Here is a 57,671-nt window from a genome sequence, read left to right as displayed (position 1 = left end):
GCACATGCCAGTTGCCGGGTTGCAGCAGCACCAGCGGCGCGTCGGCCAGCGCGCGCGCGCGCAGCCACGCGGTGGCGTCGGCGCGGTCGTCCGCGTCGAGGTACAGGCGCGGCGCGGCGCGCAGGTCGTCTGCCTGCCACGGATAGTCCGCTTCGCGATACGCGGCCGGCGTGGTGCGGCCGAAGCGCAGCGCCTGGTCGACCCAGTGCTCGTCCGCACGCAGATCCAGGTCGCGGATGAAGACACAGCGCTCGCGCGGCACGCGCGCGAAACGCAGCAACCAGCGGATGCGCTTGAGCGAGCCGCGCGTGTCCTCGCTGACGTAGATCGGCCCGTCGTGCTCGCGGATCCGCGCGATCATGCGCCAGCGCTCGGGGCTGAGGGCGAGGGGGCGGTTTCGCGTCAGCAATTGCCAGGTTTCGGCAACATCCGGATGACCGCGGTACAACTCGTCGCTCCAGCCGCCGCGGCTCAGCACGACGCATGGTTTGCCGTAGCGGCTGCGCAGCAGGTGCAGCAACGGTTCCTGCAGCAGCATGTCGCCGAGGCGGCCGAAACGGATGAGCAGGGGAGTCAGCGGCCTTGCCGGGCCGGATTGCGATGGCATGGGGAGGATTGCTCGGCGATCGGCTCGAGAGGGCCGATCCGGGCGCGATTATAGGCTGGCAAGGTTAAGCGGAATTTGAGAAATCATGGAGGATTTGCACATTTTGACCAGGCCACCGACGCGTCCTCTTCCTGCTCTTGCGCTATCCTACAAGTCGCATTTTCGCAACAGGCGCTTCGCATGGCTTCCGGCCGCATCCTCGTCGTCGACGACGAACCTGACATCCGCACCACGGTGAAGGAAATCCTCGAGGACGAGGGTTATCAGGTCGCGCTCGCGGCGAATGCGGCAGCGGCGCGCGAGGCGCGCACGCAGGGCCGGCCCGACGTCATCCTGCTCGACATCTGGATGCCGGAAACCGACGGCATCAGCCTGCTGCGCGAGTGGTCGCAGGCCGGCGCGTTGACCACGCCGGTGATCATGATGAGCGGCCACGGCACGGTCGAGACGGCGGTCGAGGCGACCCGTCTGGGCGCCTACGATTTCGTCGAGAAGCCCATTTCGCTGGCCAAGCTGCTGCTGACGATCGATCGCGCGCGCGAGGCGAGCCGGCTCAAGCGCGAGAACGAGGGCTTGCGCGAACAGCTCGCGCTGCCGCTGGAACCGATCGGCGCGTCGAAGGCGATGAGGGCGCTGCGCGCGCAGCTCGACAAGTTGGCCCAGCACGATACCTCGATCCTGATCCAGGGCGAGGCGGGCACCGGCAAGGAATCGCTGGCGCGCTGGCTGCATGCGCGCTCGTCGCGGCAGGGTGGGCCGTTCGTCGCGGTCGCGCCGGGCAGCATTCCACGCGAACATCTCGCCGCCGCATTGCTCGGCAGCGAGGATGCGAGCGGCGTGCAGCCCGGCCTGATCGAGCAGGCCAACGGCGGCACGCTGTTCCTCGACGAAGTCGCCGAACTCGACGCCGAGCTGCAGCAGCGCCTGTGCAGCGTGCTCGAACGGCGCGCGCTGGTGCGCGCCGGCGGGGCCGGCAATGTACCGCTCGACCTGCGCGTGATCGCGGCAAGCACCTCCGGCCTCGAGACGCAGGTCAAGGCCGGCGCGTTCCGCGAGGAACTCTACTACCTGATCAACGTCGTGCCGCTCGCCGTGCCGCCGCTACGCCAGCGCAGCGAAGACGTGCCCGAACTCCTGCGCACCTTCGCCGACTTCTTTTCCCATCGCGACAAGCTGCCGTACCGCGTGTTCCCGGTCGCGGTGCAGAACCGCCTGCGCAACCACGACTGGCCGGGCAACGTGCGTGAGCTGCGCAACCTCGTCCAGCGTCTGCTGATCATGGGCAATGGCGACGAGGTGACGATCGAGGAGGTCGAGGCCGCGCTCGGCAAGGGCATCGCGCCGCCGCGCACCGCCGCTCCCGCCGACTCGTCAGCCGCCGTGATCGATTTCAATCTGCCGCTGCGCGAAGCGCGCGAGCGGTTCGAGCGCGCCTACCTGCTGCGCCAGCTGCAGGATGCCGGCGGCAGCGTCGGCAAGCTGGCCAAGATAGTCGGCATGGAGCGCACGCACCTTTATCGAAAGCTGCGCGATCTCGGCGTCGACGTGAAGAACCTCGGTCGCGAGGAATAGCGCCCGATCTTTCTAGGCGACGAAGCGGCAGGCCGACTGCGGCGTGCGCGTGTCCATGTTCTTGCCGCGATTGGCGTGGTCGTCGATCTCGGCAGCCGAGCCGATCATGCGTCCGTACAGGAACACGGTGAACGCCGCCGCTTCCAGTGCTGCACTTGACAGCGAACCGTTGCGGTAGCGACGCCACAGCATCTTCAGCAGTAGTGCGGCGATGACCGCATCGACGTTGACGCAGAACACGTTGCGCGTGACGTTCTCCTCGTACAGCGCTTGCACGAGCGCGCGATAGTACTCGTGGAACACGTTGTATTCGCCGCGCTGGCGGAACAGTTCGTGGACGAAGGCCTCGCGCGGATCGACGTTGACCGGCTTGCCCTTGAACACCGGGTGGTTGATGCACGGCAGCGCCTGCGCCTGTTCCGCGCCGACGTTCTTGCGCGTGGCGCGGTCCTCGCCGTAGCGGCGCGCAAATGCAGTCGCGTGTGCGGCCAGGTCGATGCCGTGCGCGGCGTTGCCGGGGTCGGTGAGGCCGATATCCGCAAACCGCTCGATCAGGAAGGCGACGCCTTCGTAGCCGTTGCCGCCGTGCGCGTATCCGCTGTGGCTCAGAAAGCCGAGCATCGCCTTGTTGAGCTGCACGCGCGCCGGGGTGTCGGGGCCGTCGGCCGACACGGCGCCCTTGGCGCCCTGACCGGTGATCGAGCCCGGGCCGTTGCTGAGCAGCAGGCCGACGAGGGTCTGGAAGGCGAACAGATCCGCTGCCGAAGGTTCCTGGCCGAGCAGGGCGATGCAGGCGATTTCGGTCAGTGAGCGCTTGCCGAGGAGGTCTGTCATGGCGATACCGCAGAACGCGTCGGACACATGCTTTTCGGCTTCGACCGATGCACCGATCTGGGTGCCGAACAGGCACATCCACCACGGCAGGCTTTCCGCGGTGTAGCGCGAGATGCGCTTGCGCCGCAGCGGACCCCAGGCCAGCGTCGTCGTGATCGCGGCGAGCACGGCGTTGGCATCGGGATTGCCGAGTTTCCGCAGCCAGCGCACGAAAACCGAGCGCGCACCGCGCGCCTCGAAACCGGCGAGCAGGGCCTCGGCGCGGACGTCGGGTGCGGTTGTCAGCAGCAACTGGCGTTCGTCGGCATCGACGGCAGATACGGGAATGTCGACGGTTTCGTCGAGCGCGTCGAGGACACCCGCGGCTGTGCCGATGTCGATCAACAGCTTCGCTGCGCGACGCGCGCGCTCGACACGGTTCGGGCCGACAATGGCCAAGGCGGCGGCAGCGATGCTGTTCGGCGCATTGCCTGCCGTACGCGCGGCCTGTGCCGCAATCAGTGGCGCCGTGCCGTGCAGATTGATCTCCGCGCCGACGGCGAGGCTGACGAGTTTGCGGTCGTTCTCGCCGCCGGGCTCGTGCAGCAGGGCGAGGCCGATGTTGGCCTCGAGCGGATGTTGCGCGGCGTCGAGCATCGAGGTGCCGTGCAGCGCGGTCACCTGCGTCTGCGCATCCATCTGCGAGGCGCCCGAGGCGTCCTTCATGTTCTGACGTGGCAGCGTGGCGCCGATCTGCCGGTTGATGCGCGCGATCTGCTCGTCGTACGGTGCCATTGCCGTGACCACCGGCAGATCCAGTTCCGCGGGCAGGCGGCAGCCGACATTGGAGGCGAACCACGGCTTCAGCGCGAGGCTGCCCTCGGGTTTGAAGTCGGGTGCGACGCCGTTCTGGTCCATCACGGCGGTCAGCGCCGCGGGAATGTGCGCGATGTTGGTGACCACGGCGCCGCGCGCGGAGAACACCGGGCGCTCCGGGGTGAAGATGTCGTCAACGCCGAACTTGTCCAGGAACCAGCGCTCTTTCGCGATGGCATCGTCATCGCCGCCCGACATCGCGCCGGCATGGCCGACCGCGCGCGTGAGCTTCTTCTTCCAGCGGCCGACGACACAGGCGACGACGGGCTTGCCGAAATCGACGTCGCGTTCGTAGAAACCGCCCGGTTCGGCGTAGAGCACGGCCGCCTTGCTGCGCGGATCGTGGTCGAGCGCATAGGCGAACTCGGCCGCGGCGAAATGGATGTAGACGTCCTTGCCGCTGGAGATCAGCGTGGTCGTGCCCCAGCCTGCCATGCGCAGGTAGGTGGCGATCGTGGTGGTGAAGTTGCCGGAGTTGGAGAAGATCGCGATCGAGCCGCGACGCAGCGCTTCCTCGGGATGATCGCCGCCGAGTGCGCCGCCGATGCGCACGCGGTTCCACGCGTCGGCCACGCCGAGCGAATTGCCGCCGAAGATGTCGATGCCGTTCTGCTGGCCGAGCGCGCGGATTTCGCGCGAATCGTGCACGGCCATCTTCTCGGTGACGATGAAGATCTTGCGCAGCTCGGGATTGACACGGATCAGCTCGGCGACGCCGTCGCGTGCGGCCGACGGCGGCAGATAAACGACGCCGCAATTGAAGCGGTGGCCTTCGTTGAGCCCTTCGAGCACGTTGTTGTAGACCGGAATCGGGCCGGCCGGCGTCTCCAGCACCTGGCCGCGCTTGCCCGGCGCGGTGCCGAAGACGACGTTGCCGCCCGAATAGGCGTGGCCGACCGGTGTGACCTCGCTCGATTCGCCACCGAGGATGTTGAGCACGCAGACGCGGTCTTCGCGCGTCGCCACGTGGGCGAGCGAACCGACGCCGACGTAGTACGGAAAATCCGGCAGACCCGGCATGCGCATACGGTCACTCCTGCAAACGGTTGGAATTCGTCGAGCGGTTCATTCATGCCGCCGCGGATTTGGCCACGCCGAGCGATGCGGCGATCTGTTCGCGGCCGCCGGCTTTCATCCATTCGTCGACCGCCCGCGCGTACTGGATGACTTCGCTGATGTCCGAGTCGAAGGCGAAGATGCGGTACGGCAGGCCGAGCGCGTCGAACGTGTCGCGCATCGCGCCCATGCCGCGTACGAGGTTCGGCCCGCCGCGTCCGATGACCACGTACAGCGGCGTCGGCCCGTGCCGGCTGAAGTGCTCGCGCAGCGCATCGGCGATCGCGCGGAACGTCTCGAAGATGTCGGTATTGTTCGATTTGCCGCCTATGATGAAAAGCACGTTGGCCTGTTTGAGCCAGTGCTTGAAACAGATGCGCGCGACCTCTTTCATCTTTTCGTAGGGCGGATTGCCGCCGAAGTCGGAGGAAATGATCGCGTCATCGCCGAGCAGTTCGGAAACGAGCGAGTTGGCGCCGCCGCCGAAGGTCGGCGCAAGAATCGTGCCGCTCGGATTGATGACGTAGACGTCGCTCTGACCCTGATAGGTGCGCAGCTGGTTGATTTCCTGCTCGAAGTCCGAATAGTCGACGGCGAACAGGTTGGCCGGCAGATTCAGGCGTTGCCAGCGCGGATCGTCGCGGTCGAAGCCGCATTTGAAGTCGCAGGCGACGGGAATTAGGCGTCCTTTTCCGTCTTCCTTCATGCGGATCGGGTTCAGTTCGAGTGTGGTCATGCCGAAGCCGTGGTACAGCTCCCACAACTTCGGCAGCTGCTGCACGAGCGGCGAGATGATCGCCTTCGGCGCATTCAGTGCAGACAGCGCATTGGCGACTACGAAGGCCTTCAAACCGGTTAGCGGATCGAACGGCACCTGGGCGATGAGATTCCCGTCGACTTCCTCGATGTCCATGCCGCCGTGACAGCTCAGCGTCATCATCGGCGCGCGGTAGCGCGTCGAGTCGGTGATCGAAAAATACACCTCGTGCTCTGCCGGCACTCCGCCCTCGAAGGTGACGCCATTGGCCTTGGCGGTCTGGGTGCCGTAGGTGTGTTTGGCGAAGTAGAGACGCTCCTTTTCGGCGAGTGCCGTTTTCAGGTCCCTTGCGCGCCCGAGCAAACCGGCCTTGCCCTTCTTGCCGACGCCGCCCTTGAACACCGGTTTGACAAAGACCTGGCCGCAGCGCTCGATCAGCGCGCCGATTTCTTCCTCGCTCGCGTCCGCGCCAAGTACTTCCGCCGAAGGAAACCCGACGAAGCGCAACAGTTTGGCGCCGTACAACATGCCCGTGACCTGCATGAAATGTCCCCTCGATCGACTTTTTCCGACAATGGACAAAATAGGCATGTCAACCTTTCAGTTGGCTGTAACGGACCTTGCATTAGGCTGTCGCGTGTCTGAATTTCCTCGCAGAAATCCGCCGGGTCGGCTGGTCATCGCGTGAACCGTGGGGAAGGTAGAATGCCCGGCGTGGCCGCGACGCGCGCGAACGCGCAGCGTGTCTGCGGCCCCATCCCCACCAAGGAATTGCACATGAGCGTAAAAGGCAAAGTCGCCCTGATCACGGGCGCGGCGAGCGGCATAGGCAAGCGCATCGCCGAGGTCTATGCCGACCACGGCGCGCACATCGCGATCGCCGACATCAATCAGGCCGCGGCCGACGCGGCGGCCGCGGAAATCCGTGCGCGCGGGGTCAAGGCGACGACGGTGATCATGGATGTGACCGACGAAGCCGCGGTCGGCGCCGGCGTCGACAAATGCGTCAAGGATCTCGGCAGCATCGACATCCTCGTCTCCAACGCCGGCATCCAGATCGTCAATCCGATCGAAAGTTTCTCGTACGCCGATTGGAAGAAGCTCATGGCGATTCACGTGGACGGAGCGTTTTTGACCACCCGCGCCGCGCTCAAGTACATGTACGCCGGCAAGGGCGGCGCGATCATCTACATGGGCTCGGTGCATTCGAAGGAGGCGTCCAAGCTCAAGGCGCCCTACGTCACCGCCAAGCACGGCCTGATCGGCCTGGCCAAGGTCGTGGCCAAGGAAGGCGCGGCGCACAACGTGCGCGCCAACGTCATCTGCCCGGGCTTCGTGCGCACGCCGCTGGTCGAGAAGCAGATCCCCGAGCAGGCCAAGGAACTGGGCATTTCCGAGGACGACGTGATCAAGAAGGTCATGCTCAAGGACACGGTCGATGGCGAGTTCACGACCGTCGACGACGTCGCCAACTGCGCGTTGTTCCTCGGCGCCTTCGAGACCAACGCGCTGACCGGGCAATCGCTCGTCGTTTCGCATGGCTGGTTCATGCAGTAGTCGCGGCACGCAAAAGCGACAAGCGTCGCCACGAAGACACGAAGAAAAGCATTTCGATATCTCGCTTTTCTTCGTGGCTCTTCGTCGTGATCTTCGTGGCTCCGCGGCAACTCATTCGAGTTTTCGACAATGGCAAAGACGAACAGCAAACGAGGCGCAGGGAAGAAAGCGGACACGCCCGCGGAATCCGCACAAAAGTACGAAACGATCGCGCTGATGCTGCAAGGCGGCGGCGCGCTCGGTTCTTACCAGTGCGGCGTCTACGAGGGCCTGCACCAGGCCGGAATCCTGCCGAACTGGTTCGCCGGCATTTCGATCGGCGCGATCAATGCGGCGATCCTCGCCGGCAACGCGCCGGCGCAGCGGCTCGAGCGCCTGCGCGCGTTCTGGGAGCGCATCTCGATCCCCGCGCTGCCGGCCGGCGGCCGACAGTGGTTCGAATGGCAGGAGGCGCTGCGGCAGAAATTGCCGCTCGACAAGTACACGCTCGCGCTCGCCAACGCGCAGGGCGCGCTGGCCGCGTTGCTGTTTGGCCAGTCCGGATTCTTCGTACCGCGCTTCCCGCCGCCTTATGTCGGCGTCGACCATGTCGAATCGGCGACGAGCTTCTACGACACCGCGCCGCTGAAGGCCACGCTCGAGGAATTCGTCGACTTCGACCGCATCAACGCCGGCGCGGTGCGCTTCTCGGTCGGCGCGGTCAACGTGAAGAGCGGCAATTTCGTTTACTTCGACAATTTCGACGAACACAAGCGCACGATCCGCGCCGAACACGTGATGGCCTCGGGCGCGTTGCCGCCCGCTTTTGCGGCGATCGAGATCGACGGCGAGTACTACTGGGACGGCGGCCTCGTCTCCAATACGCCGCTCGACCATGTGCTCAGCCACACGCCGCGCCGCGACAGCCTCGTTTTCCAGGTCGACCTGTGGCGTGCGCAAGGCATGCAGCCGCGCAACATCGTGGAAGCGCTGGAACGGCAGAAAGACATCCAGTACTCGAGCCGCACGCGCTTCAGCACCAAGGTCGTGCAGCGCTTCCAGGACTTGCGCACCACGCTCGACGCGCTGCTCAAGCAAATCCCGCCCGCCCACATCACCGCCGAAATGCGCGCCGAACTGGAGCCGTGGCTGTCCGATCGCGTGTACAACATCATCCACCTGATCTACAAGACCAAGCCGTTCGAGCAGCAGTACAAAGACTATGCGTTCGCGCCAAGCACGATGGCCGAGCATTGGCGCGCCGGTTTGTCCGACATGCGCAACACGTTGACGCATCCGGAGTTCTTCGTGCCACCGTCGCGGCGCGTCGGCGCGGTCACTCACGACGTGCATCGACACGGTCGCGGCGGGCCTTACGTCAAGCACGACACGGACTAGGGCGTCGTCATGCAGCCGGACGCGATCGAAAACCTGCGCGCCATGCGCGGCGGCCCGCGCGACGGTGTGCTGCTGCGCATGTCGCTCGCGAACGCGTTGTTGGCGAACAGCGACATGCCCGCCGCGATCACCGAATTGCACGAGGCCCTGCGCTTTGATCCCGGCTATTCGGCCGCGTGGAAACTGCTCGGCAAAACCTTGGCCGGCACCGGCTCCACGGCTGCAGCGATCGACGCCTACCAGGCCGGTATTGCTGCGGCGAACGAACGCGGCGACAAGCAGGCGGAAAAGGAAATGACGGTGTTTTTGCGTCGGCTGACGCGCGCCGGATAGCCTCGACCGGGCGCGATCACGCTCTGGCCGGCGTGTCGAGTTCGCGCCGGAGAAAGCGCGTGCCTGCGATCGGGTTGTGCCGATACGCCGAGGTGTCGGTGAAGCCGAGACTTTCGTAGAGACGCTGTGCCGCGGTCATCGTCGGCAGGGTGTCGAGCACCATGCGCCGGTAGCCGAGCGCCTGTGCGTCGCCGATCACGCGCTCGACGAGGCGTCGTCCGAGGCCGATGGCGCGGAATGCATCGCGCACGTACAGCCGTTTCATCTCGCAGGTGGCGTCATCGACGGGACGCAGCGCGACGCAGCCGGCGATACTTCCACCGGCACGCGCGAGCAGCAGCGTGCCGCGCGGCGGCGCGTAGCCGCCCGGCAGGTCAGCCAGTTCCCGCGCAAAGTTCTGGAAACACAGATCGACTCCGAGCGCACGCTCGTACTCCTGCAGCAACTCGCGCACGACCGCGACGTCCTCCGGCAGGATGGCTTCGCCGATTTCGATCATCACGGCGCGCTCCGCTATCGGGCGATCAGTACTCGGCAATCGTCGTATCGATCTCGCGCGCCCAGGCGTTGATGCCGCCGGCGATGTTGAAGACCTTGTCGTAGCCGTGCGCGCGGAACTGCTCGGCCGCCTGCTGGCTGCGCCCGCCGCTGCGGCAGAGAAAGGCGATCGCCGCGTCCTTCGGCAGGTCGGCGAGCGCGCCGATGCCATCGTCGAGCGTGCGGAACGGCAGCTTCAGCGCTGCCTGCGCGCGTTCCTCGGGCGGGCGCACGTCGACGATCGTGATGGCCTCGCCGGCATCGAGTCGCCGCTTGAGTTCGCCCACCGACAGCTGCCTGACCGTGGACGGCGCGTTCGGATTGTCGATCGACAGACCCGCACCCTGCATCGTCTCGACCCAGTCGATGCGGATCCCGCGCGCGCGCTGCGCGCTGGCCAGGTCCAACAGCACGTCGATACCGTTCGATTCCGAGCGCAGCGTATCGTCCGTCGGCTCGGCGAGGTGGAACTGCGGCTGGAAGCGCGCGTCGATGGACAGATGCAGCGCCAGCCCCGGCTCGGCGTCTGCAAGCGCGCTGCGGATCGCCTGCGCCGCCGCATCGGTGATCGTGATCTGCGGCGGCGTGCGATCCGGCAGCGGCAGGCCGAACAGTGCCTGCAGCTCGCCCGAGTTGTACATGGCCTGGACGATGTCGGCGCCGCCGACCAGCTCGCCTTTCACGTAGAGTTGCGGAATCGTCGGCCAGTTGCCGTAGGCCTTGATGCCTTCGCGCATCTCGGCGTCTTCGAGCACGTTGACCGTCGCGTACTGCGGCAACAACTCGTTGAGCACGCCCGAGGCGGCAGCCGAGAAGCCACACTGCGGCGCCTGCGGCGAACCTTTCATGAACAGCACGACGGGGTTGTCGCGCAGCAGGGTTTCGATACGGGTGCGCGTGGCGGGGGCGAGCGACATGGCGGATTCCATCAGGGATCGGGCGGACAATTATCCCCGATCTTGGGCCGCGCGCCGCGAATCTCAACGGCGGCGCTACGAACTAGCCATTTGGCTTGCGTCGAAACTAGGCGGTGCAGATGCCGTGAAGCAGCGTTCGGCGATGGATTAACCGCGGTGGATGTGGCCGCAAATCCTTCCGCTGTGACCTCGGTGGCGTGCCTGTACAGCCGTCTGCCGAAATCGATCGGTCAACGCAGCCAAGCGAAAGCCCGACAACGTTGTTTCGCGCGCACGACGGACAATGACAGCGCCCGTTTCGGTGCATGACGTCATGTGTTACCGGATAAAGCGTTCGCGCCAGCGGAAAAGGCGCGCGCGTCAAGGCTGAACCCGGCGACATTCACTTGACCAACCGCGTCGTCGCCAGAGCCTTCAGCAGAGCGTCGGTCATCGTTTTGGGATCGGCGCGACCGTTCTGGTTGGTGAGCACGATCGTGGACAGCGGACGGGAAACATCGCGGCGATACCAGCAGGAGAAGCCGGCCGTTCCGCCGCCATGGGATGCAATGGTTCGTCCCTCGATCGTCTCGATTTGCCATCCGTAACCCCATCCTGCCGGGGCGCCGTTGGCCAGACGGGCTTGTGTCCACATTCGCCGACGGACATCCATGCTCAGAATCCTTCCGCTGTCGAGCGCCAGAGACCAGCGGTTCATATCCGCCGCCGTCGAGAGCAATCCACCTGCGGACCAGGTGGATCCCGGCGCGCTGCGTGGTGGATCATCGTCATAGCGATTGCCATCCCAGAAATGGCCGGAGGCATATCTTGTCGCGTGACTCAGTCGATTTCTCGGCCCCGTGGAAGCCATGCCCGCAGGCGTGAAGAATCGGCGCTGAAGCTCGTCCCAATACGGTTTGCCGCTGACCGCCTCGGCCGTCATGCCGAGGAGGATGAAGCCCAGATTGTTGTACTCGTGCCGCACGCCGGCGCCAAAGCGCAAAGGCAGGTTGGCCGCCATCGCGACGATGTCGCGGGGGGTGAGGTCCAGCGGCATGAGGCGGCGGAAGTTGGTTTGATCAAGGTATTCCGGCAGGCCCGACGTATGGCTGAGGAACTGCGACAGCGTCAGATTTCTCCAGCGATCGGGCAAATGCTTCACATAGGTGTCTACCGGAGCGTCGATGCGCAGCTTGCCTTCTTCCTCGAGTTGGAAAATCAGTGATGCGGTGAAGGTTTTGGTCAGCGAACCGACCTCGAAAACAGTATCTGCGTCCGGCGCAAACCCGTCTGCGACGCCGGCGGTCCCCTTGCCGCCTGCCGTCAACACTCTGCCGCCGCTGACGGCTCCCCAAGCCATGCCGGGAGTGCCCGCCAATGACAGGCGCGAGGCGAAGTCGGGCGCCCCGTCCGCGGCCAAGCTCATTCGCGAACCCAGGAGCGGAGTGATCGCCAACGCTCCGATGAAACGGCGTCTGGAACAGCGTCGGTCAGGCGAATGGGCCAGGATCATTTCCTCTCTGCGCAGTACGCGCGCCGCGCGATCGGCAGGATCGCTTCGCTCCAGCGGCGATAGGCCGCGCCGCTCGGGTGCAGGCCGTCGTCGACGACCCAACGCGCGCCCTCACGCGAAGCCGTGGTCACGTCGACGTAGTGGGCCTGCGCCGAACAGGAAATTTCCGCGTTCGCGGCATTGTACCGGTCGATTTCGCGCGCGATCTGCGCCGTGTCGCGCCCGCTTTCGCGACCGAAGCGGGTGGCGCCCCAGTCGGGAATCGACACGACGATGACGCGTTCCGGCCGGCGGCCGGCCAGCTCGATCGCGCGTTCGAGCAAGGCGCGGAATTCTTCGCGGTAGTTCGCGAGGTCGCGTCCGCGATACTGGTTGTTGACGCCGATCAGCAGCGAGACGAGGTCGTAGGGCGGATGAAACGTGTGCTGCGCCATCGCCGCGGCGAGCTCGTCCGTGGTCCAGCCGGTGCGTGCGAGGATTTCGGGCGCGGCGATGCCGAGCGCGCGTGCGAGTTGCACGGGCCAGCGTTCGGCCTCGGCGACGCCTTCGCCGATCGTGTACGAATCGCCGAGAGCGAGAAAATTCGCGCCGCCCACGCGAACGTTCAGGCCACCTGCCGCTGCTGCGCGGCGGCCATGCGCTCGAGCACGCGCTCGATGCGCGCAAACACCTCGCGCATCTGCGGCGCCAGTGGCAGCAGGGTGATGCGGAAATGATTGCGCGGCACGCAGTTGAAGCCGCGGCCGGGCACGATCAGCACGTTCTCGCTTTCGAGCAGGTCGAGCGCGAAGGCCTCGTCGTCGAAGCCCGGCACGCGGTCGGCGCGCACGCTCGGGAACGCGTACATCGCGCCCTTCGGCGCAACCAGATTCAGAAAACGGCTCTGCGCACAGGCTTCGATCACGGCCGCGCGCGTGTCGTGCAAACGCCCGCCCGGTGCGACGAGTTGCGCGATCGTCTGCGGTCCTTCCAGCGACGGCGCGATCGCGTACTGGCCGGCCACGTTCGCGCACAGGCGCAGGCTCGCGAGCAGGTCGAGCGCGGCTTCGAGCGGCTCGATCGCCGCCTTCGCGCCGGTCATCGACAGCCAGCCGACGCGGTAGCCGCAAGCACGCTGGACCTTGGACAGGCCGTCGAACGTGAGGCAGGGCACCTCGCCCGCGATTTTCGCCAGCGGCGTGAATTCGGCTTTGTCGTAGACGATCTCGTCGTAGATTTCGTCGGACAACAGCACGAGTCCGTGCCGGTCGGCGATCTGCACGATCGCCTCGAGCAGTTCGCGCGGATAGATCGCACCGGTCGGATTGTTCGGATTGACCAGCACGATCGCGCGCGTGTGCGGCGTGACCAGCGCCTCGATCTCGGCCGCGTCGGGCGTGTGCTCGCGCTCGGCCGGGCAGCTGTAGTAGACCGGCTTGCCGCCGTTGAGCGTGACCGCGGCGCTCCACAGCGGATAGTCCGGGCTCGGCAGCAGCACTTCATCGCCGTCGCTGAGCAGCGAGCGCAGGGCGAGGTCGATCAGTTCGCTGACGCCATTGCCGATGAAGATGCGGTCCACGTGCGCCTGGGCGATGCCGTGCTGGTGCTGCTGGGCGACGATCGCCTCGCGCGCCTCGACCAGACCCTTCTGGTGGCAATAGGCTTCGCTGGAGACCAGATTGCGCTCGATCGCCTGGCGCACATGGTCGGGCACGGTGAAGCCGAATACGGAAGGGTTGCCGATGTTGAGCTTGGCGATCTTGCGCCCGGCGGCTTCGAGTTCGAGCGCACGGCGGGCTAGCGCGCCGCGGATTTCGTAACGCACGTTCTCCAACCGCGCGCCGGTGCGCACGGGATCGGGGACTCGATTCGACTTGCCTGGCATCGACATGGGAACTGCGACCTTTCGGAGGGCGTTTACGGAAGTTGAACAATTCATCCTAGCCGAACAAGGCGCGAATTCAAGCATTTTGCAGGCAGGCGCTGCGTTTTCCCGCGGGCCCCGGTTCAGGTCGCGCGATTGACCATCGCCGCGGCGGCGGCGAGGTTTTGCCGAACGCGCGGCGCCTCCTGCGCGGGGAGCAGCGGATCGGCGAGCATTTCCTCGCAGACCGCGATGCATGCGGCGTAGTCCTGCAATGCATATAGCGCCGCGGCCAGCTCGTAGCGTGCGAGCCAGCCGTATGCCGGGCGATGCACGCGCAGGCTGTCCGTGGATGGCGGCGTCGAGCAGGCCATGCGCGCATAGTCGCAGGCCTCGGCAAAGTGTCCATGCGCGCGCAGGTAGCCGGCAAGAAAGCAAACCGGCTCGGCGCGCGTCGGCCGGAAACGCCAGGCATCCAGGTAGGCCTCGCGGACTTCCTCGAACGGGTGCTCGAGTTGCTGCTTGAGCCGCGCGATCGTGAACTTGGAAAAGTACACTTCTTCCACCCAGCCGCCCATGTCGACACGCTGCCGGTAGGCGAGGATCGCCTCGGCAAGCTGCCCCGCGTCGCGCAAGCTCTGGGCGAGATAGAACACGTAGCGCGCGTTTTCCGGCTCGGCGACCAGCGCCCTACGCAGCACTTCGATGTCGCGGCGGTATTTCGCCGCGACATCGCCCTGGCTGCGTGCGCCGCCGCCGATGCGGCGGATGCGCAAGCCACCCAGCTTCTTCACGCCGGCGAGCTGGGAACAGGTCAGGTGCTCATGCACGACGCCCTGCCAGCGCCAGTCGAGGTCGAGCCGGATCAGGGCGTCGCGCCAGTAGTTCGTCACCTTGTCGGCGATCTCCAGCGCAAAGCCGGGTCCGTCGAGGCCGTGGAGCGAGCGCCCGGGATCGACCTCGAGCACGTCGTCGGCGTCGATGACGAGCGCGTAGTCGCCGTGGCGGCGCGCGAGATCAAGCGCCTCGTTGCGGTTCGTCGCGAAATCGACCCACGGCCGCTCGATCAACTCGCCCGGCAGGTGCGTCAGCAACTGCCGGATGCGGTCTTGCGTGCCGTCCGTCGAGCCGGTGTCGGCGATCGCCCAACTGTCGACGTGGGGCAGCACCGAACGCAGGCAACGCTCGATCACCGCTATTTCGTCCTTCACGATCATGTTCAGGCAAACACGCATGCGCGACTCGTTCTCGTCAGTTTTCCGGCGGCACCGTAGAATGGCCAGCATGCCATCGCCACGCGAACCCGCTCAAGCTTTGCAGGCCATCGGCTGGCGTGTCGGCACATCGGTGCCGGAGGGCGCGCCGCAACCATGGCGCATCGCCCGCGTGATCGTGCAGCATCGCAACGGCTACATCCTCAGCGACGGCGAAGACGAGCTCGCCGCGCAGCCCGCACCGCGTTTCCTGCGCCGTCGCGCGGCAGCCGACGAGCGCCCGGCGGTCGGTGATTTCGTCCTGATCGACGCGGCGACGCCGGCGGTCATCCAGCAGGTGCTGCCGCGGCGCACGGTGCTCGCGCGCGCCGCCGCGGGCGAGCGCTACGCGCGCCAGATCATCGCCACGAACATCGACACCGCCTTCGTGCTCATGGGCATCGACGGCGACTTCAATCCGCGCCGCATCGAACGCTACCTGCTGCTGATCGCAGGCAGCGGTGTCCGGCCGGTGGTCGTGCTGACCAAGGCCGATCTGGTCAAGGACGCGGCCCGGCACACCGAGATCGCCGCGCTGCGCGCGCAGCTGCCGGCGGACATCGAACTGCACGCACTCAATGCCAGGGACGCGGCGGCGGTCGCGCCGCTGCTGCGCCATCTGCAGCGCGGCGACAGTGCCGTGCTGCTCGGTTCCAGCGGCGCCGGCAAGTCGACCCTGACCAACACCTTGCTCGGACGCGAACGCCAGGCGACCGGCGCGGTGCGCGAGCACGACAGCCGCGGCCGGCATACGACCACGCACCGCGCGCTGATCGCCTTGCCCAGCGGCGGTTGCCTGATCGACACGCCCGGCATGCGTGAGCTCAAGCTCACCGGCGAGGAAGATCTCGCCGAATCCAGCTTCGACGATATCGAAGCGCTCGCCCTGACCTGCCGTTTCGGCGACTGCGCCCATGCCGCCGAACCCGGTTGCGCGGTACGTGCGGCGCTGGAATCCGGTGCGCTCGATCCGGCGCGCTGGGAGAACTATCGCAAACTGCGCGAGGAACTCGGCGCGGCCAACGAGTCGTTCGCCGCGCAACTCGAACGCAAGGCCGGGGCCAAGGTGCAGACGCGTGCGCTGGGCAAGCGTCTGGTCGACAAATACGGCCGGCGCTGATGACCACGGGTGCCGCGCCCGCGACGTTGCCCGCCGTCGTGACCAAGGCGCTGGCCGAGGCCGCAGATGCCCTGCGCCGCAACGACGCCGCCGCAGCCGAGCGCTGCCTGCTTCGCGCCCTGGCACTCGCACCACGGCATGCGCAGGCGCGGCGTCTGCTCGGCAGCGCGCTGGTGATGCAAGGCCGCCACGCCGAAGCGGTGGCGAGCCTGCGCGAGGCGATTGCCCTGCAGCCTGACGACGCGCTGGCCCACAACAGCCTCGGCAATGCGCTCGGCCGCCTTGGCGATACGGCCGGTGCGGTGGCGGCGTTCGCTCGTGCCTGTGCGCTCGCAGCGGACCTTGCACCCCTTTGGTACAACCACGCCAAGGCCTTGTGCGAGGACCGGCGCAACGAAGAAGCATTGCCCGTGCTCGAACAAGCGACGCGCCTGGCCCCGGACAACCTGCGCGCGCAATTCCTGCACGCCCATGCGTTGCGTGTGAGCGGTCGTTTCGCGCAGGCGGCGCAGTTGTACCGGCAACTCGTCGCGCGGCATTCCGCTGCCGAAGCCTGGCTTGGTCTGGCCAACCTCAAGAATCAACGTTTCGATGCCGACGACGTGGCCGCGATGGAACGTCTCGCGCGCGGGCCGCTCGACATCGACGACCGCAACTCCATCCTGTTCGCACTCGCGCGCGGCTATGAGGATCTCGGTCGCCATGCCGACGCCTTCCGCGCCTATCGCGAAGGCAACGCCAGCGTGCGCCGGCATGTGCACTGGGACGCCGCCCGGTTCAGCGCGCAGGTCGATGCGACCCTGGCCGCGTTCACGCCGCCGCCGCGTGGCGCGTCGCGGCGTCAGGGCGGCGAAGTGGTTTTCATCGTCAGCCTGCCGCGTGCGGGATCGAGCCTGACCGAGCAGATCCTCGCCTCGCATCCGCAGATCGACGGTGCGGGCGAGTTGTCGGACCTGCACGCGGTACTGCAGGAAGAGTCGCGACGTCGTGGCGAACCGTTTCCGGCGTGGGTGGCGCAGGCGAGCGCGGACGATTGGCAACGTCTGGGCGCGGACTATCTGCAACGCACCGCACGCTGGCGCGACGAACGTCCGCGTTTCACCGACAAGTTGCCGGACAACTGGCGCTACGTCGGCGCGGCGCTGGCGATGCTGCCGGAGGCGCGCATCGTGGTTTGCCGGCGCGACCCGGTGGAAACCGCGCTGGCCTGTTTTCGTCAGTTGTTCGCCGGAGGCGGCCAGCCCTTCAGCTACGACCTCGACGACATTGCGCGCCATTCCCGTGATTTCGATCGCGCCGTGCAACGCTGGCGCGAGCTGTATCCCACGCGCCTGCGCGTGCAGGACTACGAAGCGCTGGTCGCCGACAGCGAGGCGCAGATCCGCGCGCTTCTGGCTTTCTGCGAACTGCCGTTCGACGGGCGCTGCCTGCGTTTCCACGAGACCGAGCGCGTCGTGCGCACGGCCAGTGCCGGACAGGTGCGCGAACCCTTGCGTCGCGATACCGCGCGTGCGGCGAACTACGCCAGCCTGCTCGACCCGTTGCGCGCGGCCCTGGGTCTTGCGCCATTTGCCGCGGCGCCGAAGTAGGCAACGCCGCGGCGATGCGCTAACGTCGCCGGCATGGGCGACGAGGGCGAATTGCTGGATCGGTTGGCCGAACTCGACCGTCGCCTCGTTGCGGCGGTCAAGGGCATCAAGCTGCTCGGCGCGGTGAGCTGGCCCGCGTTGGTGCAGGCGCGGTTTCTCGATGGCTGGCGGCGCGGCAATCCGCTGCTGCCGACCGTGGACTATGCGAAAAACGACCACTCGGCAGCGCGCGAGGAACTCGAGGACATCTTCCTCGCCGCCGACGCGCAGCATCCGGTCGGCGACTACCTGCGGCGGGCGGCGCAATCGTGGATCTACGCTACCGAGCTGCTCGATGCGGCGGGAACGGCGGCGATCACCGAACATTCGGTGCGTCTGTACGGCCGGCCGGGCGATCGCCTGCCCGGCGGCGCGCTCAGCAATCTCGATGCGGCGCGGCATTTCGTCGAACTGGCCGACGAGATCGGCGGCGAGCTCGGCGCGGACGATGCGGTGCGCGTGCCGGCCGAGCAGCTCTGCGCCGAACTTCAGCAAGAGATCGCTGCGTTCTTCAGCCATGACCAGGTAACGGTAGAACTCGATCCGGATCTGATCGCCAAAGCCGCCGCGGGTCCCGCGCGCATCCGTGTACGCGCTGGCGCGAGCTTCACCGAATACGATCATCATCAATTGCTGCAGCACGAAGCGTTCGTGCATTCGCTGACGGCATTGAATGGACGCCGACAACCGAACTTGAAATCGCTCGCGCTCAATTCGCCGCGTATCACCGCGACCCAAGAGGGCCTGGCCACGTTCGCCGAATTGATGTCGGGCGCGATCGACATCGGCCGGATGAAACGCATCTCGCTGCGCATCGTCGCGATCGACAAGGCGCTGGCCGGCGCCGACTTCATCGAGGTGTTCCGGTTTTTTCTCGGCGCGGGCCAGAACGAAGCCGACAGCTTCACTTCGGCGATGCGCGTGTTCCGCGGCGCGCCACTGGGCGGCGGCGCGGCGTTCACCAAGGACACGGTCTATCTGCATGGCCTGCTGTCCGTACACACGTTCTTCCGCTGGGCGTTCCGGCACGGCAAGCTCAAGCTCTGCCGCAACCTGTTCGCCGGCAAGATGACCTTGCACGACGTGCTCGCGCTGGAGCCGTATTTCGATTCGGGTTTCCTCGCCGCACCCGTGTATATTCCGCCGTGGGTGCGGAACGCGCATGGCCTCGCCGGTACGCTCGCGTTCTCGCTGTTCGCCAACCGCATCCGCCTCGACCGGGTCGAAGCGGAGGATCTGGTGCTCGGCGTGTGAGGTCGTTGGGTTTGTTGCCGCAGGGACGGGCCGGAAAATATCATCGTCGTTCGGGAGGGAAGAATCATGCGTCGTCTCGTACTTGCGTTGACCTTGTCGAGCCTGTGTGCCGGCGTGGCTGCCGCCGAATCCGAATCCAGTTCCCGCCTCGCGCAGGGCGTGCTGCCCGAGGTGACCCGCTGGCGGCGCGACTTCCACCAACACCCCGAGTTGTCGAACCGCGAAACGCGCACGGCCAAGATCGTCGCCGACGAGCTGAGAAAGCTCGGCTATAGCGTGCGCACCGGCATCGCCCACACCGGCGTCACCGGCGTGCTCAAAGGCGGCAAGCCGGGGCGCAAGCTCGCGATCCGCGCGGACATGGACGCGCTGCCGGTGACCGAACAGGTCGACCTGCCGTTTGCCTCGAAGGTGAAGGCGCAGTATGCCGGCCGCGAAGTCGGCGTCATGCAGGCCTGCGGCCACGATGCGCACACGGCGATGCTGCTCGGCCTCGCCGAAATCTTCGCGAAGATGAAAGCGGACCTGCCCGGCGAAATCATGCTCGTGTTCCAGCCGGCCGAGGAAGGCGCGCCTGCGGGCGAGGAAGGCGGCGCCTCGCTGATGGTCAAGGACGGCGTGTTCAATGACTTCAAGCCCGACGCGGTGTTCGGCATGCATGTCGTCAGCTCGCTCAACGTCGGCGTCGTCGGCGTGCGTGCGGGCGGCGCGATGGCCAGCTCGGACGCGTTCCACATCACCGTGCACGGCAAGCAGACGCACGGCGCCGTGCCGTGGGCGGGCATCGATCCCATCGTCACCGCCGCTGAAATCGTCACCACCGCGCAGACCATCGTCAGCCGCCAGCTCGACATCAGCAAGGATCCGGCAGTACTGACCTTCGGCACGTTCCACGGCGGCATGCGTTTCAACATCGTGCCCGACAGCGTGGAGTTGACCGGCACGATCCGCACCTTCGACGAAGGCATGCGCAAGCAGATCATCGCCAGCCTGCGGCGCACCGCCGAGCACGTCGCCGCGGCGAACGGCGCGACGATCGACGCGCAGATCCCGTCGAGCGAGAGCACCAATCCGGTCAACTACAACGATCCGGCACTGACCGCGCGCGTGCGCGAAAGCCTGCAGAAAGCCGTCGGCAAGGACCAGGTGATCGAATCGCCGCGCTGGACCGCGTCGGAGGACTTCCCCTATTTCGCGCTCGGCGCCAAAGCGCCGTCTGTCTACTTTTTTGTTGGCGCGACCCCGGCCGGACAGGACACAGCGACGGCACCGATGAACCACTCGCCGAAATTCTTCCTCGACGAGGGCGCGCTGCCGGTGGGCATGGCAGCGATGCTGCAGGCCAGCCTCGACTTCCTCGCGGGCACCTGAGCGCGATCAGCCGCGCGGCGGCAGTGTTCCATCGTCGAGCAGCTGGCGCGCGGCGGCGTCGAAGCCGCGCCACGCTGCGGCGGCCAACGCGCCGCCCGTGCTGACGCGGCGCACGCCGATCGCGGCAAGATCGGCGACGCGCATCCGCGGATTCATCAGCAGCACGTTGACCGGGTTCGGCGCGACCGCGCGCACGATACGGGCGATCGCGGCGGGATCGGTCACGCCGGGCGCGTAGAGCACGTCGGCACCGGCGTCGGCATACGCGACCAAGCGCGCGATCGTGGCGTCGAGATCGGGTTGGCCGAGCAGGAAACCCTCGCAGCGCGCGACGAGCATCGCATCGGGGCCGGCCGCATCGATCGCCGCGCGCGAGCTGCGGATGCGCGCGGCGGCGAGCGGCAGCGAGTGCAGACCGTTGCCGTCGCGATCCTCGATCGACAGGCCGGCGACGCCGGCGTCGATCGCGAGCTTGACGTTGGCCGCGACTTCGTCGGGCGCGACGGCGAAACCGTCCTCGAAATCGGCATTCACCGGCAGGTCGGTCGCCGCGCACAGCGTGCGCAGATGATCGAGCACGACATCGCGCGGCAGCTCGTTGTCGGCGCGGCCGAGCGACCAGGCGATGCCGGCGCTGGTCGAGGCGAGCGCCTGGAAGCCGAGTTTTTCCAGGCGACGCATGCCGCCGATGTCCCACGGATTGGGCAGTACGAAGCAGCCCGACGCGTGCAGTGCGCGGAAGGCGGCGCGTTTTTCGGCGACGGTGAGCGGCATGGAATACTCCGGATGTCGTCGTGGAGTATGCGCGCTGCCTGCGCCTGCGATCAGGGCCAATCCGCGCAACGTCGCGGGCGCCACCGCCCGGGCGCGGATCGGCGGCGCGGCAGTTTCAGCCCGGCGCGAAGCGCACGGTGAATGCGGCGCCGCCGAGGTTTTCCGACTTCGACACGGTGAGACTGCCGCGATAGGCCTTGAGCAGGTCCTGCACGATGGCGAGGCCGATGCCGTGGCCCTGCACGCGCTCGTCGCCGCGCACGCCGCGCTGGAGCAGGTGCTCGACCTTGTCCTCGGGGACGCCCGGACCGTCGTCCTCGACCATGCAGATCAGGCCGTTGCGGCGCGCGCCCGGCGCACCCGGGACGACGCGCGCGGTCAGCAGCACGCGATGCCTGGCCCACTTGAACGCGTTTTCGAGCAGGTTGCCGAGCAACTCGAGCAGGTCGCCTTCCTCGCCGTAGAACTGCGCGCGCGGGTCGATGTCGAATTCGCAGAGTATATTTTTTTCGGAATATACTTTTTCCAGACCGCCGACGATCTCCTCGGCATGCGGCTCGATCAGGATCGGCGCGGCGAAGGTCGAATGCCCGCTCGTCGCTGCGCGCGACAGCTGATAGGCGACGATCTGGTCCATGCGCCCGACCTGCTCGAGCACGGTCCAGCGGAATTCCTTGCCGTCGGCACCCGACTCGAGCTGGCTGCGCACGACCGCGAGCGGCGTCTTCAGGCTGTGGGCGAGATCGGACAGCGTGTTGCGGTAGCGTTTGAGGCTGTTGCGCTCGCTGTCGATGAAGTCGTTGATGCTGCGCGCCAGACGCTTGAGCTCGAGCGGATAGTCGGTCGACAACTGCTCCTGCTCGCCGCGCTCGACGCGACCGAGTTCGAGGGCGACGCGCCGCGTCGGCTGCAGGATCCAGCGCACGAGGCCGAGCAGGAGCAGGAGCAGGCCGACGACGAGGCCGCCGAAGGTGAACACGAGGCTGCGCCGGAACACGTTGCGCTGCGCGTCCAGATTGACCGCATCCTCGGCGATGTGGATCGTCAGCAGCACCGGCCCGCGTTCCTTCTCCCACGAGAAGCCGTAGCTGTAAACGTATACTTTTCCACCGCCGCCGGCGACCGGTGCCGCGGTGAACTGTTCCGCACCCGGTTTCAGCGACTGGTCGAACTGCGGGATGTCGGTGATGGCGTAGGCCGACTGTGAGCGCCAGCTGGAAAAACGCGCGCCGTCGACCTCGACCGGACCGACGATGCTCGCGTAGAGGCCGCTTCCGGGACTGTCCAGGCGCGTATCCGGCGGCACTTCCGGCGGCGTCCAGCGCCCGGAACGGCCCACTTCGGAGGTGGCCAGATAGCCGTAGGCGTAGCTCTGCAGACGATCGTGCAGCGACTTGAGCAGGGCCTGATGGATCGCCTGGTCGAGCGCTATGCCGGTCAGGCCGAGGAACGCCACCAGCACCGCGCTGGCCGCGAGCAGCGAGCGCGCTTGCAGGGAGAGCGGTCGGCGCGCCATGCGATATGTGATGTTCGGTTACTTCGCCGCGGCTTCGTCCGCTGGCTCGTGGCCACCTTCGCTGCGCGGGATCGCGAAGCGGTAGCCCCGTCCGCGCACGGTTTCGATCGGCTTGAGCGCATTGTCCGGGTCGAGCTTGCGGCGCAGGCGGCCGATGAACACCTCGAGTACGTTCGAGTCGCGATCGAAATCCTGCTGGTAGATGTGCTCGGTCAGGTCGGCCTTGGAGACGAGCTCGCCCGCGTGCAGCATCAGGTATTCGAGGACCTTGTACTCATAGCTGGTCAGGTCGGCGGGGCTGCCGCCGACGTGGACGGTTTGCGCGGTGGTGTCGAGCACGATCGGGCCGCACTCCAGCGTCGGCTTGGTCCAGCCCGAGGCGCGGCGCACGAGCGCGTTGATGCGCGCGAGCAGCTCCTCGACATGGAAGGGTTTGACGAGATAATCGTCGGCACCGTGCTTGAGGCCTTGCACCTTGTCCTGCCAGCTCGAACGCGCGGTCAGGATCAGGATCGGATATTTCTGCCCGGCGTCGCGCAGGTCCTTGACCAGATCCATGCCCGATTTCTTCGGCAGGCCGAGGTCGATGATGGCGACATCGAACGGCACCTCGCGGCCGAGGAAGGTGCCTTCCTCGCCGTCGGCGGCGGTGTCGACGGCGAAGCCGTCGCGCTTGAGGCGTGCGGCGAGGGTTTCGCGCAGCGGGGCTTCGTCTTCGACCAACAATACACGCATGGCGTTTTGTCCTTTGATCCTGGTCGGTTAGTTCGCGGGCACTTCCACGATCTTCACCTGGCCGCCGCGCGTGAGCAGCTTGATCCGGTAGATCGTCTTCGTGCCCTGGGTCTTCGTTTCGGCGGATAGCACCTTGCCGCCCGTTTCGTGCTGCACCTTGGCGATCGCCTCCTGCATGGTCAGAGGCGCGCCAAAGGCATCATGCGACGAGAGCGCAAGGGCGGCAAGCAGGACGGTCATGGCGAAACGTAACTTCATCACGGGTAGCAGCGATGGATACGGCAGGGGTGGGCGATTCGTGGTCCGGGACAGCCACTATGGGAATTTCGATTGAATTGGGCCTGAACTGGCCGGCATGTCGTGCGGATTCGTTCCGCCCGCGCCCGGAAACCGCGCACCATCACGCTGCCCGCGCATGTTCGGCCATGCCGGCCAGCGCCAGCTCGACGACGCGGAAATCCGCACCAGGTCGGTGCATGCGCTCGCTCAGCGTGCGCCGGAACGCGCGCGCGCCGGGCAGGCCGAGATACAGGCCGAGGATGTGCCGTGCGACATGGCTCAGCGCGCCGCCGCGCGCGAGATGAGCCTCGACGTACGGCCGCAGCCGGCGCAGCACCTCGTCGCGCTCGGGCAGCGGCGCGCCGAATAGCGTCTGCTCGCAGCGCGCGAGCACGAACGGATCGTGATAGGCCGCCCGTCCGAGCATCACGCCGTCGACCGTCGCGCAATGCGCCTGCACTGCGTCCGCATCGACGATGCCGCCGTTGATGATGATCGCAAGGCGCGGGAATTCCTGCTTGAGCCGATACACGCGCTCGTAGTTGAGCGGCGGAATCTCGCGATTCTCCTTCGGCGACAGGCCGTGCAGCCACGCCTTGCGCGCGTGCACGATCAACGTTTCGAGTCCGGCGCCGACGAGTATCTCGGCGAAGCGGTGCAGGTCCTCGTAGTCGTCCTGTTCGTCGACGCCGATGCGGCACTTCACCGTAACCGGCAGCGACACCGCCGCGCGCATCGCCGCGACGCAGTCGGCAACCAGCATCGGCTCGCGCATCAGGCAGGCGCCGAAGCGGCCCGACTGCACGCGGTCGGACGGGCAGCCGACGTTGAGGTTGATCTCGTCGTAGCCGAAGTCCGCGCCGACGCGCGCGCAATGTGCCAGTTCCGCCGGCTCGTGCCCGCCGAGCTGCAACGCGAGCGGATGCTCGGCCGCGTCGAAATCGAGATGGCGCGCTAGATCGCCGTGCCGGATCGCGCCCGTGGTCACCATCTCGGTGTACAGGCGCGCATGCGGCGCGAGCAGGCGATGGAAGTAGCGGCAATGGCGGTCGGTCCAATCCATCATGGGGGCGACGCACAAAAGGTGCCCCGTGTCCGACCCACTGTTTTGCGCAAAATCAATCACTTGCGTATCCCTATCCTTCCCGCCTGATCCCGCAAAAACCCGAAAAATCCCACCGTTTTTGTACCATAGTTGTACCAAGTAGGGTGGTACGCGTGATCACGTACCAAAATCGCAGTGGAAATGTGCGCGCAATTGTGCGGCGCAAGGGCATCGGTTCCAAGTCGAAAACCTTCCCGACGAAGGGCCTGGCCAAAACTTGGGCGGAACGCATCGAGCGGGAATTCGCTGAGCGCGAAGCGCGCGGCGATACCTACCTCGACGACATGACACTCGCCGAGCTGATCGATTGGCATGACCTCGAATCACGCAGGGCGAAATCCACGATCACGCTAACCCAGCGCGGCAACCTGACCCGCCTGCGTGAAGGCCTGGGCCATATCGCCGTCAGCAAGCTGCGCCCCATGGACATCGTCGAGCACGTCAAACGGCGCGTCTACGGACAACACCAGCGCAGCGATCGAATTATCATACCGCCCTGCACTCCCGCCACCATGCGTGTCGAAATCGGCTACCTGGCCGACCTGCTTGCACTGGGCCAGGCGTCGGGCAAGGTCCGCATGAATTCCAATCCCGTGCCGGACGCCCGAATCGTTTTACGTAAACTCCACCTGCTTGGCGCATCGAAATTGCGTGAACGGCGCCCGACGCCCGAGGAACTAGACAAGCTGCGCAGGCGTTTCGACGAACAACGATGGCGGATGAAGATTCCGATGCGCGACATCATGGATTTTGCAATCCTCACGGCCCGCCGCGAGGGTGAAATCACCCGGCTTCGTTGGGCCGACCTCGACGAGCAAAGCCGGACGATTGTCTTGCATGACGTCAAGCATCCGCGGCGGAAGATCGGCAACCACAGGCGCTTTCCATTACTTGGCGAGGCGCTGGAAATCATTCAGCGCCAGCCGCGCGTGAGCGAATTCATTTTTCCGTACGTATCGGATTCGATCGGCAATGCCTTCAGGGAAGCCTGCAAGGCTCTGAACATTGCCGACCTGCACTTCCATGACCTGCGCCACGAGGCGACGAGCAGATTGTTTGAAGTAGGACTTAGTATCGAGCAAGTCGCCTTGGTCACACTGCACCGGAATTGGGCGGATTTGAAACGCTATGCGAATCTAAACCCGTGCTTGGTGCATGAAAGGTTGGCCGCTGCGAAGACCCAGACACCGTCCGTAACGCAGCAGTACGCCGCCCTTGGTCGCGTGGTGCACGCAAATGTTCAGGCAGCAAACGAAGAATTGGGCTGATGTTTGTCCGGACGCAATCCCAACCTGGGCCCCGTGAACCTACCCATAAAAATGGCGAGAAGACGGGGTAGATCGGCGATTTGGAGGTGTAACGTGCTCCGCATCGATTGGGCGGTGAGCCGGCGGAGTCCTCAGTGCAGACAATTTTCTTACTGTTGGCGAATTACGAGTCACACGCAATTCCCTTCGACAAATTTTGTAAGGACTTTTTGGGCATCTGCGCTAAGACCGGGCGCAATTTGCGTTCACTCCACAGATTCCCTGTCCCAGTAGATGAACACGGAATGATTGATCTTCGCGACGCGGCCGAGTATTGGGACAAAGCGCGCGCAGCTGCACGAAGCAGAAGAAACTAATTTGTTTGCGCACGATGTGCGCGTGGAAGCTCGCCTCAACGAGCACTACAGCGACAGCTATCGTTGGGTAGCTGCAGGCAAGAGACGGCTCGGCAACTGTATAGGTTGTCGAGATGCAACGAAGCAAATGCAGCGGGTTTTCAAATCGCCGCGAAGCGTATCGCAATTCCTGATATTGAATTTGCGAATTGCGCGGGTCGTCCGATTCAGAAATCGGGCGATCTGACGAGGGTGGATCAATGCGTTGGATTTTGCCCTCCGCAAAGAGACGGAAAAGAAAATGACACCCAAGTCATTGAAGTAACAGATTTTGGTGTCTCGCGATGTCCGGCGAAACCGGACGAAAACACCAATTGGTCGTCAACCGGCCGAACGGCAGTACGAACGCAATGATCAGGGTCGAGGCTCGCAACCTCGGAAGCACGACAACGTGCCGAAGCCGGAGCCAGCAAGCATCAAGACATGACTTGCGCGCTCGGGTAGGACCGACCCCATAGCTCCCCAATTTCATTGCCTAGAAATCCTGTGTGGTACTTCCAGATCGCGCGGAAGTACCTCGCAAAGCGCAGCCGCGGACGTTCAACCGCGACAAAAAACAACTTCGACCTACTAGCACCTGCCTTGCGAGAAGGTTTCTCGCGCCAGCACTTACCTACCGCGTTCGGTTACGGGTGCAGACAGGGTCGATTTCAGGGCGGCGGTTTGACCCGCGCGGTATACAAATATACCCGAGCCGCCGCCCACCTCATTTCAATGTATCTACAAATCGTGCGCCACACACCCCTATTCACTGGAAAAGATCATGGCAAAGAACAATTTCAATCTGGCATCACGGAACATGACAAAAGCGGTTGGTTTTGCGCTACGCCGATCGGCAAGCTGCGGAGCGATCTCCATTGCAAGCATGGCGACGCATCGTCGGCGCTGGGCTCGGTTCGGACAATTTTTGAAGGCGCGGAGTATCCGCTGGCTTGAAGACATCACGTCGCAACTCGTGCGCGAGTTTGGAGAGGAAGTCGCAGATCTGGAGCTTTCGCCAGCCTATGCACAAAACTTGATCTCGACGGTCAACACGGTGATGGACTTGGTGACGCATGGACGATGGGAGTCTGTCTCACCGATCGCATGCGGTGTGCCGAATCGCACCCATGTGCGCCATGTACCACCGTCCGGATTCGATCACGGCTGCATCGAAATTACGATCGCTGCCCTCTCGAAGCTTGGCTATGGGCGAGCAGCTTGTGTGGTGTGCCTCGCAAGGGAACTGGGCTTGCGCCTCAAGGAAGCGGCCCTGCTCGATGCACGTGCCGCACTTGCGCAGGCCCGTGTCGCGAGAACCGTCACCATCGACAAGGGCTCCAAAGGCGGCTTTGGCCGAGACGTTCCCATTCGCAATCACCGGCAATTGGAAGCTCTGGAGCGCGCCGCAATTCAGCAAGGCGAACACTTCTCGTTGACGCCAGCGCATATCACGTGGGCCCAGTTCCGCGACGGCGAATTGCGGGAAGCTCGGTCGATTCTCAAAGCCTGTGGGATCAGCAAGTACCACGACCTGCGATCGGCGTATGCCTGCGAGCGCTACAAGGAACTGACAAGTTTCGACGCCCCGGTGTTTGGTGCGCCGACTGAGGATCGCGACCTCGATCGCCGCGCACGCGAGACGATCGCAATCGAGCTCGGACACAAACGCGTGGACGTAACGAACTGTTACCTTGGAGGTCGCGGCAAATGAGATGCACCGACAAGACCCGCGCCCTGCTCCATGGTTATGCACGCAAAGGCAGCAAGTCTGCGCGGCGCAAACAAATCGCTCGCATCGAGTCACTCGCGGCCTGGTGCAAGAAGCCGCTCGAACAGATCGGCAAGAAGGATATCCACGAGTACTGGCGCACAAACGCCACACTTTCGGACGACACGAAGCGCGATCACTTCTACGCGTTCAAGACACTTTGGGAAATTTTGGGCCGGGATGGCGATCCGCCCAGTTGGCTGCCTCGCGTCGGCAGTGCCGAAACTACAGCGAGTGTTTGCTCACCAGGCCCTGCTTGTAGCGAAGATGTCGCGCCAACCCTCGCAGGCACATCAGAGCCTCGAAGTGCGCGTTGACACACTTTGCATGTCATCCAAAAACTCAGAGGCCGGGGCCACGCCGCTCACTATCAGATATTCCCGGGCGCGCGTGCAGGCCACGTAGAGCAAGTGGCGCTCGGTGGCATAGACCTCTTCAAGGTCGCTGTCGTCCGTCACCTGTTCGATGCGACTCTGAAGTGGAATCACCTCGTCATCGCAGGCCATGACGGCGACAGCGCGAAATTCGAGCCCTTTCGCCAGATGCATTGTGCCCACGACGGCTTTTCCGCTGACGGTTTGCACCTTGTCATCCAAAACCGTGTAGGGAACTGACGCCTTGGTGAGCGCCTGCTTTGCACGATCCAATTGCGCGTCGGAGCGAACGAAGACGCCGATCTCGTCCGGTTGCAAGCCTGCGGACGTTCGCGCCTTCAACCATTGTGCGACCGTGTCGATTTCGGACTCAATGGATTCACACTCGTGCAACTCAGGCATTGGCCCATTGAAAACCGAGACGGTTCCGCGACGGCTTTCTGAGTTTCCGTCGACATCACTCACTTCCGGGCCAAGCAAGCGATCCGCCTGCGCGCGGATCTGGTGTGAAGTGCGATAGTTGACCCGCAAGGTGCGCGAGCGCCCGCGCACGTCCACGCCGAGCGACTTCCACGAAAACGGCGTCTGGAAGATGCGTTGACCAAGATCGCCGGCAAAGAACAGCGCGTTGGCCCGGTCGCTCCCGATAGCGGCAAGCCACCTCAACTGTGCTACGGAAATATCCTGCGCTTCGTCCACCACGATGAACTCGTAAGGCGGATGCTTGCGCTTGCCCGCGTCGGCGGCGAGCAGCGTAAACACGCCTGCCATGGAGACCAGCCCGTCGGCAGTGAGTCCAGCACGAACCACGGCAAAGACTTTCCATACGCTCTCGCGCTGCGCATCGGATAGCCGGGTCTTGCGGCCGAGTCGTTTGACATCTCGGTATTCCTCCCACGTCCGCAGTTGCCACGCGTCGACCACCTGCTCCCACTCGTTCAGCAGAAACGGCACGCCAAATCGAAGCTCGGGTGTGCTCGCCAATTCCTTCGCCAACCGTGAACGCACCTCGTCGCGCGTAACGAGTTTCGCAGTTTCGAATTGTGCGTCGTAGAGTCGGATACCGGCGGCATCCATCGACAACACGTCGATCCGTTCGGCAAGCCGAGGTTCTGAGCTGATCAATCGCCGCAACTTGATGCGCAGCGCGTTGGCGAGGCTGTCCGAAAACGTCGTCAGCAGCACACGCGCATCCGGATTGGTTCGCGCCAGCCACGCGGCGCGATGCAAGGCAACGATGGTTTTGCCGGTGCCGGCCGAACCCGATACGCGTGCGGGGCCGGTGTAGTCGCGCTCTACCAACAGGCGCTGATCCGGATGCAGGAAGATCGTCCACTTCTCCCACGGATACGCGAACGCCCGCTCCAGATCCTCGACGTTCGCGACGATTCGAAAGCGCCGTTGCGCATCGGGATGATCGAACGCGCCAACGGACTTTTGCGCCGCGATCACTTTTGGCGAGCCACCTGTCGCCAATTCCAGCAATGCCTCAGCTGCTTCTGCGGGCAGGTGGTCGGCGAGATCGAGCACCGTGTCTTCGTCAGCCAGACGTACGTCTGCCATCCATTCAGGCGGGACGCCATAATCGAGCAGGAGTTGTTCCGATACGCCGGAGAAAAGCAGCGGTTTTGCGTGGCGCGCCTGCTCGATTTCGACGTACTTCGGCACACGGATTTCTTCGATTCGCTCGCGCAGCTCCACAAACTGCGCCGCGCCGGTGGACGGATGCACTTCGAGTTTGCGCCGTTCCGCCCATTGGTAGGCCTTGTCGTGGTGATCGACGTAGCACAGCAACAGGCTGTCCGCCGATTTGTGCACGATCAGGCGGATGTCGGCGCTGACGCGAACCGAGGCAAAGCGCGTGTCTTTCGCGCGATCGAGCTTGTGAAAACTGAGCCCCGGGTTGACGGGGTTCATCTGCAAGTCGAACGCCGTCGTCTTGACGGCCTTCTGTTCGTCGCCAGTGAGGCGAGCGAGGCTGTCGGTGAAGGTGTCGGCGATGCGAAATTCCATCAAACCAACATCGCTGCCAATTATGCCGCGCGGTACAAACTGCTGCGGTCAACTGCGAACTTCCGCAGCCTCTTTGCTAGCTTGCGGCATTCTTTTTCAGGGAGTGCGCCAAAATCGACGACTGCGTGCGCTGAATTGCCAGCCACCGGATTATTCTGATGCGCCAGCCCAACCGAAACAACCTCCCCACCAGTGACCGCCCAAACACCAGCCGATCCCAATCCGAGACTCACAGTGTAATGTCGATATGCGGCTTCTGCGGATATCTGATCGCCATCGTAAACGGATAGTTTTCCATTGTCCTTCGGGAATGGGAAAAAAGCTTGGCTGGAAACTTCACCATCGGGAAAGAAACTCGGATGCACTTGGCGCAACAGCAAAGTCCGGTCGTTCATGCTTCGCGCACCCTGATGTTGTCGCCCAAAAATGCAAACAGCGACTGCCAGCCGGCGGTATCGAGATTGAAATCGCGCTCCACATCTTCTCCATGCTCGCCAAAGGCATGGAAACTCGCTAGCGAACTGGTCAAATTGATGTCCAGCGAGGGATCACCTTCCGCCTTCCATTCCAACAGCAGATTCCCGTCTTGTTTGGGCGCAATCTGCGGCAATGGCAATTTGTCTGGGTAGTCGGCGATCAACTTCTCGGAGACAGCAGACATCTCGTCGGCATCTGGAGCCAGCCCGTCTCCCTCGAACCATCCACTTTCGAGTTGGGTAATTTCGTCGAACCGCGCCGAGATAGCATGGTTTTTGATGACTTCGAGCGCATCTACGGAAACCACCTTTTGCAGGCGATCCCAAGAGTCGTAAGTGCCTACACCGACCACGTTGATCTGATGGCGTGACCGTCCGCCGTAAGTACGTGCCGTGTTCTGAAACGAATCGGGCATCGGTACAGTGGATTGACCGCCATCTACCAATTTCAGGCGAAAAGTTGATCTTGCGAAATCTACTTCTTCAATATAGCCAATCAGGGAAATATCGCGCTCATAGACCTGATCCGCCGCCAGAACCAGCAGCTTGCGCTTAGTCTGCGTCAGTCGTGCTGCATTGTTCGCTCCGGGTAGCGGAAGCTCAAGCGCTTCGTCCTCGCGCAAGGAACGACCGAGCTGGTTGAAATGAACCAGCAGTTCTTTGGGGAATTCCGCAGGCAGCGCGTTTTCCGGAGCAGCAATGCAAACCGCTATCAGATCGCGGGCCTGCGCGAAATGATCCTGCTCACCGCCTGTCAGTGCCAAAGCGCCGGAGAGCACCAGTGCGAGCAGGAGTTTGGTACTGCCTTCGTCGATGCGCTCGATATCCAGACGGAAATTGGACGCAAACCCCTTTGGCACGCGTTGTCGGTCAGGATGGTTCTTCAGATACAGATGCTTGGCCAGTTCGACGATCAGAATTTCGTAGGCAGCAAGATCCCGCGCTACGTCGACCGGCAGAGTGTGGTCGTCGAATCGCGCTCCAGTGAACCTCGGCTGGGAGAACTCTGTCTTCATGTGTTACATGTCTGAGATGTGGGAGCTTATACCACTTTAAACACCTTCATCACCTCATCCCCCAGGTGATTGATCACTTTCACTGCTATGCGTCCCGACTTTGGTTTGTCGAATGGTCGCGAGGTGTCGCTGTGCAGCGACTCCCAAGCGTCGGGGTCGATTTCGGCCTTGAGCGTGGTCTTGAGCGCCTTGTACGGATCGTTGGCGCCGAGAAAATACGCCTGGCGGACGAAAAAGGATTCTTCGTTGTAGTCGGTGTCAATGAACCAGCAGGCGATGCCGTCGGTGCCGCTGGAGACGACTTTGTCTTCGTTCGGCTTGAACACGTCCACGCCGTTGACCTTGACCTTGACCTGATCCACGCCCGCGTCCAGCACCTCGATATCGGGTTCGCCGAAGATCACGAACAGGTTGCCCTTGCCGGTGTTCTTCAAGTCTTCGGCCATGTGCAGGTCGGCATTCATGCGCGCCTTGAGCACCGGGATGCGGCCGAGCTTGTCGAACTCGGACGAATGCGCGTCGTAGTTGAACGCGCAGGCGATCAGCACGTCGAAATCCGCATCGGCGGCTTCGCGCGCGGCAGCAACCAGGTCCGGTCGCGAGACGGTGCCGAACTCCGGGCCGATGAAAATGCCGGCGCGTTTTTCCGCGGTGCCCATGATGTAGCGGCCTTCGGCGCAGATCAGATCGCCCGGCCACGGTGCGAGCGCGGTGAACGTGATCTTGTCGGCCTTGTGCGCCTGCTGCACGCTGCTGGTTTTGAGCGTTTCCAGAATGATCTTGACGAAATCGCGCTCGTCGCCGTAACCGGCCTTGTCTTCGGCGACGCCGTCGATCAGTTCGTCGTTCTCGTCCACGCCGAGCACGCGATGCGGCGACAGGCTTTCCACCGTGAACGGGCCGGCGACGCGCACCTTCTTTTTGTCGTCATACGGTTTGTCGTAGAGAAATTCGAACTCGGCCTTGGCGGCGATGGAAGCGTCGATGTCTTTTTGCCGCGCAATGCGCAGGCTCCACCATTGCGCATGCAGTTCTTTCGCCTTGGCCAGCCACGTCGCGTCGGCCTCGCGTGGGATTTCCCATTCCTCGAATTTCTTGCCGATGGCCTTGTTCAATTCAGCGCGCAACGGTTCCAGTTGCTGCTGGAACTTGTCCCAGATGACGTCGATCTCGGCGTTGTTGGCGATGGACTTGAGCGTGATGTGGGGCACCCGCTCGTACACGAAACCGTGGGCGATGTTGCCGTACGTCGGCGCGGATTTCAGCACGCTGCGCGTGACTTCGGCTTCCTTGAGCTGGCCTTCCTTCGAGTCGGCCAGCAGGTAAAACGGATAGCGCGCGCCCATGATGCGCGCGCGGGCGAGCGCCAGCGCCACGCGCGAGGTGTCGAGCGTGATCCAGCGGCGGCCCCATTGTTCGGCGACATAGGCGGTGGTGCCGGAGCCGCAGGTCGGATCGAGCACCAGGTCGCCGGGGTCGGTGGACATGAGGATGCAGCGTTCGATTACCTTTGCGCCAGTTTGCACGACATAAATCTTGTCATCCGTAAATGACCCCGTCCCGGTATCGGTCCAAACGTTCGAGAACGGAATGACCGGAAAGTCGTCGATATAGCGAATGTACTGGATGGTGCTACCGACAGTGGGCCAAATGCGATCAGCAGCCGCCAGCCTTTGCAGGCCCGCGATATCCGACTTGAAGGTCCCTTTGCCGGGAGAAAAGTCCTTTCCCTCGAACAGAAACCGTCGAACATCGTTTTCGCCTGCGGGGCGGGAACTCGTAATGTTGTCCGGTCTGAACTGGCGCGCGCCATCGGGCAGCTCGTCCGTTCCCTTCTTTTGTGCAGCCGTCATCCGTTGAGTGGTGCCATCGTCAAACCTCAACAACGAATACACCTGTTCCGTCGATGATCCTGCCGCCTTGTCTTGAAACAAGCCACGGTATTTCACCTTTGCGCGACTTCGCGCGTACCAGAGCAGGTAATTCGAGGCTGCTGCAAGGGTGTCGCTTGCTCTACCGGTGGTCGTGCGAAACGCAATTTGCGACACGAGGTTCTCATCCCCAAACACCTCATCCATCACCGCGCGCACGCGGTGCACGTTCTCGTCGCCGATCTGCACGAAGATCGAGCCGGATTCCGTCAACAAATCCCGCGCCACGGTCAGCCGGTCGCGCAGATAGGTGAGGTAGGAATGGATGCCGTCGCGCCACGTGTCGCGAAACGCCTTGACCTGCTCGGGCTCGCGGGTGATGTGATCGGCGTTGCCGTCCTTCACGTCGCGGCTGGTGGCGGACCACTGAAAGTTGGAATTGAATTTGATGCCGTAGGGCGGATCGAAATAAATGCACTGCACCTTGCCGCGCAGGCCTTCGCGCTCGGCGAGGCTGGCCATCACCTGCAACGAATCGCCGAGAATCATGCGATTTGCCCAGTGCGCATCGTGCTGGTAGAACTCGGTGCGCGCGGCCTCAGACGGCAGGCCGTTGAAGTCGGCGAACAGATCGACCATGGCGCCGGTTTGCTGCTTCGCATCCGCCTCGCGCGCGCGCTCGGTATCGCGACGCAGATCGTCGATCAGCACCTTGGGGTGGACTTTCTCCTGAATGTAGAGCGGCGGCGCGTTGACGACGAGATCGCTCCAATCCTGCGCGTCCTTGCCGCGCCAGACGAGTTGCGGATCGAGATCGCGGTTGCGTCTTTCATACGCGATGCGAATCGGCGACTGCTCGGTCTTTTCCAGCACCGATTGGTATTCGGCGGTGGGGATGTTTTTGCGCGTGGCCTCGCCGTGCTTGATCGCTTCGACGCTGAGCGGGGTTTTGGGCTTCTTGGCCATGTCAGGCGTCCTTTGCCGGGGTAGTTGCGGCGTCGATCATCTGGCTGAATTTCTCGCTCACTTTCTCGGCGAAGTCGTCCTGCATGGCATATACGTCGGTGAACTCTGCGAAGGCCCAGCGGCCATGGCTGCCGAGGTGGTTGACGCCGGGAATCCAGTAGGTGTCCATGGTTGCCTTTTTCTCCTTGGCATCCTCGCGACGATAGCCCTTTATTTCCACGACCAGGTGCAGCGGGTCTTGCGCGCCTTTGCCGTCGTCAACCACAACAATGAAGTCCGGAAAATACCGGCGCGTGGTCGAACCGAAGCGATACGGCACTTCCAGCCCCAAGCCGTGGTTCTTGACGTAAGCCAACACCTTGGGATGCGTTTCGGCGACGCGGCAGAATTCGGCTTCCCAGTCGCTGTCGAGTATCACCCAATTGACGTGGCACTTGGGCGGCGGGCCTACGGTTTCCCAACGCAAACTGCGCGAGGTGGTGAAGTTGACGTGCAACGTCGAGCCGACGGGATTGTACGGATCGAGAATCGCCGTGACCGCCCGGCCCTTTTTCAGTTCCTGCGTGGTAATCGCGCGCGTGATGCGCTCGCAGGCCATGTCGGCCAGTTCCTGATACAGCAGTTGCGCCGGAAACGTGCCGCCCTTGCAGACCAGACAGGTGTCGAGCCATTGCTTGGTGATGCGCTTCAACTGGCCGAACAGGTGCAGCTTGGGCTGTTCGCCCTGATCGCGCCATTTGCTGTAGAGCAGGCGCTTGGTAAGGTTGAACAACAATTCAGACTGGCGGAATTCGCCGGTGTGGATGAGGTTCAGATCAACGGCCTCGCCGATGATGCCGGAATTGCGCGTGACGGAAGGCCCGACGATGTCCGGCGTCAATTCGAGGATGGCGTCGTCGTTGAATTCAGCGCTCAAGCGTTCTTCCGGCAGCTCGACGCGATAGCCTTGCACGCGCGGGAAACGGATTTCCAGCGCGTCGCGCTCGGGTCGCACGGCCTTGACGTGCACCGTTTCGCGCGGTGGCTGCGGCGGCGCGACGACGGGCTTGGCGGTGAAATCGAACGGAATGCCGAGCACATCGGCATACTCGACATTGAACAGCCCTTGTTCGTTGAGTTCATAGGATTGTCGCCGCAAGGCGCGGCCGATGACCTGCTCGCACAGCAACTGCGTGCCGAACGCGCGCACGCCGAGCACGTGGGTGACGGTGTTGGCATCCCAGCCTTCGGTGAGCATGGCGACCGAGACCACGCAACGGATGGATTCGCCGAGCCGGCCTTGCTTGCCGACCGTGTTCATCACTTCGCGCAGCAAATCCTGGTCGGTGATCTTGTCGGCCGCGCGCACATCGCCCGTGCGCTCGACGATCTCGCGCCGGAAGCGTTCGATTTCGTCTTCGGCCATGCCGCGGAAGTTGTCGTCCAGCGCCTCGCCCGATTCGAGCTGCTCGCTGTCGACCAGCAAGGTGCGTGGACGCGGGATCGGATTGCCATGCTCATCGAAATTGCGGAACAGCTCCAGCCGGCCGTTCTGCAGCGTGGTCGAACCATCTTCGTTGGGTTGATGAAACCCCGAGATGTAGTCGTACACCAGCTTGGACGTGGAGGTGTTGTTGCACACCACGATGAAGCACGGCGGCACCTTGATCCTGGCCTTCTCCCACAGCGCAAAGGTTTGCGCGTAGTGGCCGTAGAGCGCTTCGAGCGCGGTCTGCAGTTCGACTGGAATGCTCAGCGGGTCGAGTTGGTTGGCCTTGCCGCGGCCTTTCTTCGGCATCTTCGGACCGATGTGCTTCCACAGCTCGCGGAACTTCGGCATCTCGTTGCCGGGGATATTGTCGGCAACCGGCACGCGCGGCAGTTTGACGATGCCGCATTCGATCGCGTCCATCAGCGAGAAATCGCTCATCGTCCACGGGAACAGCGTGCCTTCGGCGTAACCGGAACCGCTGAGAAAAAACGGCGTGGCCGACAGATCGACAACGCGCGCGAGTCCGAGTTTGCGGTTGACGGCTTCCAGGCCCGAAATCCACAAGCGCGCGGCCTGATTGTTCTCCTCGGCTTGCTTCTTGTCTTCCCCCTTGAGTTCTTCCTCGTCTTCAGAAGGCGGCTTCTCGCGGTAGCAGTGATGCGCCTCATCGTTGATGACCAGGATATTCTTCATGCCCATCAGATCAGGCATGACCCGCTGCAACATCTGGCCTTCGGTTTCCAGTGTGTCGAGCTCCCCACCGCCACGGCCTTGCAGCAGCAGGCGTCCGCCTTTGGAAAGCTCGACGCGCTCGCGGCGTTTGAAGGCGTGATAATTGGTGATGACGATCTTGGCGCGCTCGATTTCGCCGAGCATGTCCGCCGGCACCAGCTCGCGGCTGGCGTAGTAACTGTCCGGATCGTTGGGCTGGAGGACACGCAGGCGATCGCGAATCGTCAGGCCCGGTGCCACGATCAGGAACCCGCGCGTGAACTTCCTGCTGTTCGGATGGCGCGCGGCATTGACGGTCTGCCAGGCGATCAGCATCGCCATCACGGTGGTCTTGCCCGCACCGGTGGCGAGCTTGAGTGCAAGGCGTGACAGGTCGGGGTTCGCGTCGGCATTCGCCTTGGCGAGGTGCTCCATGAATCGATCGCCGGCCTTGCCGACCTGCGGTGCGACTTCGGTCAGCCAGATCGCTGTTTCGACCGCTTCGACTTGGCAAAAGAATGGACGGACGCCAGCGAATGGGTGATTGCGCCAGTGTTCGAGCAGGCGCGCGGTTTCCGGCGTGACCTTCCACTGCGCTGGCGGAAGCTGGCGCCACAGATCGACTTCCTTGCGCACCGCGTTGATGATCGCGGTGTGGCTGTATTGCTGCGCGTCGCTGGACAGGCCCTTGCCTTCGTCGAACACTAGCGCCGCCTGATCCGCAGCACCCTTGCGCTTGCGTGGCTTCGGGATCGGCGTGATGAACTCGGCCGGGCGGCGGTTCGAAACGATGTTCTGCGTCGGCTGCCCGTAGCCGTCGAGCTCCCAATGGCGCGCGGGATACGCGTAGGGCGAATTCAAAATCGGCCGTTCGAAGAAAAGGTCGGTCATCCGTTGGTCCCTGACACATTCGTTCACTGGGAAAAACGAGGATAGCTGGTTCACCCTCAATTTCGCAGGTTACCCCCTGAACCTACCCATGAAAAGCCATAGAAGCCGGGGTAAGTCCGGGGTCGAAGGGTGCAAGGATGCAACCGCGGCGGATGTGGCTGCGCACACACGAGGAGCAGCAAGATGAATTTGAAATCAAACGGATCGCCAATCGGGGCACGACCGGCATCAAGACCGAGTGCGGAGAATATCCGCGTCCTGGACCTCGCATTTGCAGATTTTGCGAGGGGCCTCAACGACCGCGCATGCTCGCAGGTGAACGAGCAGGTAAATCTTCTGTTGGAAAAGGCAGAAAAAATTGCAGATATATACGTTTTGATTCAACGCGTGCGCCAATTTTACAGCAAGGTACCTGACCCGCTGTCCATCAGGGTGCGTCTATGTCATGGGTCATTGTCGATTGTTTGGATGCGAACTTGTATGCACCCAATTACCGGGGGCCGCTATGCCGTTCCCATCCAAAAGGGCAACGGAACTCGATACCAATACAAGGAACTCGAAAATTACGCATGCAGCTGGATGCGCGACGTTGTTCAGGACTGCGAAGATCGGTTCTCTGAGATCCGAGCGTTGAGCCTGAGACTTGTGCAACTGCGTCGTTCGGTTGGAACGAAAGTAGCTGAAATGATGCAGATATTGGAAGGAGCGCTTGGACCTGGGTTAAATGGGTGAAGCCGCGCCCTGCGCTCTGGTTCTATCTGAAATCCCTGCTCCGCTCACCGATCTATTCCAGCAACGGCGGCTAGTCCTGCATCGCCTTGGCGACAAGGTGTCGCGCGCCGGCCCGGCGCTCGATCACCCCGTCGATGGCGAGCAGGCGCGATTCGCGGCGCACACACCAGTAAGGTCGGCGGAAATATTTTGCTGATTCGCACCATCGGCGTATGCTGCTCCTGTGCCATTCACCGAGACCGCCCCATGAAGCCAGACAATAGTGCAAGCGAGCGCAGGGCGTTGACCGAAAAACTTGTCGAGCGGCTCTTTCTTGGTACTTCCGACGAGATACACGAGTTGTTCGTTCGACTCGGTGTTGAGCCCGTGTATCTTTCCCGATTCGCTCCGACGCCGAATGGGTCCGACGAATCGTCGCAGAATAGTTGATCACGCAGCTTTCGCTGTGCCCGGTGCGACGGCCGGGTCTTGTTGCTTGCAGTTGATCGGCGACTCGAACACGGTCCTTGATAACTTTGAGCCGCCGTATCCCGAACGCGCACTGGCGACGCATGCCGTGAGATTCATCGGCGAAGCCGCACGCCGCAATGTCCATTGCGACACCATCTGTCGCATCGCCCTGATACAAATGACGAATCGGAAATCTGGCGGGCACGCGTATCGGCGGCCTGCAAGATCTTCCGTGACCGTACCAGGGGCTTGTATCAGCATGAACCGTTCAATCGACATCCACGCCGCGTGTCCAACCTGTCTGGAAACGCGCTTCATCATTCACCCCCACACGCTTGCATTTGCGCTGCGCCAGACGCAGGCGAATACGCGCATCGGCATCACTGGCAGGCGCGCTGCGGTTTGTCCGAAGTGTGACGCCTACGCGTTGATGCAGGAATTCACCTGGGGTGTGCCGGTCTACTCGCCGGCCGACCGTGCCGTCATCACGATCCACGACTACTGCAAGGTCAACGACAAACTCTTGCTCGCATTCGGCAAATTGCCGTTTTCGATCCAGGCGATCGAAGGCGCGTTGCAAATGCGCAAGCTCGTTCGGCGCGGGCCGTTGATGTTCGCCGACGATGGCGTTGCCCCGCTTGAGCGCGATCTGCTGGGACCGACCGGCATTCCGGACGACGATGCCGCCGACGGCATTTGGCTGGGTGAACTTCGGCGCTTGTCTTGTGGGCTGATGGAAAAGCCTGCGCTGCCTTTGCTCGACGCGGCTATCCGAACGGTGATCGAGCAGGTACCCTCAGGTGTAGGGGCATCAACGCCCCGCGACAGAATGCATTCGCATCGAACGAGGCAAACGTGACATGGCCATCTTGACGAAATCCCGTTTTCAATCTGGCCGGCAATGCCTCAAGCGGCTTTGGCTGGAGAAGCACAGTCCTGCGTTGGCCGAAACGGATCCATCGCAGCAGGCCCGGCTCGACGCCGGCACCCATTTCGGCGAGGTAGCTCGCACCCTGCTTGGCGGCAGCACGGGTGTGCTTGTCGATGCCGCACCGCATGAAACCAACAAGGCGCTGGCGCAGACACGCGAGTTTCTTGCCCAGCCACAGTCGCGCCGACCGATGCTCTTCGAGGCCGCCTTCGAGCATGAGGACGTCTTGGTTCGCGTCGATGCCTTGCAGTGCAAGGCGCAAGCCGATCATCTGATCGAGGTGAAGTCATCCACATCGGTCAAGGAAGAACATCTGTGGGATTGCGCCATTCAGGCCTGGGTATTGCGCGGCGCGGGGCGTCCGGTGAAGGCGATCAGCGTTGCCCATATCGACAACACATTTGTATACAAGCGCGAGGGCGACTACCAGGGGCTGTTGCAGAAAGAAGCCTTGACCGAGCAGATCGAAGCGCTGCTCCCGGAGGTTCCCGAGATTGTCGCGGAGCTCAAGGCAGTGGTGGCGGGGCCGAAGCCAAGAATTGCCACCGGGCGGCACTGCTCGAAACCTTATCCTTGCCCATTCTTCAACCATTGCCATGGCGCTGAATCGCATCCGGAGTACCCGATCGAGGATATCGGAAGCGGAAAGAAACTACTCGAACGCCTGCGCGGTGCAAGAATCGACGACCTCAGGAAGGCGCCGCTCGAATGGATCGAGAAGCCACGAGCGCGGCGCATTGCGCAAGCATCGCGCACCGCGAAGCCGGTGGTTTCGATGGAATTCGCTTCGCAACTCGATGCCATACCGTTCCCGCGTTACTACCTCGACTTCGAAACCATCGCCTACGCCGTGCCGAGATGGCTTGGCACGAAGCCTTGGAAAAACATTCCATTCCAGTTTTCCTGCCACGTCGAGCAGTCGGATGGTTCGCTCGAACACCGCCAATTCCTCGACCTGTCCGGCCGCGATCCGCGTGTTGATTTTGTCGATGCACTGCTTGCCGCCGCGGGAAAGACTGGGCCGATCATCGTCTGGAACCAGAGTTTCGAAGCTGGTCGCGTGTGCGAATTGGCGGAGGCATTTCCCGAACAGGCGGCAGCATTGCTTGGATTGACCAAGCGCATGGTCGATTTGCTGCCGATCTACAAGGAAAACTACTACCATCGCGACATGCATGGCTCGTGGTCGATCAAGAGTGTGCTGCCGACGGTTGCTCCCGATTTGGACTATGCCACGCTGGAAATCTGCGACGGCGGCATGGCCCAGGACGCCTACGCCCGCGCCATCGCGGCCGATACGAACGATGCCGAGCGCGAGGCGATTCGCCGCAACCTTCTCGAATACTGTGAACGCGATACATGGGCGATGGTGCGGTTGGCGCGGTGGAGGCCGGAGAAGGCGAAGCGATAGGGCAATTGGCGCCCTCAGTTGCGCAGTCGGTCCTCGCCCACAAGATTTTCGAATCGTGTGAACTGGCCCAGGAAGGAAAGCCTGACCGTGTCAGTGGGGCCGTTGCGCTGTTTGCCGATGATGATCTCGGCGACACCGGGAGCCTCGGACTTTTCGCGGTTGTGGTAATCGTCGCGATAGATGAACAAGATCACGTCGGCATCCTGTTCGATCGCGCCCGATTCGCGCAGGTCGGCCATGACCGGGCGCTTGTCGGGGCGCTGCTCCAGGGATCGATTGAGCTGCGACAGCGCGATCACGGGGACATCCAGTTCCTTGGCCATCGCCTTGAGGTTGCGCGAGATCTCGGAGATTTCCGTTGCGCGGTTCTCGCGATTGCCGGGCACCTGCATCAGTTGCAGGTAGTCGACCACGACCAGGCCGATATCATGCTGGCGCTTGAGGCGCCGCGCCGCAGCGCGCAATTCGGAGGGTGACAGCGCCGGCGAGTCGTCGATGAAGATCCTGGCGCCTTTGAGCTGTGTCAGGGCGGCGGTCACGCGCGGCCAATCCTCCTCTTCGAGATCGCCATTGCGCAAGCGTCTCTGGTTGATTCGACCCACGGAAGAGATCAGGCGAAACGCCAACTGTTTCGCCGACATTTCCATCGAGAAGATCGCCACTGCACGGTTGGATGCCAGCGCGGCGTGTTCAGCGATATTCATTGCGAATGCGGTCTTGCCGACGGACGGACGGGCGGCAATGATGATCAATTCCGCCGGCTGCAATCCGGATGTCATGTCGTCGAGATCGCGGTATCCGGTGGAAAGTCCTGTGATCGCCTGCTTGCTTTCGAACATCTTCTGCAGCGATTCCCACGCCTGCAGCGCCGCCGCCTTCACCGTCACGAATCCCTTCTTGCCGCGCGCGCCGGCTTCGGCGATGGCGAATACCTTGCGCTCGGCCAGTTCAAGGACTTCCTGCGAGCTGCGCGATTCCGGGTCGAATGCCAGGCCGGAAATTTCGCCGCTGGCATCGATCAACTGCCGCAGGATGGACTTCTCGCGAACGATGCCTGCGTATGCCTCGATGTTCGCTGCGCTCGGTGTCGCGTTTGCAAGCTGCACCACATAACCGGCGCCACCGACCGTTTCCGCGAGCTTGCGTTGCTCGAACCATTCACCCAGGGTGACGGCGTCGTAAGGCTGGGACCGCTCTTTCAAGTCGCCAATGGCGCGGTAGATCGTGCGATGGTCCTCGCGATAGAAATCTTCCGCGGACAACACGCTGGCGATTCGGTCCCATGCCGTGTCGCTGAGCATCAAGCCGCCAAGCACCGCCTGTTCGGCCTCGATGGAATGCGGCGGGATTCGCAGTGCGCGGATGTTGGAAAGCCTGCTTTCGTGTCCCATGGATGCAGAAGCCACTCGTCGCCAGATGCCAACAAGCATGGCGCGGCGTTGCGACACGCGGCGTCGCATGGAGCAAATTCCGTGGAGATCCCTTTTGGTACGTGTCACTGCGGCCTGCAAAATCTGGCTGCTGGGCAGCTCACGCAATCCACAGCACTCATATTGACAACCCGAATCCTGCGACGCAGATTGTCGCCTGTTCATGCAATAAGGCGCACAACGAAACACAGCGCCCGCGCATGTCGCACTCACACAACCGGATAGCGGTCATGTCCAAGCATCAGGATGCCTTGCTGCGCCAATGGAGCATGTTGCGCCGCGTGCCGCGCTATCCGGCCAAGGTCACCGTGCAAGCGTTGCGGCGGAAACTGGCCGACGACGGTTTCGAGATCACGCAGCGATCGTTGCAACGTGACCTCAACGAATTGTCGAGTACATTCGCCATCGCCTGTGATGATCGCGAGAAGCCGTACGGCTGGAGCTGGCAGAAGGATGCGCCGAGCTTCGACCTGCCCGGTCTTACGCCCGCGCAGGCGCTTACGCTGGCGATGGCCGAGCAGCATCTGCAGAACCTGCTGCCATCGCCGATGCTCGACCAACTGCGCCCGTACTTCCTCGCCGCGCGCCAACGCCTCGACGCCGAACCCGCGCCGCGACGCAGCCGGCGGTGGCTCGACAAGGTGCGCTCGGTGCCGGCGACACAGGCGTTGATGGCGCCGTCCATCGACGCCGGCGTGCAGGACGCCGTGACCGAGGCCCTGCTGCACGAGCGCCAACTCGACATCCGCTACCGCCGCCGCGGCGAACGCACGGACGCGCAGGCGCGCGTGCACCCGCTCGCGCTCGTGCAACGCGGCCCGGTGCTCTACTTGTCCTGCCGCTTCTACGACTACGAGGATGCGCGCATGCTGCCGCTGCACCGCATCTCCTCCGCGCAGGTGCGCGAGGAAGCCGCACGCTATCCGAAAGACTTCTCGCTCGACAAACAGATCGAGGGCGGCGAATGGGCATTCGGCTCCGGCAAGAAGATCAAGCTGGAAGCGGTCTTCGAGGCCGCGCATGGCGGGCATCTCTACGAGACACCGCTGTCCAAGGATCAGAAAATCGACGTGTTGCCGGATGACCGACTGCACGTCACCGCGACGGTCGCCGATACGCCTCAGCTGGTGTGGTGGTTGTTGGGATTTGGAAGCGGTGTGGAGGTGATGTCGCCAACACGCTTAAGGGGGAAAGTACAAGCTGAAGCGTTGTCGATGAGGAGGACATACCTTCGATCACATTGAAAGTTTCCGCCGTTGCCCGTTGAGGATATAACAAGGTTGTGGCTTGTCGTGCTTGGTTCGATACTAGCCGAAGCTGATCCGTTTCGGTGAACATGACCTGGGGAAGACATCCGTTTTGGCGAACTGGTGTGTGTCTCTCGTTTGGACGCTTGAACCCAGGAGGTGACGCTGTGGCGAACAGCAAGTTTACGGATACGCAGGTAAAGCAGCGCGCTGTGCGGTGTACAGATCTGGCTCTAGACGTCTTGTCAGCGCGACAGGTGGAACTTTCGCTTGACGGGGAAGCTTACGAAACGCGCAAACGGTTCCTGGAAGAATAAAGGCTTATCGATGACGAATAGAACAGGTGGCATGACGCGACAGGCCTGGTTGGATCTGGCCCAGCAAAGCGATATTCGGGAACGAATCAAGAAGGACGCTGATCTCGATGACGTCCAGACCATCGTTCGCATTGCATCAGCTTTTTCGTCGTTGGGTTGGGACGAAGCGGTTGCTTGCTTGCACATGGTGTATGCATGGATGCCAACCATGTTGCGCGCCACCCCGACCCTTGATCAGACTGAACGCAAAGAGGTATTGGATGCGTTGAATGCTGCGCGACTCGGGCATGTTCTGAAACAGGACGAATTGAAACGTGTTGCATTTTTCGCCAATCGCTCAATTGTTGGAGCCTCCAAGCTACTGCACGTCCTGTCACCAGCACACTACGCCATCTGGGATTCCAGAGTTGCCAATGTATTTCTTTGGAATGGCGTGACTATCGGTACGTTTTCGACAGTTGAGCGCTATTGGGATTACATGGAAAAGCTGCGCAGCTGGGTCAAGGACACGGATGTACTTTTGCAGTGCAGGCAAATCCGCGATCTCAACGTTGCGCTTGCCAATGCGACAGACTTGCGGCTTGTCGAGCTCGTCCTGTTCAGGGCCGGAAAATGACAACGTGGACGTTTTGACCCTCCACGATTCCCGATGCCGTTCATGAAGCTTCGCGATGGGACAAAAGCCTGCATCCAACCGGACCGACTCTACGAGCAAACGGCAGTTCGGGAAAATCACTCCTTGCCAAGTTTGCGTTGCTTGGCCGTGCAAATGGCCACCATGCCCATTCCGATCGAACCCAACGGGGAGAAGATCGAGGAATACTGCCCATGGGAAACGGCATCGCCGAGCATGAGCACACCGGCCACGCCAAAGAAGTGTCCCCAAAAACTCAGTGGTTGCCGGGCAAAAACCCGTGAACCCTGTCATAAAAAGGTATAGAAGACCGGGTGGACACAGGCTCATTTGCCACTATCCTCGATCTGCATTCACAACATATAAAGGTGAAGCATGAATTGGATCAAAATTCAAGAAATTGACGCTGCCGCGTTTGAGGCCATGCATGGCTTTGCGGCCACTTGGAACCATCGGATGACTTCCGGCTTCAAAGAGTTGGATCAGCGCGGCGAAATTCATTACTCAGGAGATTTTGAATTCAGGTTCTCCTCAAATGATGTCGGCGAGCTGATTGGCGACATCACTTTTCCCCGGTGGGCCGCGGCGCATTTAAAGGGTTCAGTACCTGAGCTGAAAAAACTTTTGAGGCAGTGCACAACTGGTAATGCCGTTCTCAATGATCGTCGATGGAATTTTTTCTACTGAGCTTCGCTTACCTGAAATCCCTGTTCCTCGCATTCAGCTGTTCCAATATCGGCGTCCGCGAGATCTTCCGTGAATTGGCCATCAGCGCGACCTGTAGCTGGCCTGAGAATCGCCGCGCAGGTCGCCCGACCTCAGCTCGTGTGAGTCAGTGTGTTTTCGAGGTAGCCCGGAAGATGCCCTACCAGCACGCGCTGGTTATCTGCGTCATAGGTGAAGTAGCACCTGAACACGGTTGTTGGATCGAAGCCACCACCGCGACTGACGTGCATGTCCATGGTAAGCACCTTGTCGCCAAACTTGCGCCGATACCGATTCGCATACCGCTGGTTCTCCACCGCAGTTCCCACGGGTGATATGTCGACCCCGAGCTGCTTGCAGCGCTCCTCGCAGCGAAGGCGCGGTGCCTCATCGTTGGGCGCCCTGGTCTTCATGGGAATGTAGGCATTCACCAACAGGTGCAGCACCTTGTAAGCAAACGCGATGTCACGAAATGGTGAGTTGCTGGCTGTCTTCACAGCCATGGGGTGGAGCACCAAACGGTTTTGCCCATACAGTTCAATCCAGCTTTGCAGATCATCCCACCGCTCCGGCCATTCTGGTTCCACAGAGTCCACCACGTCTTCGTGTGGTGTTACCTTCCATTGGTATGCGCTCTTGTACCGTTCTCGGCGAAGCTCGTCGATCGCCTCATCGCGTTCACGGGTGAGCATCGCAATTTCCAAGCGCAGGTCGGTTACCTCCCGCGTGCGTTCGCGTACCTGCGCTTCGTTTGTCTCGAGGCTTGCGTTTTGCTCTGCAACCAGTTGTTGCAGCCGCTCGATGCTTTCCTGCGCTGTGCGCGCCGAGCGTTGTGTCGCATCGAGCGCGCTACTGACGCGCCTGGCAATGATGCTGCGCCGCGCATCGGGGAATGTCGGTACTGCTACGTCCAGATTGGATGGCTCAATGGCCCATGCACATGCTTCCTGGGTAATTCGATCGACCAATTGCTTGTCGCTTGTGCTGTCGCGCCCAACTGAGATCACTGGATGCGTAAACGGGTTGTCTGTGCGCGCCAACCCAGGCTGGTAGAGCCGCACCGCGTTTCCGTAGACAGCAAAGGATGCCCCAATTTGCATCTTGAACTGGGCGACCGTTTCGTGGTCCAGCCAAGCAACGGTGGCAACACCCGCGAGGCGTTTTGCCAGTACCCCTGCGATCTGACGCATGCGCTCTGCTTCATTACTGTAACTGGCCACCAACACAGGATGCGCGCGCAAAGGATCCATCAGCTCTTTCACACATCTATCGATGTCGCCCGCGGAGATAATTTCCCACGGTTTGGCGCGAAGTAATCTGCCGCCATCGTGCAATCCCACTTTGTCTGCCAAATCAATGACGAAGGCCGGCACCGCCGGCTGCGGCGGAGGCGCGCTGGCATTCAATCGAATTTGCTCGATGCGCAAGGCCATTTGCGCCTGCGGTTGTGCAGCCAGGATCATCTCGACGCGCCAGAACGCGCCCTCGGTCATTCCGCGCCTGTCATCCAAGCGCATTGCCCACAGCCTTGCTCCATCTGCTTCGATCGTGACTTCCTCGCTTACGTCATTAGCGGAGAATGTCGCCGCGTTTTCATCAACGCGAATCTTCTTGCGATCGGCGAGCCATGCGCAGACGATCTTCACCGCTTGCTGGACTATGTGTTCCGGATCTGCCCTAGGTTGGCCAATCTGTGCGTTGACGGCCAGAACTGGCCACGTTCCCTTGCCTCGCACCGCGCGCGCCATTTCAGGCCGCGGCATTTGGTATTCCTTGAGCGGCTGTATCTCCTCGCCCAGTTTGTCCTGACGCACAGATACATGCGGTTGTTCGGCGTCTTCTCGTGCCGAGGGCACCTCGGGAGGACACTCATCCATCGCCGCCTGCAACCAACTCATGCGTCGCACGCGCAGGCCGCTCGGATCCCCCGTGTCTTCTTCCGGGAACAGTGCCAGCGCGGTGGCTGGTAACTTGCCGTCTCTTACCACCCACTCCCCATCTATGTCGCGATCGCAGTACTCACCGCTTTCCAGATCGACCAGGTGGAATGGCGAGGCCATCAATGCGCGTATCGGGCGTCCTTTGATGGTCTGCTCGCACACCGTACCAATCACATCCGCCACCGCGCATCGATGATCCTGGGGAACCGCCGCTTGCATGGCTGTCCACAGTTTCATGATGCGCTGTATGTCCGCATCGGCCTTGGCGCACGCGATCGGCGTCACGGCTGTTGCGCGCGACAGCACTCGTACCCAATAGATCAACCCGCTGGGCATTCGTGGTGCATTCGCGCCTTCGAATGGCCCCCGAACGATCGGGTCAGTGTCGTAGCCTCGTGCGACAAGCCAGCGGATGACGCTTCCGATTCCCACTTCCGAGTCGGCGCCCCACAAGACGTACTTACCGTCTTGCGTATATCGATCGAATGCAGGCCACTCGACGATTTCGCGTGCGTGGTCCAATCCGTAGGTTGAGTGGACCATCAGCACGTCGGCCGTGTCAGCGATCTTGTCGAGGGCCGCCCGTGTCTCCTGCCGGAGAATTGTTGGCCTCTTGACCAGATTCAATGCGTTGAATTGGGCTCGTCTTGGCTTCGGCGCCGCCGGTGCGTTGATTGTCCATGACGCCGCCGATCGGCACACTCGGGTGAAGACGGGCAGCAATGCTCCGTCGAATGCCGCCATAATTGGCTGGGTGACTCCGACGACAGCCACGCGCGGGTTGGTGAGTTCGTTGTCGACGAAGTAATCAACAGCCCAAGCCGCCGGATACACGATGCGCGTGATCCGCTCCTGATCATGGCTCGTGAAGTCCGCCAGCCGTGTGAACGGCGCTCGCGACGTCTTGGCGAAAACCGCCTGCCATGTCAGGCGGCCGTTCGCTTCCGTTGCCTCAGAATTCATGGCGTCTGCTCCATCGGTTTTGCTTCGTCGTCGGCTTTCGTCCACTGGTCGCGGGTCTGGTCGGGTGCGCGGAGTGGCTTCTCAACCCCCAATAGTCCGGCGATTTTCTGTGTCGTCCCACTGAGCTTGATCTCGTTGAACTTGTGCGCACGCGGCATGACGCTTCGTTCGATGGATCCGACCATGGCGTTGTAGCCTTGCTCGGCCGTTTTCAGCCCATCGCCGCAGCCCTTGATGTGTGACGCCATCGTCCCGATGCGTTTGTAGAGATCCGTCCCCATCGCGTGCAGCCTGCGCGCGTCATCTGCGATGCGCTCCTGCCTCCATCCCATCGCAATCGCGCGTGCCAGCCAGCTGATCGCACGATGGATGCGCACGCGCGTGACTTCGGCGTGACGTTCGCCATCACGGTGCAGCAGACCCTTCAGCGCAGCGGCCTTGCCGGCTGGTCGCATTTCATTCTTCTGGTTCTTGGCCATGCGTGGATTGTACGCATCAAGTTGCCGAGGTTCCGAAGGACTGCGCAAACAGGTTTCGCTGCGCGCTCGCGCCAACGCAATCTGCGATCGGCTCTCCAGGCCGGTTGTGCCATCCGGAAGCCGTATGCCGGTCCGTGTCTCACGCCGTGAGATTCCGCCAATTCGGCCGCCGCAAGAAATTTCGTGCAAACGGGTCGGTTGGAGTACAAAAGAAGAGAGGGTCATTTTTTCCTCGTCTTCCAGCCACTGCCCACAGGAGCCCATGAAACCACGCCCGATACCGATTCGTCTCGCAACCGCGCATCGCGGCCACGATCACCGCGCCATGGCGCAGTTCCCCGGCGTCGACCAGCCCCTGCGCAGCGGCCGCGGCCCGGATCGCGAGTCCGCCATCGCCGCTGCCCTGCATCGCACGTGCATCTTCTACGCCGATCCTGATCTGGAGCGCGAAGTCATCCTCGCCGAGATCCGCGGCGCCGATCTCGTGCTGCTGCTCGATGACATCACCCTGCGCCCGGTCGCCGCATGAAATTTCATTGAAACCGGTGGTTTCGCGTATTTTGGAATTGCACTCCTGCGCCTTCGGAGGTTCACATGACACAGCTCAACCGGCTTTCCGATATTCCAAGCTGCGATGGCAATTTCTGCGGCAGCCACCGGATTTGATGCGATGGGCAAGCACGGCCTCAAGGTTCTTCGTGAAAGGCACGGGCTGTCCTTGCTCAAGGGCTGCCGCGAAGCATTGGAACAGGAACTGCTGCGTGCGTGCATCGGGCCCAGCAATGAAGAACTGCATCGCGTCATCGAGCGTCTTTTGCCACGCGGCAAGTTGACCCTGGCCATCCGCAACGATGCGCCGGCCACCGATGCGCTGCCGCCAGACGCGGCGCAGTAATCGCTATCGAGAGTCCAAAGGAGACATCACATGACTGATCCGATCACCCGTCCCACGGCCGGAATGAACTTCCAGTACCACGATGCCGCGAAGGTACAAACGCGCCTAGCCAACCTGGGCCTCACGGCCAGCCTGATCGAGGCCGAAGGCGTGCGCACGTTCCACACACCCGATGCCGTCATCGTGGCGCTGAACGAAGCCGATGTGCAGCCACGATCCTTGCAGTTCCTTTCGCGTGTGCTGGCGATGGTCAAACGCGACCATGCCTGTCGGCTGATCTCCGGCATGCCGCTGCCGGAGCTGCCCCGCCCGCGCTTCAGCCGCCGTCGACGGGCGCAGCGTCCGGAACATGCGGCTGCGCGCCCTGCTGCGCCGACCCAGCAAGCCATTCGCTGAATTCATTTTCCACGACGTTGCGGAGCAGACATGTACGAATTTGAAATGGCAGCTCGATTTTCGAGCATCGATTCGGTGTTCGAAGCCGCGCGCGAAATCGTGCCGGACCTGACCCTGGTCGAGCTCGCCCGAATCGGAAGCCAGGACGCGACATGCGAGGAATTCATCCGGGCACTGTACGAAGCCGATCGACAGCTGCCGCCACAAGAAACCGTGCGGCAGATCTGTCTGGCCGCAAGGCGGCAATTGCGTGTGGAGTCGGCGTTCCTCGCCCGACACGCAAGGTACAGGCCGGTTCACCCACGCAACGACATGGTCCAGCACGGCAATGCGTCCGGACCGTGCCCGCAATTGAGAAAACCCGGACCAGTGATCGTGCCGCCTTGAAGGCGATGTCGACATCGGTTTGTCCAATTGCGCAAAATACTTGAGGACACCAAACTGTACGGCACCGGCTCGCGCAGTCGTGGTATATCTTGTTCGCATCAGGTACTGAGATTTTTCATCTGGGGAGCCTCATGAAACAGATTCTGGCAATCGTGGCCACATTGGCCTTATACGTTGGCGTGAGCGCGGTGGCATACGGGCAGGCCGCCCCATACCCGCCCAATCCAGCGTACATCAACGCCAGCCTCGCGCCCATCTTTCCCTATCGCGGCACGTACTACGATCCGAAGCAGCCGGGTACCGGGCTTCAGGTGGACGTGGGCGCCACGGGCAATGCGTTCGTGACGTACTACTCGTACGACGCGAACGGCAACACGGCGTGGTACATCGTGCAGGCGCCGTATCAGCCCAGTGACGAGGCCACGCGCTGGACGACGGGTGTGATCGGCACCCTCACCGGACCGTTCTACCAGGCCAAGCACGGCCAGTGCCTGGGTTGTCCCTACACGCCGACGGGCGGCGCCGAGGTGTCGCCGTTCACGGCGAACCTGGTGTGGGTGAACTCGCGCGAGGTCAAGATGACGGTGGGTCCGCAGCAGTGGGACTTCATCGCGCCCAACCTCGATGGCCTGACGGATGGGGATTATCTTACCGGATCCTGGGTGGTTGCAGCGACCTCCAACTACACCGGTTACCCGAAAACCGCCACGTCCACCAGCAGTGGAGCGATCAACCTCGTTCCCAATACCACGCCGGTGGTGCTTGGCGAAGGCGCAGACCCTGCGGTGGCGATCCCGGCGAGCGCCAAGACCTACGTCGCCGTCTGCGGGATTCCCGTGCCGAGCACTGTCGGGCTGCCAACGGTCGTGCCACGCAACTTCAACCTGTTTTGCGATGAAACCATTGCCGGAATCGTCGGGGAAGTTGACATCGGTTCGAGTGACATTTCGATGGTTGGCGTGGTGCCGCTATTCTGGTACGACAAGGCCACGAACCGAATGGGCCTCGAGGCGGCGCTACGGCAGATCGTCGATGGCAGGAGTGTGCTGGCCATTGGCCCGCGCAACCTGCATTACGATCTGTACCTGGAAGGACCGGACTCCATCTTGGGTCGCGGCATCGTGGAAAACCCGTTCTACCCCAACCCATACAACGTCGACGGCATGCTGAATGCCGGCATTGTCATGACCAAGGTGCCGGGCCCTGTCGCCGAGATGTGAGGATTGCGCTGGCCCCATAAGCCGGGTGATTGAGGCAAAACGCGACCCCGCGAACCTACCCATTGGCGCGTATTGAAAGTTGACCAGGGACGAAATCCGAAGGAATGCGAAATGGCTCAAGCCTGAGCAAGAATCTCGCACAGCTCGATGAGGGAAACGGCTTCGACGTCCTTGGCGAGCGGAAAGCGCTCGACGCCGCCGTACACCGCCCAACTCCGATTCGGTCGCACGGATTCGCAGGCCAGATGGAACCCCCGATCGAGTTTCGGCGCGAGCCCGCGCTTGATCTCGATGGCCCAAGGTTTGCGCTGGCCGGGTATCTGCAGCAACAGGTCGATCTCCGCGCCGGCGGCGGTGCGATAGAAGTACGCGTCGGTGCCGGCGGGCGCGGCGGCGATCAACGACTCGATGGCGAGGCCTTCCCAACTGCCGCCGACCACCGGATGCGCGAGCAGGGCTTCGGAGTCGGCGATGCCGAGCAAGGCGTGCACCAGTCCGCTGTCGCGTACATACACTTTGGGCGACTTGACCAGACGTTTGCCGACGTTGCCGTGCCACGGCGCGAGGCGGCGCACGAGCAACAGATCCACCAGCAGGTCCAGATAGGATGCGACCGTCTTGCCATCGACCGCCAGCGCACGCGCAAGTGTTGCGGCATTGAGCAGGCCACCTTGCTGATGCGCGAGCATGGTCCACAGTCGCCGCAGCGTTTCCGCGGGGATGCGCGGTCCGAGCTGCGGGATGTCGCGTTCGAGGTAGGTGCGGATGAAGTCCGCGCGCCAGCGCAGGCTGGCCGCGTCGGAACCGGCCAACAGGCTTTCCGGGAAACCGCCGCGCAGCCATAGCGCGGCGAGGCGCTTGCGGCCGACTTCGCTGGCGTCGAGCGAGCCGAGTTCCAGGTAGCGGATGCGGCCTGCGAGCGATTCGCTCGACTGCCGCAGCAGGTCGATCGACGCCGAACCGAGCACCAGGAAGCGACCCTTGCCGCGCCCGCGCCGACGGCCGGCATCGATGAGTCCGCGCAGGGTCTGGAAGAGCTGCGGCACGCGCTGGATCTCGTCGAGGATGACCAGCTTGTCCTCGTGCTGCGCTAGGTACAGTTCCGGCTCGGACAGCTTCGCGCGGTCGCCATCGGATTCCAGATCCAGATAGAGCGAGGGCCGTGCCTTGGCCACCTCGAGCGCGAGCGTGGTCTTGCCGACCTGGCGCGGCCCGAGCAGCGCCACGGCCGGACTTTCGGTCAAGGCGGCGTCAAGCTGGGGCAGCAGGTGGCGACGAATCATTCGTGCAATTATGGACCGATTATCCAGAAATGCAAGGATGACGGACTCGACACTGCTCTGTACGACGTAACGGTCGAGTAACACCGCCTAATTACTTCAGCGTGATGCGCGCTGTCGCCAAACGCGAATACGGCAAACTTTCATCTGGCGACACATTTTCCCAAAGATACTGCGTGTAGCCGCTCGTTCGCCTTCGCACAGTTTGGGGTATCAGGCTGGAAGTGCCCGGTCGTTTCAGACCTGCTTCGTTGTTGCCAGCTCGCGCTCCTGCAGCATGCGCCACGCCACCTTGCCGGTTGCGCCACGCGGCAGCGCGTCGACGAACTCGACGACGTGCGGCGCCTTGTAAGCCGACATGTGTTGACGCGACCACGCGATCAATTCGTCGCCCGTCAGGGACTGGTTCTTGCGCAGAACCACCAGGGCCTTGACGCTCTCGCCGCGATGCGGATCGCGGCAGGCGATCACGCATGCCTCCTGCACCGCGGGATGCCCATGCAGGATGTTCTCGACTTCGGCGGGCCAGACCTTGTATCCAGAAGCGTTGATCATGCGCTTGAGGCGATCGACGAAAAAAAAATAGCCCTCATCATCGACATAGCCCAGGTCGCCGGTGCGGAAATAGCGCATGCCGTCGACGTCGACGAACACGGCTGCCGTATCGTCCGGCTTTCCCCAGTAGCCCTGGAACACCTGCGGGCCATTGACCAGAATTTCCCCAACCTCGCCGACCGGCATGGGCGCGAGCGTCGTCGGATCGACCACGATCGAGGTAGTGTCGTTCATGGGAATGCCCAGGCATTGCGCTTTTGGATGCTGCCGGGGGTTGGTGTGCGTGGGCGCCATCGTCTCCGACAGTCCGTACCCTTCGATATAGGTCAGGCCCCACAACTTGCGGATGTGTTCGGCCACCGCCTTGGGCATGGCCGCGCCGCCACCGCTGAGTAGGCTCACCGACGCAAGATCGAAGCGATCCAGCCCGGGCTGGGCCAGGAAGTCGATCAACATGGCCGGCGTTGCCGTCCAGTTTGTGACGCGATGACGCTCGATCAGCATTGCCGCGCAGCGCCGATCCCAACGCGTCATCACCACGATGGTGGCGCCAGCATAGATCGCGGCGTTGAGGCTCATCTGCAAGCCGGTGACATGGAACATCGGCAGCGCGGCCAATACGACCTGGTCCTTGGCCACGCGACTGAACTCGATGCTGGATATGGTGGTGTGCATCACGCTGCGATGCGTGTGCATGCAGCCCTTGCGCACTCCCGTGGTGCCGGAGGTGTACGGTATCGCCGCAAGGTCATCCGGGCCGTTTTGCATTGGCGTCGCAATCGGCGCGTGGTGCAGCGCGTGACGCCATTCGATCGCACGCGGTATCGCGATGCGCTCGGCGACGACCACTTCCGGTAGCGGCAAGTCGGTGCCCGCATCGGCATACTCCGAATAGCAGGCGCTGATCGCATGCTCGAGTTGGTCGTCCAGCCGCGGCAGGATGTTGGCGGCCAGTTCCTGACCGAAGATCGCCACCTTGCTACCGCTGTCGCCCAGGACATCGCGTACTTCGTCCACGAGGTTCATGGTGTTGATCAGGACGGCGCTCGCATCCGCACGCAGGATCGCATAGAAGGCAATGGCGAATTGCGCGCTGTTCTGCAGATACAGGGCCACGCGGTCGCCACGCTTCACGCCGCATTGTTGCTGGAGGTAACCTGCAAGCGCATCGACCTGGCGTTTCAACTGTGAATAGCAAATCGTGTTGCCGTAATAGGCGATGGCCGTGCGCGCGGGATAGCGCGTCGCCGCGACTTCGAGGTTGTAATACAACGAGGTCTGCGGCAATTCCAGGTGCCAGGGTACTCCGGGCGGCCAATGACTGAGGTTCATGGCATGCGGCTCGCAGCATTCGGACCAAAGAAGCGGTCGATCGCGTCGAGGATCTGGGCGCGCAGATGCGCCGTCTGCCCGCTGCGCTCATTGCCGATATCCATGGTGTTGTCACCGGCCGGGTCGTAGCGCTGCCATGTGCCCAGCGCACACGCGGGCGTGCCGCGGCGCACGAAGGCCGCCCAGCAATCGGCGACGGTGGCAGCCATGGTGAGGTCACGTTTGTTCAACGCCCCGCTGCCACCGGTTTCGGACTTGTCGAGGGTGTCGAAGACGTAGGGAATTTCGCCACCATGCGGCGCACCTGGCATCGCATCGCGGCGTGCGGCGCGAACATACCCGAACCGGTACAACCAGGTCGGAGCCAGTCGCGATTGCTCGCGCGCAACCCAACGCGCCGGCGCTGCCATCACCACATCGCCGAACAGATGTTGCAGGACGGCTTTCTCACCGTCCGCCTCGCCCTGGTACAGGTGCTTGACGGCTGGACTGTCGGCCAACTGCCGCATCCGCGGCCTGGGCGGCACGGCGTTCATCAAACTGGCTTCCCAGGTGTTGCTGCCGATCAGCAAGGGCACGGCCGCCTGCTTGCCGGCGAGAAAGACCGCAGACGGGTCTTGCGAGACTGTCGCGCCATCGAGGAATGGTCCGAATCCGAGCTGGTGGTCGGCCATCTCGGCCTTGATCAATTGCGCTACCGGAATCTTGCGCAGGGCATCCGCATCGACGTTGGCGTCGAGCCCCGCGGCGGTGAACCCCGCCTGGATCTTGCTCGTCATGTCTTCTCGCGTGGGGGTCTTGCGCCACCCGCCGCCCGATTCGACGATGGCCTGCGCGAACAAGCCGCGTGCGGCATCCACCGTCATCAGTTGCAGCACCGCCTCGCCACCGGCACTCTCACCGGCAACCGTCACGCGCCGCGGATCGCCGCCGAAGACCGCAATGTTCTTCTGCACCCAGCGTAATGCGGCGATCTGATCCAGCAACGCAAAGTTGCCTGGCCCGTGTTCGCGGTTCAATGCGGGCGCGGCGAAGTACCCGAGGTAGCCCAACCGGTAATTGATGCTGACCACGACGATGCCACGCTGCGCCAGCTTCGTGCCGTCGTAGTACGGCGACGAGGCATCGCCGAGCATGTTGGCGCCGCCATGAATCCACACCAGCACCGGCAGCGGATGCGCAGCGACGGTTTTTGCAGGTGCCCACACATTGAGATTGAGGCAATCCTCGCTTTGCGCGAGCGGGACATGCGCTGAAAGCGTGCCAGATGGTTTGGCCGGTTGCGGGCACGCCGGTCCCGCGCGGGTTGCATCACGCGTGTCCTTCCACGCCACCGCGGGAACCGGTGCGCGCCAACGTCGATCGCCGGTGGGTGGCGCCGCGAACGGGATGCCCATGAATACGCGAACTCCATCGCGGCTGGTCCCTGCGACGCTGCCATCGCTCATTTGCACGCGCGGTGCTGTCGTTGCATCGCGCGCTGCAATGCTGCTGCACGGCAACAAGATCGTTGCCAGGATCGCGGCGAATGCAATCGACGCTGGAGTTCGCATGGATGCCGATTCCTTGTTGAAACAAACTGATTTCATGCCCTTGTCACGCAAGCGCAAGCAAGAATGACGCGTCACGATCTGGGTTGCGCCTGGCAGGACATTCTGCGGATGTCAGGAAGATTCGGAACCGTGCCTTCGAGCACCGCCCGTTCGGGTTGATAAAGGCGCATGGTAAGACTGAAGTCGCCGCTATTGCGTGTTGATAACCAGTTCGCTGCGCCGTCGCGTGTCGCCGCAACACGCACCGACCAAGAACCATCCGGTACGGCGGCAACCGCGTCACTGCCGACGTCATTGGCGTGATCATCGTTGCGCGGCAGGAACAGATCGCTGGCGTATAGCGTCAAGGCCCACCATTGCCCCGGCATGGCCTTGCCGGTGACTTCATAACTGCACGCGTCGGTCAACGCCCGACCATCGTGGTCGCGCGTCGCGATGTAGTAGGCGGCCTCGTCACGGCTCAGCGCCAGCAGGCCCGTGCGAGCAATGCGCGCACGCGTGTAGGCGTCGGCGTGGGTCGAACCCGAAAACGTGTCCCCGCGCCACTCCGGGTGACCAGGTATGGGTCGAATCGAGGTTTCCCCGGTAGCCCACCAGGCGGTGCCGAGTCCGACCACGGTGCCGAGCAAGATCGGCAACAGCCAGCGCAACAAGACGGATGAAGGCGTCACGAGCATTGCCTCCGGCCACGTACTGGATCGGTCGCGTTGGCGAGCACGGCCTGTCGCGCACTCATTGCACGGCCTCGCATCGATCTTCACTTTGCGCTGCCTTGATCTGTGGCCATTGCGATTCGCTCGTTGCGCGGCGACGAATCAACGCGATGCCGCGCTCCGAGGG

At 62.9% G+C, this 57,671-nt stretch carries 49 protein-coding genes (2 of these 49 cut by a window edge); 22 read left to right on the top strand and 27 right to left on the bottom strand.

Going from position 1 to position 57,671, the window contains the following annotated elements; all coding sequences use genetic code 11:
- A protein-coding gene (locus AC16HO_RS03020; protein WP_395643934.1) for a glycosyltransferase family 9 protein crosses the window boundary here: on the bottom strand, positions 1–607 show its 5' portion. Its footprint begins 446 nt before the window's first position; 607 of the gene's 1,053 nt are visible here — the first part of the coding sequence; it begins with the start codon at positions 605–607; the stop codon falls past the left edge of the window.
- 180 nt (positions 608–787) lie between these two features.
- On the opposite strand from AC16HO_RS03020, the gene AC16HO_RS03015 reads away from it, so the two are divergent.
- The gene (locus tag AC16HO_RS03015) at positions 788–2,179 is read left to right on the top strand and encodes a sigma-54-dependent transcriptional regulator (protein ID WP_395643933.1); all 1,392 of its coding nucleotides are present in this window, start codon (positions 788–790) and stop codon (positions 2,177–2,179) included.
- A gap of 12 nt (positions 2,180–2,191) precedes the next feature.
- Here the strand turns inward: AC16HO_RS03015 and AC16HO_RS03010 are convergent, their stop codons facing one another.
- Entirely contained in the window at positions 2,192–4,894 is a 2,703-nt protein-coding gene (locus AC16HO_RS03010) for a hypothetical protein (protein ID WP_395643932.1), read from the bottom strand.
- A 43-nt stretch (positions 4,895–4,937) separates the two neighbouring features.
- The gene (locus AC16HO_RS03005) at positions 4,938–6,224 is read right to left on the bottom strand and encodes an ATP citrate lyase citrate-binding domain-containing protein (RefSeq protein ID WP_395643931.1); all 1,287 of its coding nucleotides are present in this window, start codon (positions 6,222–6,224) and stop codon (positions 4,938–4,940) included.
- 234 nt (positions 6,225–6,458) lie between these two features.
- Here AC16HO_RS03005 and AC16HO_RS03000 point away from each other — a divergent pair, with 234 nt between their 5' ends.
- From AC16HO_RS03000 to AC16HO_RS02990, 3 genes are all read left to right on the top strand, one after another.
- Positions 6,459–7,238 carry a 3-hydroxybutyrate dehydrogenase gene (locus tag AC16HO_RS03000; RefSeq protein WP_395643930.1) on the top strand — a complete coding sequence of 260 codons (780 nt, stop codon included), beginning with the start codon at positions 6,459–6,461 and terminating at the stop codon, positions 7,236–7,238.
- A 129-nt stretch (positions 7,239–7,367) separates the two neighbouring features.
- Positions 7,368–8,615, top strand: a complete 1,248-nt coding sequence (locus AC16HO_RS02995; protein WP_395643929.1) for a patatin-like phospholipase family protein — start codon at positions 7,368–7,370, stop codon at positions 8,613–8,615.
- Positions 8,616–8,624: 9 nt separating this feature from the next.
- Positions 8,625–8,948, top strand: coding sequence for a tetratricopeptide repeat protein (locus AC16HO_RS02990; RefSeq protein ID WP_395643928.1), 324 nt, complete (start codon positions 8,625–8,627; stop codon positions 8,946–8,948).
- A gap of 16 nt (positions 8,949–8,964) precedes the next feature.
- Here AC16HO_RS02990 and AC16HO_RS02985 read toward each other — a convergent pair whose 3' ends face one another.
- From AC16HO_RS02985 to AC16HO_RS02960, 6 genes are all read right to left on the bottom strand, one after another.
- A complete protein-coding gene (locus AC16HO_RS02985; protein ID WP_395643958.1) occupies positions 8,965–9,447 on the bottom strand; it encodes a GNAT family N-acetyltransferase in 483 nt (160 codons plus the stop codon).
- Between the two features lie 25 nt (positions 9,448–9,472).
- A complete protein-coding gene (grxD, locus tag AC16HO_RS02980) occupies positions 9,473–10,402 on the bottom strand; it encodes a Grx4 family monothiol glutaredoxin (protein WP_395643927.1) in 930 nt (309 codons plus the stop codon).
- Between the two features lie 382 nt (positions 10,403–10,784).
- Entirely contained in the window at positions 10,785–11,807 is a 1,023-nt protein-coding gene (locus tag AC16HO_RS02975; RefSeq protein WP_395643926.1) for a serine hydrolase domain-containing protein, read from the bottom strand.
- Between the two features lie 83 nt (positions 11,808–11,890).
- The gene (locus tag AC16HO_RS02970) at positions 11,891–12,490 is read right to left on the bottom strand and encodes an SGNH/GDSL hydrolase family protein (protein ID WP_395643925.1); all 600 of its coding nucleotides are present in this window, start codon (positions 12,488–12,490) and stop codon (positions 11,891–11,893) included.
- Between the two features lie 8 nt (positions 12,491–12,498).
- Entirely contained in the window at positions 12,499–13,764 is a 1,266-nt protein-coding gene (locus tag AC16HO_RS02965) for an aminotransferase class I/II-fold pyridoxal phosphate-dependent enzyme (protein WP_395643924.1), read from the bottom strand.
- Between the two features lie 116 nt (positions 13,765–13,880).
- Positions 13,881–14,972 carry a glycosyltransferase gene (locus AC16HO_RS02960; RefSeq protein ID WP_395643923.1) on the bottom strand — a complete coding sequence of 364 codons (1,092 nt, stop codon included), beginning with the start codon at positions 14,970–14,972 and terminating at the stop codon, positions 13,881–13,883.
- Positions 14,973–15,012: 40 nt separating this feature from the next.
- Here AC16HO_RS02960 and rsgA point away from each other — a divergent pair, with 40 nt between their 5' ends.
- From rsgA to AC16HO_RS02940, 4 genes are all read left to right on the top strand, one after another.
- A complete protein-coding gene (rsgA, locus tag AC16HO_RS02955) occupies positions 15,013–16,110 on the top strand; it encodes a ribosome small subunit-dependent GTPase A (RefSeq protein WP_395643922.1) in 1,098 nt (365 codons plus the stop codon).
- Positions 16,110–17,699 (top strand): tetratricopeptide repeat-containing sulfotransferase family protein, encoded by a 1,590-nt coding sequence (locus tag AC16HO_RS02950; RefSeq protein ID WP_395643921.1) that lies wholly within the window; start codon positions 16,110–16,112, stop codon positions 17,697–17,699. The genes rsgA and AC16HO_RS02950 overlap by 1 nt, the downstream gene beginning before the upstream one ends.
- 33 nt (positions 17,700–17,732) lie before the next feature.
- Complete coding sequence (locus AC16HO_RS02945) at positions 17,733–18,992, top strand: peptidase MATCAP family protein (protein WP_395643920.1); 1,260 nt, start codon at positions 17,733–17,735, stop codon at positions 18,990–18,992.
- A 66-nt stretch (positions 18,993–19,058) separates the two neighbouring features.
- The gene (locus AC16HO_RS02940) at positions 19,059–20,363 is read left to right on the top strand and encodes an amidohydrolase (RefSeq protein WP_395643919.1); all 1,305 of its coding nucleotides are present in this window, start codon (positions 19,059–19,061) and stop codon (positions 20,361–20,363) included.
- A gap of 6 nt (positions 20,364–20,369) precedes the next feature.
- On the opposite strand, the gene AC16HO_RS02935 is transcribed toward AC16HO_RS02940, so the two are convergent.
- The 5 genes from AC16HO_RS02935 to dusA all read right to left on the bottom strand — a co-directional run bounded on the left by AC16HO_RS02935 (position 20,370) and on the right by dusA (position 24,790).
- Entirely contained in the window at positions 20,370–21,137 is a 768-nt protein-coding gene (locus AC16HO_RS02935; RefSeq protein WP_395643918.1) for an isocitrate lyase/PEP mutase family protein, read from the bottom strand.
- 115 nt (positions 21,138–21,252) lie between these two features.
- Entirely contained in the window at positions 21,253–22,653 is a 1,401-nt protein-coding gene (locus tag AC16HO_RS02930) for an ATP-binding protein (protein WP_395643917.1), read from the bottom strand.
- An 18-nt stretch (positions 22,654–22,671) separates the two neighbouring features.
- Positions 22,672–23,388, bottom strand: a complete 717-nt coding sequence (locus AC16HO_RS02925) for a response regulator transcription factor (RefSeq protein WP_395643916.1) — start codon at positions 23,386–23,388, stop codon at positions 22,672–22,674.
- Between the two features lie 27 nt (positions 23,389–23,415).
- Positions 23,416–23,628: a PepSY domain-containing protein gene (locus tag AC16HO_RS02920; RefSeq protein ID WP_395643915.1), complete on the bottom strand. Its 213-nt coding sequence runs from the start codon at positions 23,626–23,628 to the stop codon at positions 23,416–23,418.
- 160 nt (positions 23,629–23,788) lie between these two features.
- Positions 23,789–24,790: a tRNA dihydrouridine(20/20a) synthase DusA gene (gene dusA / locus AC16HO_RS02915; protein WP_395643957.1), complete on the bottom strand. Its 1,002-nt coding sequence runs from the start codon at positions 24,788–24,790 to the stop codon at positions 23,789–23,791.
- A 95-nt stretch (positions 24,791–24,885) separates the two neighbouring features.
- On the opposite strand from dusA, the gene AC16HO_RS02910 reads away from it, so the two are divergent.
- Together AC16HO_RS02910 and AC16HO_RS02905 are read left to right on the top strand one after the other, a co-directional pair.
- Complete coding sequence (locus tag AC16HO_RS02910; RefSeq protein ID WP_395643914.1) at positions 24,886–26,040, top strand: integrase; 1,155 nt, start codon at positions 24,886–24,888, stop codon at positions 26,038–26,040.
- 1,158 nt (positions 26,041–27,198) lie between these two features.
- A complete protein-coding gene (locus AC16HO_RS02905) occupies positions 27,199–28,128 on the top strand; it encodes an integrase domain-containing protein (protein ID WP_395643913.1) in 930 nt (309 codons plus the stop codon).
- 350 nt (positions 28,129–28,478) lie between these two features.
- Here AC16HO_RS02905 and AC16HO_RS02900 read toward each other — a convergent pair whose 3' ends face one another.
- Genes AC16HO_RS02900 through AC16HO_RS02880 form a run of 5 tightly spaced genes read right to left on the bottom strand, consistent with a single transcriptional unit; the run spans position 28,479 to position 37,974 of the window.
- Positions 28,479–30,572, bottom strand: coding sequence for a 3'-5' exonuclease (locus AC16HO_RS02900; protein WP_395643912.1), 2,094 nt, complete (start codon positions 30,570–30,572; stop codon positions 28,479–28,481).
- Between the two features lie 20 nt (positions 30,573–30,592).
- Complete coding sequence (locus tag AC16HO_RS02895; RefSeq protein ID WP_395643911.1) at positions 30,593–30,967, bottom strand: hypothetical protein; 375 nt, start codon at positions 30,965–30,967, stop codon at positions 30,593–30,595.
- On the bottom strand, positions 30,964–32,064 hold the full coding sequence (locus tag AC16HO_RS02890) for a hypothetical protein (protein WP_395643910.1): 1,101 nt from the start codon (positions 32,062–32,064) through the stop codon (positions 30,964–30,966). The genes AC16HO_RS02895 and AC16HO_RS02890 overlap by 4 nt, the downstream gene beginning before the upstream one ends.
- Positions 32,065–32,090: 26 nt before the next feature.
- Positions 32,091–34,901, bottom strand: a complete 2,811-nt coding sequence (locus AC16HO_RS02885) for a site-specific DNA-methyltransferase (protein WP_395643909.1) — start codon at positions 34,899–34,901, stop codon at positions 32,091–32,093.
- Position 34,902: 1 nt separating this feature from the next.
- A complete protein-coding gene (locus AC16HO_RS02880; protein ID WP_395643908.1) occupies positions 34,903–37,974 on the bottom strand; it encodes a BPTD_3080 family restriction endonuclease in 3,072 nt (1,023 codons plus the stop codon).
- Positions 37,975–38,157: 183 nt separating this feature from the next.
- Here AC16HO_RS02880 and mobI point away from each other — a divergent pair, with 183 nt between their 5' ends.
- The 3 genes from mobI (at position 38,158) to AC16HO_RS02865 (ending at position 41,498) form a co-directional block, all read left to right on the top strand.
- Positions 38,158–38,706, top strand: a complete 549-nt coding sequence (gene mobI / locus AC16HO_RS02875) for a conjugative transfer protein MobI(A/C) (protein ID WP_395643907.1) — start codon at positions 38,158–38,160, stop codon at positions 38,704–38,706.
- 475 nt (positions 38,707–39,181) lie between these two features.
- The gene (locus AC16HO_RS02870; protein WP_395643906.1) at positions 39,182–40,015 is read left to right on the top strand and encodes a hypothetical protein; all 834 of its coding nucleotides are present in this window, start codon (positions 39,182–39,184) and stop codon (positions 40,013–40,015) included.
- A gap of 1 nt (position 40,016) precedes the next feature.
- Positions 40,017–41,498 carry a DUF2779 domain-containing protein gene (locus tag AC16HO_RS02865; protein WP_395643905.1) on the top strand — a complete coding sequence of 494 codons (1,482 nt, stop codon included), beginning with the start codon at positions 40,017–40,019 and terminating at the stop codon, positions 41,496–41,498.
- Positions 41,499–41,512: 14 nt separating this feature from the next.
- On the opposite strand, the gene dnaB is transcribed toward AC16HO_RS02865, so the two are convergent.
- The gene (dnaB, locus tag AC16HO_RS02860; protein WP_395643956.1) at positions 41,513–42,889 is read right to left on the bottom strand and encodes a replicative DNA helicase; all 1,377 of its coding nucleotides are present in this window, start codon (positions 42,887–42,889) and stop codon (positions 41,513–41,515) included.
- A 269-nt stretch (positions 42,890–43,158) separates the two neighbouring features.
- Here dnaB and AC16HO_RS02855 point away from each other — a divergent pair, with 269 nt between their 5' ends.
- From AC16HO_RS02855 to AC16HO_RS02845, 3 genes are all read left to right on the top strand, one after another.
- Positions 43,159–44,172, top strand: coding sequence for a helix-turn-helix transcriptional regulator (locus tag AC16HO_RS02855; protein ID WP_395643904.1), 1,014 nt, complete (start codon positions 43,159–43,161; stop codon positions 44,170–44,172).
- Positions 44,173–44,502: 330 nt separating this feature from the next.
- Positions 44,503–45,108 carry a hypothetical protein gene (locus AC16HO_RS02850; RefSeq protein ID WP_395643903.1) on the top strand — a complete coding sequence of 202 codons (606 nt, stop codon included), beginning with the start codon at positions 44,503–44,505 and terminating at the stop codon, positions 45,106–45,108.
- 393 nt (positions 45,109–45,501) lie between these two features.
- A complete protein-coding gene (locus AC16HO_RS02845) occupies positions 45,502–45,813 on the top strand; it encodes a hypothetical protein (protein ID WP_395643902.1) in 312 nt (103 codons plus the stop codon).
- 131 nt (positions 45,814–45,944) lie between these two features.
- On the opposite strand, the gene AC16HO_RS02840 is transcribed toward AC16HO_RS02845, so the two are convergent.
- Positions 45,945–48,734, bottom strand: a complete 2,790-nt coding sequence (locus AC16HO_RS02840) for a hypothetical protein (protein WP_395643901.1) — start codon at positions 48,732–48,734, stop codon at positions 45,945–45,947.
- Positions 48,731–49,213: a DNA recombination protein RmuC gene (gene rmuC / locus AC16HO_RS02835; protein WP_395643900.1), complete on the bottom strand. Its 483-nt coding sequence runs from the start codon at positions 49,211–49,213 to the stop codon at positions 48,731–48,733. The genes AC16HO_RS02840 and rmuC overlap by 4 nt, the downstream gene beginning before the upstream one ends.
- A gap of 325 nt (positions 49,214–49,538) precedes the next feature.
- Between rmuC and AC16HO_RS02830 the strand changes: the two genes are divergently transcribed.
- The 5 genes from AC16HO_RS02830 (at position 49,539) to AC16HO_RS02810 (ending at position 52,111) form a co-directional block, all read left to right on the top strand.
- A complete protein-coding gene (locus AC16HO_RS02830) occupies positions 49,539–49,742 on the top strand; it encodes a hypothetical protein (protein ID WP_484335285.1) in 204 nt (67 codons plus the stop codon).
- A 141-nt stretch (positions 49,743–49,883) separates the two neighbouring features.
- On the top strand, positions 49,884–50,108 hold the full coding sequence (locus AC16HO_RS02825; RefSeq protein WP_484335284.1) for a hypothetical protein: 225 nt from the start codon (positions 49,884–49,886) through the stop codon (positions 50,106–50,108).
- 30 nt (positions 50,109–50,138) lie between these two features.
- Entirely contained in the window at positions 50,139–50,504 is a 366-nt protein-coding gene (locus tag AC16HO_RS02820) for a hypothetical protein (protein ID WP_395643897.1), read from the top strand.
- 30 nt (positions 50,505–50,534) lie between these two features.
- On the top strand, positions 50,535–50,891 hold the full coding sequence (locus tag AC16HO_RS02815) for a hypothetical protein (protein ID WP_395643896.1): 357 nt from the start codon (positions 50,535–50,537) through the stop codon (positions 50,889–50,891).
- 131 nt (positions 50,892–51,022) lie between these two features.
- Positions 51,023–52,111: a hypothetical protein gene (locus AC16HO_RS02810; protein WP_395643895.1), complete on the top strand. Its 1,089-nt coding sequence runs from the start codon at positions 51,023–51,025 to the stop codon at positions 52,109–52,111.
- Positions 52,112–52,227: 116 nt separating this feature from the next.
- Here the strand turns inward: AC16HO_RS02810 and AC16HO_RS02805 are convergent, their stop codons facing one another.
- The 3 genes from AC16HO_RS02805 to AC16HO_RS02795 form a co-directional block, all read right to left on the bottom strand.
- Complete coding sequence (locus AC16HO_RS02805) at positions 52,228–53,394, bottom strand: ATP-binding protein (protein ID WP_395643894.1); 1,167 nt, start codon at positions 53,392–53,394, stop codon at positions 52,228–52,230.
- Positions 53,395–53,628: 234 nt separating this feature from the next.
- Positions 53,629–55,278, bottom strand: coding sequence for a long-chain-fatty-acid--CoA ligase (locus tag AC16HO_RS02800; protein ID WP_395643893.1), 1,650 nt, complete (start codon positions 55,276–55,278; stop codon positions 53,629–53,631).
- On the bottom strand, positions 55,275–56,726 hold the full coding sequence (locus tag AC16HO_RS02795; protein WP_395643955.1) for a carboxylesterase/lipase family protein: 1,452 nt from the start codon (positions 56,724–56,726) through the stop codon (positions 55,275–55,277). Before AC16HO_RS02795 ends, AC16HO_RS02800 begins: the two co-directional genes overlap by 4 nt.
- On the opposite strand from AC16HO_RS02795, the gene AC16HO_RS02790 reads away from it, so the two are divergent.
- Entirely contained in the window at positions 56,674–56,898 is a 225-nt protein-coding gene (locus tag AC16HO_RS02790; protein WP_395643960.1) for a hypothetical protein, read from the top strand. The genes AC16HO_RS02795 and AC16HO_RS02790 overlap by 53 nt on opposite strands.
- A gap of 4 nt (positions 56,899–56,902) precedes the next feature.
- Here AC16HO_RS02790 and AC16HO_RS02785 read toward each other — a convergent pair whose 3' ends face one another.
- Together AC16HO_RS02785 and AC16HO_RS02780 are read right to left on the bottom strand one after the other, a co-directional pair.
- A complete protein-coding gene (locus AC16HO_RS02785; RefSeq protein WP_484335283.1) occupies positions 56,903–57,484 on the bottom strand; it encodes a DUF1214 domain-containing protein in 582 nt (193 codons plus the stop codon).
- A 79-nt stretch (positions 57,485–57,563) separates the two neighbouring features.
- On the bottom strand, positions 57,564–57,671 hold the final stretch of the coding sequence (locus AC16HO_RS02780) for a DUF1254 domain-containing protein (RefSeq protein WP_395643891.1). Its footprint extends 381 nt past the window's final position; 108 of the gene's 489 nt are visible here — the last part of the coding sequence; its start codon lies off the right edge, out of view; the stop codon is at positions 57,564–57,566.

It is taken from the genome of Rudaea sp. (assembly GCF_057139185.1).
Note: the sequence above shows the minus strand (reverse complement) of the source record. Positions and strands in the feature narration are given on the sequence as shown.

What these genes read in the sequence shown, in the direction of transcription:
- AC16HO_RS03015 (WP_395643933.1), top strand. Translation starts at nt 788, where the DNA reads ATGGCTTCCGGCCGCATCCTCGTCGTCGACGACGAACCTGACATCCGC.
- AC16HO_RS03010 (WP_395643932.1), bottom strand. Translation starts at nt 4,894, where the DNA reads ATGCGCATGCCGGGTCTGCCGGATTTTCCGTACTACGTCGGCGTCGGT.
- AC16HO_RS03005 (WP_395643931.1), bottom strand. Translation starts at nt 6,224, where the DNA reads ATGCAGGTCACGGGCATGTTGTACGGCGCCAAACTGTTGCGCTTCGTC.
- AC16HO_RS03000 (WP_395643930.1), top strand. Translation starts at nt 6,459, where the DNA reads ATGAGCGTAAAAGGCAAAGTCGCCCTGATCACGGGCGCGGCGAGCGGC.
- AC16HO_RS02995 (WP_395643929.1), top strand. Translation starts at nt 7,368, where the DNA reads ATGGCAAAGACGAACAGCAAACGAGGCGCAGGGAAGAAAGCGGACACG.
- AC16HO_RS02990 (WP_395643928.1), top strand. Translation starts at nt 8,625, where the DNA reads ATGCAGCCGGACGCGATCGAAAACCTGCGCGCCATGCGCGGCGGCCCG.
- AC16HO_RS02985 (WP_395643958.1), bottom strand. Translation starts at nt 9,447, where the DNA reads ATGATCGAAATCGGCGAAGCCATCCTGCCGGAGGACGTCGCGGTCGTG.
- grxD (WP_395643927.1), bottom strand. Translation starts at nt 10,402, where the DNA reads ATGTCGCTCGCCCCCGCCACGCGCACCCGTATCGAAACCCTGCTGCGC.
- AC16HO_RS02975 (WP_395643926.1), bottom strand. Translation starts at nt 11,807, where the DNA reads ATGAGCTTGGCCGCGGACGGGGCGCCCGACTTCGCCTCGCGCCTGTCA.
- AC16HO_RS02965 (WP_395643924.1), bottom strand. Translation starts at nt 13,764, where the DNA reads ATGTCGATGCCAGGCAAGTCGAATCGAGTCCCCGATCCCGTGCGCACC.
- AC16HO_RS02960 (WP_395643923.1), bottom strand. Translation starts at nt 14,972, where the DNA reads ATGCGTGTTTGCCTGAACATGATCGTGAAGGACGAAATAGCGGTGATC.
- rsgA (WP_395643922.1), top strand. Translation starts at nt 15,013, where the DNA reads ATGGCCAGCATGCCATCGCCACGCGAACCCGCTCAAGCTTTGCAGGCC.
- AC16HO_RS02950 (WP_395643921.1), top strand. Translation starts at nt 16,110, where the DNA reads ATGACCACGGGTGCCGCGCCCGCGACGTTGCCCGCCGTCGTGACCAAG.
- AC16HO_RS02945 (WP_395643920.1), top strand. Translation starts at nt 17,733, where the DNA reads ATGGGCGACGAGGGCGAATTGCTGGATCGGTTGGCCGAACTCGACCGT.
- AC16HO_RS02940 (WP_395643919.1), top strand. Translation starts at nt 19,059, where the DNA reads ATGCGTCGTCTCGTACTTGCGTTGACCTTGTCGAGCCTGTGTGCCGGC.
- AC16HO_RS02935 (WP_395643918.1), bottom strand. Translation starts at nt 21,137, where the DNA reads ATGCCGCTCACCGTCGCCGAAAAACGCGCCGCCTTCCGCGCACTGCAC.
- AC16HO_RS02930 (WP_395643917.1), bottom strand. Translation starts at nt 22,653, where the DNA reads ATGGCGCGCCGACCGCTCTCCCTGCAAGCGCGCTCGCTGCTCGCGGCC.
- AC16HO_RS02925 (WP_395643916.1), bottom strand. Translation starts at nt 23,388, where the DNA reads ATGCGTGTATTGTTGGTCGAAGACGAAGCCCCGCTGCGCGAAACCCTC.
- AC16HO_RS02920 (WP_395643915.1), bottom strand. Translation starts at nt 23,628, where the DNA reads ATGACCGTCCTGCTTGCCGCCCTTGCGCTCTCGTCGCATGATGCCTTT.
- AC16HO_RS02905 (WP_395643913.1), top strand. Translation starts at nt 27,199, where the DNA reads ATGGCAAAGAACAATTTCAATCTGGCATCACGGAACATGACAAAAGCG.
- AC16HO_RS02900 (WP_395643912.1), bottom strand. Translation starts at nt 30,572, where the DNA reads ATGGAATTTCGCATCGCCGACACCTTCACCGACAGCCTCGCTCGCCTC.
- AC16HO_RS02895 (WP_395643911.1), bottom strand. Translation starts at nt 30,967, where the DNA reads ATGAACGACCGGACTTTGCTGTTGCGCCAAGTGCATCCGAGTTTCTTT.
- AC16HO_RS02890 (WP_395643910.1), bottom strand. Translation starts at nt 32,064, where the DNA reads ATGAAGACAGAGTTCTCCCAGCCGAGGTTCACTGGAGCGCGATTCGAC.
- AC16HO_RS02885 (WP_395643909.1), bottom strand. Translation starts at nt 34,901, where the DNA reads ATGGCCAAGAAGCCCAAAACCCCGCTCAGCGTCGAAGCGATCAAGCAC.
- AC16HO_RS02880 (WP_395643908.1), bottom strand. Translation starts at nt 37,974, where the DNA reads ATGACCGACCTTTTCTTCGAACGGCCGATTTTGAATTCGCCCTACGCG.
- mobI (WP_395643907.1), top strand. Translation starts at nt 38,158, where the DNA reads ATGAATTTGAAATCAAACGGATCGCCAATCGGGGCACGACCGGCATCA.
- AC16HO_RS02865 (WP_395643905.1), top strand. Translation starts at nt 40,017, where the DNA reads ATGGCCATCTTGACGAAATCCCGTTTTCAATCTGGCCGGCAATGCCTC.
- dnaB (WP_395643956.1), bottom strand. Translation starts at nt 42,889, where the DNA reads ATGGGACACGAAAGCAGGCTTTCCAACATCCGCGCACTGCGAATCCCG.
- AC16HO_RS02855 (WP_395643904.1), top strand. Translation starts at nt 43,159, where the DNA reads ATGTCCAAGCATCAGGATGCCTTGCTGCGCCAATGGAGCATGTTGCGC.
- AC16HO_RS02850 (WP_395643903.1), top strand. Translation starts at nt 44,503, where the DNA reads ATGACGAATAGAACAGGTGGCATGACGCGACAGGCCTGGTTGGATCTG.
- AC16HO_RS02845 (WP_395643902.1), top strand. Translation starts at nt 45,502, where the DNA reads ATGAATTGGATCAAAATTCAAGAAATTGACGCTGCCGCGTTTGAGGCC.
- AC16HO_RS02840 (WP_395643901.1), bottom strand. Translation starts at nt 48,734, where the DNA reads ATGAATTCTGAGGCAACGGAAGCGAACGGCCGCCTGACATGGCAGGCG.
- rmuC (WP_395643900.1), bottom strand. Translation starts at nt 49,213, where the DNA reads ATGGCCAAGAACCAGAAGAATGAAATGCGACCAGCCGGCAAGGCCGCT.
- AC16HO_RS02830 (WP_484335285.1), top strand. Translation starts at nt 49,539, where the DNA reads ATGGCGCAGTTCCCCGGCGTCGACCAGCCCCTGCGCAGCGGCCGCGGC.
- AC16HO_RS02825 (WP_484335284.1), top strand. Translation starts at nt 49,884, where the DNA reads ATGGGCAAGCACGGCCTCAAGGTTCTTCGTGAAAGGCACGGGCTGTCC.
- AC16HO_RS02820 (WP_395643897.1), top strand. Translation starts at nt 50,139, where the DNA reads ATGACTGATCCGATCACCCGTCCCACGGCCGGAATGAACTTCCAGTAC.
- AC16HO_RS02815 (WP_395643896.1), top strand. Translation starts at nt 50,535, where the DNA reads ATGTACGAATTTGAAATGGCAGCTCGATTTTCGAGCATCGATTCGGTG.
- AC16HO_RS02810 (WP_395643895.1), top strand. Translation starts at nt 51,023, where the DNA reads ATGAAACAGATTCTGGCAATCGTGGCCACATTGGCCTTATACGTTGGC.
- AC16HO_RS02805 (WP_395643894.1), bottom strand. Translation starts at nt 53,394, where the DNA reads ATGATTCGTCGCCACCTGCTGCCCCAGCTTGACGCCGCCTTGACCGAA.
- AC16HO_RS02800 (WP_395643893.1), bottom strand. Translation starts at nt 55,278, where the DNA reads ATGAACCTCAGTCATTGGCCGCCCGGAGTACCCTGGCACCTGGAATTG.
- AC16HO_RS02790 (WP_395643960.1), top strand. Translation starts at nt 56,674, where the DNA reads ATGAATACGCGAACTCCATCGCGGCTGGTCCCTGCGACGCTGCCATCG.
- AC16HO_RS02795 (WP_395643955.1), bottom strand. Translation starts at nt 56,726, where the DNA reads ATGAGCGATGGCAGCGTCGCAGGGACCAGCCGCGATGGAGTTCGCGTA.